Here is a 55,283-nt window from a genome sequence, read left to right as displayed (position 1 = left end):
ACGCCATCGTGAAGTCCTCGAAGTCGAAGCCGGGGGCGACGACACACGTCACGAGCACCGGCTCGTCACCCGCGGGCTCGGCGCTCTGCCAGACACCGCCGGGAACGAGGAACTGGGGCTGCTCTCCCCGCTCGACGCCCGCCCCGAGAAGAGTCTCCGAGGACCCGGCCCCGTCAGGAGTTCCACCCCGGCCACCCAGCCGTATCCGCAGGGGCCCGCCGCGGTGCCACAGCCAGAGTTCGTCCGAACGCACCCGGTGCCACCGTGAGGCCTCGCCGGGGTGGAGGAGGAAGTAGATACCCGTGGCGAACGCCCGCGGCCCCTCGTATCCCTCGGGGACCGCCCGGCCGGGTGTCTTCCAGGTCTCCCGGAACCATCCGCCCTCGACATGCGGTTCGAGCCCGAGGCGCGCCACCAGCTCAGAGACATCCGTCATGGACATGCATCCTGGCCGAACACCGAGGGGCGTGCACGAGAATCCGCCGTCCGGTCATGTCGTGTCGCGACCGTGGCCGCGTGGGACGGGACCCGCCCGCGTCAGGGGACAGGCCCCGGCGGTCGGCTGAGGAGACGGACCGGTCTGCCCGCGAGCTCGGCGGGGGCCCGGAATTGCCGGCCCTACCGCACACCGCCACTCCGTGGCGGGCGGCGGCCGCCGGGGCGATGGACGCACGCATTCCGGAGGTGATCGGCTGGCGCAGCCGGGGGAGGCGTGCGAAGAGCTCGGCCGGGAAAGAGGTCCGCTCGCGCATGACGACGACGATCTCGCAGTCGCCGAGGGCCTCCACGAGCGCGTCCTGCGAGTCGATGTGTGTGCGGGGAACCGTGTTCCCACACGGTCCTCGATACGCGCCCAATCGGCCGTCGACCGTGCCACGCCCTGATGGTCGTCCAGCACAGCGCAGCTTCGTCAACGAGTCCCCCGAGGTCGTTTCCAGCGTGACGACGCGTGGTGCAGGCCACCGGCATGTTCCTGGCTCGTGACGGTTCCGGGCCACGGCGGCTCCGCGTCAGGTGTGACGGGCCCCAACACGGGCAACCGCACTGCGGGGGTGCACCGGGAAGGGGCCGCAATGGAGATCTCCGGCGTCATCAGCGCCATCGTGATCGGTATCGTCATCGGTCTGCTGGGTCGGCTCGTCCTGCCCGGCCGACAGTCCGTCGGCTTGCTGTGGACGATCGTCGTCGGAATCGTCGCCGCCCTGATCGGCACGGCCATCGCGTCCGGCATCGGAGTCGCGGACACCGGAGGGGTCGACTGGGTCGAGTGGATCATCCAGATCGCCCTTGCCGCGCTCGGCGTGGCCGCGGTCCAACGGGTCAAACTCCGGCACTGACCGGACGGCCGGAAGAGGCGCGCACCGGCCGGCTGCGTACCGGCCGGTCCGGTGCGCGGTCGTCGCCCGCTCGACCGGACCCTGGGGTACGCCACGGCCAGGCCGCCACCCCCTCACCCTGCGAGGTCGCGTCGGCGGTCGGCGCGCGTCGTGCGCGAACGCGGGCACGGCGAGGTGCGATGCGGCCCGGCGCTCGGTCGCGAGTGGCGGAGGCCGTGGACTACGAGCGGCGGCGGGGTCTGCCGCGCTTGGTGCCCTTGGCGCCGCCCGAACCGCTCCGCGAACCCTTGGAGGCCGGTTTGCCGGCCGCGCCGGCCGTGGACCTGCGCTGCGCGCCGCCGCTGTCGGGGCGCTTGTCCTTGGGCTGAGCCGAAGCGGCGGGGCGCCGGCCACGGGTGCTGTTGACCGTCCGCCCCCGGACGATCCCGATGAAGTCGTCCACGAGATCGGTCGTCTCCGCCTCGGGCCACGACAGTGCGACGCGGGACTGAGGAGCGTCGGCCACCGTCCGGTACGTCAGGTCGCGGCGGTGGTGCAGGCGGGCGAGCGACTGCGGGACGACGAGCAGACCCACACCCGCCGCCACCAGTTCGACGGCGTCCGCCGTGGTGGCGGGCCGCTCGATGGCGGGCCGTCCCGGCGGCTGCTCCCATTCCAGGGTGTCGTCGAGGGGGTGGAAGAGCACGTCGTCGGCCAGGTCCTCGGCGGACACCTCGTCGGCCGCCGCCACGAGATGGTCCTTGGGGACCACGACGACCGTCGTCTCGGTGTAGAGGGGGATCGCGCAGAGGTCCGTCCGGTCGCACGGCAGCCGTACGAAGCCAGCATCGACCTCACCGCGGCGCAGGAGGTCGGGTGCCTCCGCGGCGGAGACCGCGACGAGTTCCAACGGAACGTCGGGCACGCGCTCCTGCCAGATCCGCACCCACTTGCCGGGGGTCACGCCGGGGACGTAGGCGAGCCGAAACGAACGGGGTACTTCCGAGCCTGTCACGCAGCAAGGTTACCGGGCGTGGTCGGAGGTCGCGCACACGCTCGATATCCTTGACGGATGACGTTGCACCAGACCTCCCAGACCATGAAGCCCGCGACCGCGGCCAAGAAGCTGGGGGTGTACCTCGAGGCCACCCCCGCGGAGTTCCAGAAGGGCGCAGTCTCGCGTGACGAGTTGAACGCTCTGCAGGCTGATCCGCCCGAGTGGCTGCGCGAGCTGCGACGCAACGGTCCGCACCCCCGCCCCGTCGTCGCGGCGAAGCTGGGCGTGTCGATCTCGGGTCTCGCGCGTGGGGGAGTCACCGAAGCCCTCACGACCGAGCAGATCGAGACGCTGAAGCAGGAAGCCCCCGAGTGGCTGCAGAAGGAGCGCGCCACGCAGGCCGAGGTGCGCAAGGAAGCGGTCCGCATCAAGAAGATGGACGACGAGAAGGCCCAGCGCGCCGCCCGGCCGCACTCCTGACGGTCCCGGATCGCATTCATTCCCGGCGGTCCCGCATCGCACTCCTGGCGGACCCGGGCCGCGCTCCTGACGGTCCCGGGCCGACGAGCGCCGCAGGGCGGCGGCGCCGCGTGTCGCCGCAGTGGGGGAGGGGCCCTGCCGTCCAATCGGAGCGGACACTCACCGGACGCTGCGCTCAGAGAGATCTTGTCATGAACGTGCTGTTCGGGTCCGGCCGGTAGTCCGCGAACGGCTCGCACCGGACGAACCCGAACTTCTCGTACAGCCTCCGCGCGGGCAGGAAGAACTCGGCCGTGCCGGTTTCCAGACTCAGCCGGGTGAAGCCCATCCCCTGAGCCTCGGTGATGATGTGCCCGAGGAGCAGGGATGCGATGCCGCTGCGCTTGCGCGCAGGAGCCGTGCGCATCGACTTGAGTTCGGCGTGGCCGGCGTCCAGTCTCTTGAGCGCGCCGCAGCCCACCACGGTGTCACCGTCGGTCACCGACCAGAACGTGATGCCGGGCGCCCGGAGCCCGTCGAGATCCAGGGCGTGCTTGCTCTCAGGGGGCGAGATCGACCGCATCTGCTGCACGTGCTCGGTGAGGAACGCGGCGATGTCCGGGCCGGAGAGGTCGTCCGTCACGATCCGCACTTCGCTCGCCTCTCCTCCGGGGCATCCCACGTGGTGCCGGCAGCTTCGCACCACGGGGACGCGCGCCACAACATCACGCGGCTCGGCCGTGCCCGCGCTGCTTCCGCGCCGACGCGCTGCCGCTTTCGGCCGGAACGGCCTGCTGCCGTCATCCGTCATCCGTCGTTCGTCCCGCGGCGATCGCGGCGAGGAAGTCGTCGACCAGGGCGGTCTGGGTGTCGACCGGGAAACCCTCCGGGTCGAAGAGGGCCTGGACCACGAGTCCGTGGACGAAGGCGACCGTGGTCGCCGCGAGTCTTCCGAGGTCCGTGGTCTCTGGCAGTTCCCCCCGGCCGCGGGCTGCCGCGAGGTGCTCACGGACGGCTGACCGCATCCGGGTGTAGCGGTCCGCCTGTTCCGCGCCCAGCCCGTCGTCGGCGAGTGCCAGGTCCCAGGAGCTGACCCAGATGCGGTTGCCGGCCGTGTCGTCCGGGGTCAGCGGCAGGATGTCCAGCAGTACGGCCCTCAGCGCGGCCAGGCCCTCGGTAGGCCGTGCGCGGCGGGGCCGCTGTTCGGTCCGTTTCTCCAGCAGGTCCAGCGCGTGCACCACCAAGGCCCGCTTGGTGGGGAAGTAATGCATGAGCATCCCCGTCGAGACGCCCATCTCGCCGGCGACCGCGCGAAGCGTCAGCCCTCCGAAACCTTTGGCGGCGAGTACCTGCCACACCGCCTGGGAGACGTCCTTCCGGCGGGCTTCACGGTCTCCGGGTGCTGGTGGCATGCTGCTAGCTTACGTACCGAACACTCGTTATGTACCTGTCCTTGCGTACCTGTCCGTCAGAATCGAGGCCTCCGTGTTCGCAGTCCCACTTGGTGACCGTGCCGAGCTCCGCCCGCTGGAACCCTGGAACGCGCAGGAGTTCCTCGACCACATGGACCGCGCCCGGCCGAACGTGGACCCCTGGGTCCCCTGGGCGACGCGCAGCACCGACCTCTCCTCGGCCACGGCGACCCTCCAGCGCTATGCCGACAACCAGGCCAAGGACGCGGGTCGCCTCTACGGGATCTGGTGGGACGGCACCTTGGTGGGCGGTGTGATGTTCGTGAACTTCGACGCCGAGTCGGGCCTGTGCGAAATCGGCTGCTGGGTGGAGGCGGCGGCGCAGGGCCGGGGGCTGATCACCCGGGCGTGCCGGGTGCTCATCGACTGGGCGTTCCGGCAGCGTTCCATGAACCGGGTCGAGTGGTGGGCCTCCACCGCCAACATCCGCAGCGTCGACACCGCGCGGCGGCTCGGTATGACGCGCGACGGTGTGCTGCGGCAGCGCTTCCCCTACCGGGGCGTCCTGCACGACGAGGAGATATGGGCGGTCCTCCGCGAGGAGTGGCTCGCCGAGGCCGCGTCCGAGGAGCAGGCGCCCGCATAGCCGACGTGCGCCGGCCAGGTCGCCCCCGAGCACCGGCGGAGGGCCGGTCGGCGTGACGGGACCCTCCCGTCCGCAGCGGTGCACCGCGTCGGCGGCCTGTCGGTGGCAGCGGGCGTGACTGCCGTACTGCGATACGGGGACGGGTGTGGCACCAACGATCGGGCGGCACCGGGCCCGTCACCCGCAGATGTTCCGGAGTCCGGGCCTGGACGCCGAAAGGCCGGAAATCCAGGAGGGGCCGAGTCCACGTTGGCGTCAGGTGCGAGGCGTTCGCCTGCCGTACGGCGGGAGGTCATGAGGCGTCCCCCGTGCGGTACCCCGCGCGCGCTGTCCTTGGGGTGCCCCTCGAAGGCCCTCACCCGCAGAGGTCAACTCACCCATGGCAGAACTGAATCGCCGTCGCTTCCTGCAACTGGCCGGTGGCGCGACCGCCGTGACGATGCTCTCCGAGAGCATCGCCAGGGCGGCCGCCATCCCGGCCCAGGGCACCACCGGCACCATCGAGGACGTCGAGCACATCGTCGTCCTGATGCAGGAGAATCGTTCCTTCGACCACTACTTCGGCGCGATGAAGGGCGTGCGGGGCTTCGGAGACCCTCGCCCTGTCACGCTGCCCAGCGGCAAGTCCGTCTGGAACCAGGCGGACGGCAAAAAGGTGACCCTGCCGTTCCGGCCCCCGAGCGACGACCTCGGCATGGAGTTCCTCCAGGGCCTCAACCACGACTGGGCGGGCGGCCAGCAGGCCTTCAACGAGGGCAAGTACGACCAGTGGGTGCCCGCGAAAACCGCCACCACCATGGCGTACCTGACCCGCGAGGACATCCCCTTCCACTACGCGCTCGCCGACTCCTTCACCATCTGCGACGCGTACCACTGCTCCTTCATCGGCTCCACCGACCCGAACCGCTACTACATGTGGACGGGCCACACCGGCAACGACGGCACGGGCGGCGGCCCGGTCCTCAACAACGCCGAGGCCGGGTACGACTGGACCACCTACCCCGAACGCCTCGAAGCGGCCGGAGTCTCCTGGAAGATCTACCAGGACATCGGAGACGGCCTCGACGCCGCCGGATCCTGGGGCTGGATCAACGACGCCTACCGCGGCAACTACGGCGACAACTCCCTGCTGTACTTCAACAAGTACCGCAACGCCCAGCCCGGCAACCCGCTGTACGACAAGGCCCGCACCGGCACCGACGCCAAGAACGGCGACGGCTTCTTCGACGTACTCCGCGGCGACGTCCAGGCGGGCCGTCTGCCCAAGGTCTCCTGGATCGCCGCCCCCGAGGCCTTCACGGAGCATTCCAACTGGCCGTCCAACTACGGCGCCTGGTACATCGCGCAGGTGCTGGACGCCCTGACGTCGAACCCCGACGTGTGGGCCCGTACCGCCCTCTTCATCACCTACGACGAGAACGACGGCTTCTTCGACCACATCGTGCCGCCGTACGCGCCGTCCGGGGCGGCCCAGGGCCTGTCCACGACCCCGACGACGCTGGATTACTTCCCCGGCAAGGCGGGCTATGTCGCCGGACCGTACGGCCTCGGCCCCCGGGTGCCCATGGTCGTCGTCTCCCCCTGGAGCACCGGCGGCTACACCTGCTCCGAGACTTTCGACCACACCTCGATCATCCGCTTCATGGAGAGCCGCTTCGGGGTGCGGGAGCCCCAGATATCGCCCTGGCGGCGCGCCGTCTGCGGCGATCTGACCTCCGCCTTCGACTTCGCGCGCACGCAGACGACGCCGGCCGAACTGCCGCCGACCGCCGGGTACTACCCGCCGGACCGCGAGCGCCACCCCGACTTCCTGGCCCCTGCCCCGGCGGTCGGCACGATGCCCCGCCAGGAGCCGGGCAGCAAGCCCACCCGTCCGCTCAAGTACGCCCCGTACGTGGACGGTTCCGCGGACGTCTCCACAGGCAAGTACCAGCTCACCTTCAGCGGAGGCCCCTCCGTCGGTGCGCAGTTCTACGTCACGTCGGCCAACCGGTCGGACGCGCCCTGGACGTACACGACCGAAGCCGGCAAGTCGATCGCGGACAGCTGGAACACGCGGTACTCGAAGGGCGTCACCGACCTGACCGTCCACGGACCGAACGGCTTCCTGTGCCGCTTCCGCAACCCCGGCAAGACCGCGGGCCCCGAGGTCACCGCCCGCCACAACGCGGCCACCGGCAACCTCGACCTGACCCTCACCAATGCCGGAAGCACCGAAGCCCGCCTCACCGTCACCAACTCCTACGCCGGCACCCCGAAGACCTTCGTCGTCCGCAAGGGCGCGACCGTCACGTACTGCGTGGACCTGCGTGCCTGCCGCAACTGGTACGACGTGACGGTCACCTCGACCGCCACGGCCGACTTCCTCCGCCGGTTCGCGGGCCACGTCGAGACCGGCGTTCCCGGTCTGTCCGACCCGGGCATCCTCACCGACTGATCCGCCCGGCCGCCCTGCGAGGGGTCCCGAGGAACGCGCCTCCCCCGGCACCCCCAAGGGATGCAGGTGCCGGGGGAGGCTTCGTCACGCCAGTACGCTCCCACCGCCGCGAAGTGCCGTGGGGGTGGGCAGGGGCCATCATGGATCTGCCCGGCCGCACGAACGCCGGGCAGGAAGGGGAACGCGATGGAGTTGTTCCCGCCGATACCGCTGGCCGAGTGGCGGGACACCAAGGAGACGCTGCACCGCTTCGCGCAAGTCGTCGGCAAGATCCGTCTCGGTGCGAGCGTCCGGCGCAACCACTGGTGGAACGTTCCGTACCACCTCACCGCTCGCGGCATCACCACCCGTCCGATGGGACTGTCGGGCGGGCTTCCGGTCTTCACCATCGACTTCGATTTCGTCGACCACCGGCTGGTCGTCACGACGCTGGACGGCGCATCGAGATCCTTCCCGCTGGTCGGCCAGTCGGTCGCCTCCTTCCACGACAGGACCCTGGCCGCACTGAAGGAACTGGGCGTGCAGGCGGGCATCCGCGTACCCCGGCCGTACGACCTGCCAGACGCCGCCCGGCCGTTCGCCGAGGACACCGAGCACGCCGCATACGACCCCGAGCAGGCCAACCGCTATTGGCGGGTCCTCAGCCAGGTGGCCTTGGTGCTGGAGGAGTTCGCAGCCGGCTTCTCGGGGAAGTCCAGTCCCGTCCACCACTTCTGGCACACCTTCGACATCGCGCACACCCGGTTCTCCGGCCGATCGGTGCACCAGCCGCACCAAGTCGACCCGGTCACCCGGGAGGCCTATTCCCAGGAGGTCGTCAGCTTCGGCTTCTGGTTCGGGGACGACAGCTCCCCGGCGCCGGCCTTCTACTCGTACACCGCGCCCGAGCCCGCGGAACTGGCCACGGAGCCGCTCGTTCCAGCGGCGGCCCGCTGGGTGCCACGCGGAGACAGCCACCTCGCCGTTCTTCCCTACGACGCGGCCCGCGCCGAGCAGGACCCCCCGGCCGCCGTGCTCGCCTTCTACGAGAGCGCGTACCGGGCCGGCGCCGTTCGCGCGGGGTGGGACGTCGACGGATTCGCCTGTCCGGGCGGGATCACGGACCCGCAGCTGAGGCAGCCGACCACCTGAGGGCGGTACGCCCCGTCCGGACCTGCAAGGGACGTGACCTGCAAGGGACATGCCGGTTCGGTGGTCGTGCCGCTCCCGGTCCGAGGGGTTCAGTGGAGATGCTGCTCCCAGTCCGCGGGGACCTTGCCCCGTGGACCCGGCGTCGGCTGGCCGGCCGGATGCGAGGCGGGCGGGGGAAGCTCCACCCCCTCGTAGTACTGCTCGGTGTCGAGGTTCCAGAACCAGTCCTCGCCCGGCTCGAAACTCGTCAGGAACGGGTGCCCGGCAGCACGCGCGTGCTTCGTGGCGTGCTGCGACGGTGAGGAATCACAGCAACCGATGTGCCCGCACGCGGCACAGCGCCGCAGATGCAGCCACCATCCCGGGCCGTCGCCCGCCAGGCACTCCACGCAACCGTCCCCGCTCGGGACCGCCGTCGGGTCGATACCCGGGATCTCGTTCTGCGCCATGAACGTGCCTCCCTGACAGGGCCGGGCATCACCCGGCGGGCGCCGCCAGGTGTGCCGTGCAGATCCCCTACGCCCCTCTTGCATCGTAAGCCGGGGGCAGACGACCTGCGCCGGGCCGCGACGCGCGCCCGGGGCGACTCCCGGCTGTGCGGACAGTACGGCTCGGCAGCTTTCCGGTCCGCCGGCCTCCGGCAGACCGTCCGCACCGCGTCGATCCGTCCCACGGCGCGCCAGGGGGACGGGTGCCCGAGAGTCGGTGCACCCCCGCGGAACGGTCCTGGATCACAGGACGGCGCCGTCCTTCGTGGCACGCGAGCGGCCGTTCCCGGTCCGGGGCCCCGGTTTGGCCGGCGGCCGGTCGGGCACGCGCCACTGGATCCCGTCCCGTCCGAACCGTCACCCGCTGGGAAGCCATGAACAGCCTTCTGCGTCTCGTGACCGTCGCCGGTGGCTCGACCGTCCTCACGGCGGCCGTCGGCTGGGCCACCGACCTGCTGCTGCGCCGCGCCGACGCACGGCACCCGGAAACGCCCCTCTGGGGCCTTCTGCGCCGCTGTCGGCTGCCGCTCCAGGTCGTCCTGATGACCGCACTGCTGCGAGCCGCCCACGGCTGGATCGCATGGCGGCCGCTACAGGACCACGCCGGGGCGGTGGGCCGGATCCTCTCGCTGGTGCTGATCGGGGCCGGCGCGTGGCTGGTGGTGAACATCGTGTCGGCGGCCGTCGAGACGACGTACGCCCGTTACGCAACCGGCACCCGCGACCCCGCCAGAGTCCGGCGCGTCCGTACCCAGGTCACCCTGATCATGCGGATCGTCACCGCGGTCGTGGCGGTCGTCGCCGCCGCCGCGATGCTGCTCACGTTCCCGGACCTCCGTACGGTCGGCACCTCGATGCTTGCCTCCGCCGGCATCATCGGCATCGTCGCCGGTGTGGCCGCGCAGTCCACCCTCGGCAACCTCTTCGCAGGCTTCCAGATCGCGTTCGGTGACATGGTGCGCATCGGGGACACCGTGGTCGTCGACGGCGAATGGGGCACGGTGGAGGAGATCACCCTCACCTTCCTCGCGGTGCGTACCTGGGACGAACGGCGCATCACCATGCCCGTTTCGTACTTCACCAACAAAGCGTTCGAGAACTGGTCCCGGGGCGGCGCCCAGATGACCGGCACGGTCTACTTCCACCTCGACCACACCGCACCGGTGGACCTCATCCGCGAGAAGCTCCGCGAAGTCCTGGACGACTGCCCCGCATGGGACGGCCGTGCCTGGGACCTCGCCGTCACGGACACCACGCCCAGCACCATCCACGTGCGAGCCATGGTCACCGCCAAGGACGCCGACGACCTCTGGACGGCACGCTGCGCCGTCCGGGAACGCATCGTCTCCTGGCTGGCGGAGAAGCACCCGTACGCACTGCCACGCATCACCACCGCGCCCGCCACACGGGCCGGCCCCGGGACTCGCGACCTCCCGGCCTGAGGGGCTCACCGTGGTCGTCGCGTCGCGTCGCGCCGGGTCGTCACACAGCGGACCTCACACCGTGAGCACGATCTTGCCGCCCGCGTGCTCCGCCTCCTGGCAGCGGATGGCGTCGGCGGTTCCCGCCAGGGGGTAGGTCCGGTCCACGACCGGGGTGAGCCGGCCGGAGACCACGAGTCCGGCGAGGAAGGCGAGGCCCTCAGCGCTCCGCCTCGCGGTCGGCACACGCAGCTTCTGGCTCACGAACGGCGAGGTCGCGGCCACGGCGAGCGGATGCGGCAACGGCCCGGACAGCACGCCGCCGACGTCCGTCGAGGAGACGTACACGCCCCCTGGGGGCGAGGCGGTGCGGTGCGTATGGACGGCGGCATGGCGAGGCCCCGCCGTGCGGGCACACGGGCGGGGTCTCGCGGCGGTGCGCGACGGGGAGGTGCACCGCTTCCCCGGCGGGCCGGTGCCGGGGAAGTGGACGGTACGCGCCAACCTGGCTGGAATGGAACCCTCCTGCACAGGTCAATCGCCGGGGTGCGCGCGGACGTTCCCGCAGAGGTGCACCGGGTCGGGACGCGCAGCGCACGGATCCTGTCGGCTCCCCGCGGTTGATCCGGCTCCCCCGCGCGTGATCCCGCTCCGCGCCGCCCGTGATCTCCCGCCGCCCGCCGTGATTCGCCGCCCACCCAGGGCATTGCCGGAATCCGCCTGGGCAGCCGCATCACAGCGGCCCACGTCTCGCGTCCGAGGCGGCCACAGCCCGGTGACGCAGGCGGCACAGGTCGGGCGCGGTCACTGTGCCCGACCAGCCCCCGAACCCCCGCGGCCGCCCGAGGCCCTCCGGAGCCGATTGCCTCGGTGCCGTAACCCGGTGGACACAGGACAATGGTGCAGAAGCCACTGCCACGCCGGTGACCGGCGGCCCCGGCCACCGTGTGCGGCGGGCGAAGGGAACGACCAGTGCCATCAGACCGACCGGACCGACCGGGGAACGAGCAGGCGCAAGGGTGGTTCGGGCGCGAGTCCGAGCACGCGCGCGAGTCCCACTTGCGGTCCGAGCCCGGGCCCCTGCTGGAACGCGTGTCCGTCGCCGTCTTCGGCTTCGACGAGGACGACCGGATCTGCTACTGGGGACCGGGCGCCGAGGGCCTCTTCGGGTACTCCGCCGCCGCCGTGCTCTCCGGCCCGGGTGCCGTTCTCTTCCCGGACCCCTCCGGCGGAGCCCCCGACTCGGCCGCCCAGCTCACCGAACGCGCCCGGACCCTCGGCTACTGGCGGGGGAAACTGGCGGTCCGGCACAAGGGCGGGACGGTCTTCGACTGCGGCTTCCGGGTCTTCTCGATGGAGGGAAGCAAAGGATCCGCGGTCCTGGGACTGGCCAGCCGCAGCGCCGAACTCGACCGGGTGAAGACCAACCTCGCGTTCCTCGACGCCCTTTTCGAGACCTGCCCCATCGGACTGGTCATGCTCGACGAGGACCTCCGGTACATCCACCTCAACCAGGCGCTTGCCGACATGGACGGCGTCTCCGTCGAAGACCACCTCGGCCGGGCCGTGGACGAGTTCATGATCACCGCGGACGGCGGTGAGTACCGGCGTATGCTGCAGAGCGTCGCCGAGGAGGGACGGCCCGTGGTGGGCGCCCTGGTGGGCCTGCGGACCCCCGGCCGCCCGGACCGCGACCAGGTGCGGTCGGTGAGCTTCTTCCCCCTGAGCCAGGCGGTCGGCTCGCAGCCCGGACTGGGCGGACTGGTCGTGGACGTCACCGACCGGGAAAGGGCCATCGTGGAGGCGACGGCCAGCCGGCAGCGGCTCGATCTGCTCGACCGGGCAGCGGCCCGCATCGGCACCACGCTCGACATGGAGGTCACGGCCCGGGAGCTCGTCGAGGCAGCCGTTCCGGACTTCTCCGACGCGTCCGTCGTGGAGCTCGTGGAGTGGCAGGACGAGCCCGAGACGTTCCGCCCGGAACTCCCGCTGAACACCCGCCGGATCGCCTCCGCCACCGTCCTGCCGCCCCCCGCCACCGAACTCGTCGGCGGAGTGGAGACCGTGACGTATCCGCCCGGCTCCAGCATCCACGAGATGCTGCACACCGGCCGCCCCCTCAGCGTCGCGATCGACGAGGACTTCGTGGCCCGGACCGTCGTGCACCCGGAGCGTGCCGAACTGCTCATCGACAGCGGCCTGGCCTGTATCCTCATGGCACCGCTCATCGCCCGTGGCACGATCCAGGGGCTCGCCATGTTCGGCCGCTCCGCCGCCCGCCCGGCGTTCACCGAGCAGGACCTCAGCCTCGCCGGCGAGCTCGCCTCCCGCGCGGCACTCTGCCTGGACAACGCCCGCCTCTACAGTCGGGTCCAGGACATCGCACTCACCCTCCAGCGCGCCCTGCTGCCCTCCGTCCTGGCCACGAGCCCCCATGTGGAAGTGGCCCACCGCTACGTCCCCGGCAGCGGCATCACCGAGGTCGGCGGCGACTGGTACGACGTGATCGATCTCCCGGGGGACCGGATCGCGCTCGTGGTCGGCGACGTCATGGGCCACGGTGTGCCGGCCGCGGCGGCCATGGGGCGGCTCAGCATCACCGCCAACGCACTGGCCCGGCACGATCAGGAGCCGCACGAACTTCTCGCCGAACTCGACGCGTGCGCGGTGGAGGCCGACATCGAACTCGCCACCTGCCTGTACGTCCGCTACGACCCCGCCTCGGGGACCGCCCGCATCGCCAGCGCGGGCCACCCCCCGCCCCTGGTGCTCCACCCCGACGGCACGGTCGTGACCATCAGCGACGTCCTCGGGGTTCCGCTCGGCGTCGGCGTCCCCGCCTTCCGGTCCACCGGGATCGACCTACCCGAGGGCGCCACCCTCGTGCTCTACACCGACGGCCTCATCGAGGCACGGGGCCAGGACATCGAACAGGGGCTGGCCGCGCTCCGTGCCGCCCTGCGAGGGGCGGCCGAAGAGCCGCTGGAAGCGGCGGCGGACCGCATCCTGGGCAGCCTGCTGCCGGGTCCGCCGACCGACGACACCGTCCTCGTGCTCGCCCGCGTCCACCACACCCGGTAGCGGACGGCACCCGCGCCGTGCACCACCCGTGGCGGTCGGCTCAGGCGCCGCGATGGCCTGCGCAGTCCAGGGTCCCGGCAGGTCTCTTCGACGGTCCCGTCGATCTCGGGAGCCGGCTGCCCGTGACCGCCGTCGGGGACGGGGCTGGTGAGCATCACTCGGCGGCTCGGCGGCTCAGCGGGTTGACGTCCGGCCGGTCGCCTGGGTAGTCCGTGTCGTCAGCCGCTGTCGGCAGTTCATGGTGGCCTTCGGTCCAGGGGTTGCTCCATCCGCACACCCCGCAGGCGTAGCGTCCGTCCAGCCCGGAGATGCGGGTGCCGCACTGGGTGCAGTCCGTCTCGGTGATCTGAGGCCCTGCCACCGGCGCAGCCGGTGTGGTGTCATTGCTCTCCGACCTCTGGGACAAGGGTTGTTGACGGCGTGTCGGACTCATCTTTCGCAGGCTACCGGCTGGATGACGCCGGCTGAGGCGTTCCCTGCGCTTGTCGATGCCTCGCGCGGGCGGGTCGCGCTCCCGCGTGCCCCGGGGTGCCGAGGCCTTCCTGTGAACGCCGGTGGGCGGCAGGCCCCTCGAAAGGATTCTGCCGCCCACCGGTCCTGGGCCGTCGATCAGGCCGCGACAGCCACGGCCTTGGGGTCGGCGCCGTACTCGTTGTCCTCGGCCTTGCCCTCGGAGGCGAGGAAGTACAGAACCACGAAGCCGCCGAGCGGAACGATGCTGAGGAGCATCCACCACCCCGAGCGACCGGTGTCGTGCAGGCGGCGCACCGCCACGGCGAGCGACGGGACCAGCGTGCCGAGGAGGTAGACCATGTAGGGGATCTGCGTCTCGAGGGCGACACCCAGGCCCAGCAGGGCGCCGGCGACCAGGACGTTGATGAGGACGAACATCCAGTATTCCTTGCGGCGTGCACGGCCGCTGAATCCGGCGTAGTTCTTGAGCACAGCCAGGTACCAGCTCACTGCGGTTCCTTCCGGGTCCCTCGCGGGATGGGTAGAGTTTCAGCCAAAGCAGGCGGAACATATGGCTCGGTGTGAGCCTTGGTCAACAGCCTTTGGGCTGTCACGGAAACGTTCATCTACCTGCGGCTCATCCGTGTCCCCCTCGATATCGACGACGGGCTTCGACCCGGGGCGAAGAATCCTCAACCATCAGAAACCAGCCAATGATTCCCAGGGTGATGCATCCGGCCTTACCCGCTCACCGGGGCGGAAGCGACGTTCCAGGCTCACCGGGGCGGAACGGGCTGCCAGTGGCCGTCGGTATGTTCACCGCATGGGTATCCATCTCTACAGCGTCGTCGCAGCCGAGGACTGGTCGGACGACGAGCTCTTCGCGCCGGTGGCCCGCGCACTCGACGACGAGCTGAGCGGACGCGGCCTGGAGCCCTTCGTGCCTTCCTTCCCGGAGCAACCCGGCCCGAGTCCCGGCCCCTTCTTCGAGGAGAAACTCAACCGGCCGATGGCGAGCCTCGCCGAACGGTGCGAGGCCCGCCCCGGCGGCCGCGAGACGAGCGACGCGCTGCTCGACTGGCAGCTGCTCGTGCCCGTCGCCCTCGACGAGGCCGTTGTGCTCCCGGTGTCGTACGAGGACGACGACACGACCACCGTGCGCAGTGCCCGGCACGCCCTCACCGCGGCACGGAGCCTCGCCGAGGAACTGCAGCTGCCGCCCGGAATACTCCGGTCGCCCGGGCAGCTCGGCATCGTCAACTGGTTCGCCGGCCCGGAAGCCGAGAAGGCCGCCGCATCCCACCCCGGTCCGTGGCAGCACGACATCGACGCGGCCTTCTACACGGCGGTGTATCTCCGGGCCGCCGAGCACGCGATCCGCTGGAACGTCCCGATCGCCTACTCCTGAGAAGCGGTTCCTCCCCCGCAACGAAATCCGGTCCGTGGTTTTTCGTTATCCCCGCGCCGGCGGCCGGTCTCCCATGTGACGGACCAGCACGAGCCGGAAGGGGACGAGCGTGCGCACCACACCTCATCGGTGCGGCCCGGCCGCAGGTCACGCCGCTGCCGCCGCTCCTGGTGAACCCGCCTGGAGCCGCGGATCGGCGGGCTTACCCGCCCCCGGACGCCGCGCCCGGCGGCACCCGGGTGCGCAGACCGCGCACCCGTGACCGCCTCGCGGGCCCGCTCCCGATGCTCCGCGTGCAAACCCATGTGAAACGTTGCGAGGAACCATTGTCCCGATCTGTTGTCGACCCGGCCGCCGACGCACAACTTGCCTGGTGCATCCGTGCCGGACAGGACACCGGAGGATGGGCCGCCGCGGAAGCCCTCCGCCGCCATCGAGCAGCCGCGATCGACTTCGCCCGCTGGTACTGCCGAGACCGGAGGACCGCCCAGAACCTCACGGACGAGATGTTCGCCCTGGTGCTCGCCGACGTCCGTGCCGGCCGCGGCCCGACCCAGGCCTGGCGGCCCTACCTGGCCGCCGCGACCCGGCGCCTCGCCGCCCGTTGGGCGGCGTCCGGCCGTGACGCGGGACTCTCCTCGGGCTTCATGTCCTGGCTCGCCACGGTTCCCGATGCGCACGGCCCCGAGTCGGCCGTGGCGGCGGCCGAGGGCGGCTCACGGATGTTCCGGGCGTTCACCGCGCTCGCGGAGCCGCTGCAGGCCGACCTCTGGGAATCCTGGAACGGACTGGGGTACCGGGCCGCAGCCCTGGCAGGACCCGGAGGGCAGGACCCGGCGGTCGCGTCGGCCTACCAGGGGCTGTTCGACGCTTACCTCCGGATCCACGTGGGCAGCGCCCCCAGCCGTGACTGCCGCCGCCTCGCCGTGGCCATGGACGACACCATCAGGCGCGGCGCCGACCACGGTGCGCAGGAACTCGTCGAGCACGCGGGGTTCTGCGGCACGTGCTCCCAGGCCTGCGCGGAACTACGCGCCGTCCACGCCGGACACCACTGGACCGTGTGCCGGGCCCTCCAGCTGTGGCCGGCCCCCGTCTCGCCCGCCGCGCGGCGGACGGACGCCACGGCCGCTATGCCGCGGGTGCCCCGTCCCCGCGCCGGGGAGCGGCCCTTCCTGCCGGGACTGCCGCGACCCTCAAGGTCACCCGAGGCGTCCGGCGGTCCGTTCCCGGTACCCCCACGCACCCACATCGGCTAGAAGGCGTCCGCCGACGACACCTTCGGGGGCGGCCGGGGGAGCGGGTGGCGGGAACCCTCTCCTATGGCGCCGAACCGGAGTTCACGCTACCGGAGGAGCAGGCGCGGGACGGGTTCCACGCCTGCCCGCGTTCCGGGGCCCCGACTGCATCCGCCTTGCTCGGGGCATCCTGGTGGCATGCAGGTGGTCCTCGGCGTCGACGCGTGCCCCGCCGGGTGGGTGGCCGTCGAACTCCATGACGCCCGCTTCGCCAGTACCCGTCTGTGCGCCGACCTCTGGTCCCTGCTCGGCCGGGCGGTGAGCGACGGTGTCGAGGCCGTGGCGGTGGACATCCCGCTCGGGCTCCTCGACACGGGCTGGCGGCGCGCGGACATCGAGGCCGCCGCCCTGCTCGGCAGACTGCGGGGAAGCGTATTCCGCGTGCCGCCCCGGGCGGTGTGGCGGGAAGAGCACTACGAGGCAGCGAGCCGCCGTTGCCGGGCACTGACCGGCGCCGGACTGAGCCGCCAGGCCTGGGGGCTCGCCGTGAAACTCCGGGAGGCGAACGAATGCCTCGGGGCCGTCGGCGGTGACCGCCTCTTCGAGGTCCACCCCGAGGTGTCGTTCTGGGCGCTCGCCGGGAGGACGCCGCTGTCGCACCGCAAGAAGACCTGGGCCGGGCAGACGACCCGGCGCTCACTGCTCGAAGCCGTCGGCGTCGTCCTTCCCGATGAGCTGGGCGAGGCGGGTCGTGTTCCGCCCGACGACGTTCTGGACGCCGCGGCCGCGGCATGGAGCGCACACAGGATCGCCCAGGGTTGCGCGATTCCCCTCCCGGACCCGCCGCAGCACGATTCCACGGGTCGGCCCGTCGCGATCTGGTACTGACGGAGCCCGCCCCTGCCCCGAGACGAGGAAACCTTCTGGCACGGGGAGCAGACTGGAACCAGCGAGAGGGGGAGCTGCCGAGCCGAGAGGCCGACGCGTTCGAAAGGCAGAGCGATGAGCGATCAGATGCCGTACGACATGCCGTACGGGACGCCGTCACAGGCCGAGGGCGAGGACCCGGACAACACCGCCGCCATCGGCGGACGTCACCCGGACGTTCTCCGGACGACCCCCTCCCAGGCAGAGGGAGAGCGCACGCAGGAAGAAGAGGCGAAGCCGACCAAGTAGGAACCGTCTGCCGGGGTCGGGAGGCGAGATTCCTCCAGGCCCCGGTCCCGGCGCGGACGGCCCTCGGTGTGTGCTCGTCGAGTCCGTGCAATGTGCGGCGCCCGTCCGCCTCGGCCGTCTCCTTCTCAGGGTGGTCCGGTTCGGTGAGCAGCCGCCGCAGGAAGGCCCGGAGACGGAGTCAGGCGGGCCCCCGGCACGGCAGGCGCGGGTCGTAGGCCACCTCGGCCTTCGGGGCCGCCGCCCCGCAGGAGTCCCCACAGGGCCGACGCGGCCGCCGGGTACGGACGGCCCCTGAAGGCACCTGGACGCCTGTGGTCAAGACCGCCGACCTCCCGGCCGCGGTGCTCGTCCGCGGCCGGGGGGTATTCGGCGGTTCCGTCACCAGGTGTGGGCGACGTCCACGATCAGCTTTTCGCCGGACTGGACCACCCGGAACGGCAGCTTCGCGCGGACGCCCAGGCCGATCTGGGTCTGGCCCTCGAAGCTCGCACCGAACCGCGTGTCCTTGAACGTGCGGTATCCGGAGATGTTCACACCCGGAAGCGACTTCCCGGCTTTCCCGCCGTACACCGGCCGGCCCGTCGCCGGATCGTAACTGGGAGCGGACACATAGATCTGGAGGATCGCGCCGCCGTTGACGGGAATCTGCTCGCCGGAGCCGTCCTGGTAGAACTTGTCGACATAGCCGACGTGGTAGCCGAGGCCACCCGTGGCGCCGCTGATGTCGAACACCATCCGGTCGTAACACGTGTTCTTGCTGGTGCTGATGTTCTTCAGCGGCTTGGCGTTCGAGCCGGTGGCCGACTTCACGCCACTGCCCCAGGCCGTCGAGCAGGCCGAAGCAGCCTTGCCCGCCTGGACGGTCGCGGCACCGGCAGCTCCCGCCGTGCCCGCCAGACCGACGCCCGCCACCGCGAGCACCACGGCCGCTTTCCTCATCAGTCGCATCGATGACCCCACTATGAATCGAGTGCAGCTACACGGAGGGGGACCCGCCCCGGGGCGGCGGCGTTCCACGCCGGTCGGCAATCGGCCGACAATAGGGCCAATCTGACGTGAACTCGGGGGTGCCGACCCGTTACGGCCCCCGACGAGCCACGGAGTCATGAGGCGCGGACGAGGGGCGTCCGTTCCGTCCGGGCCCGCGGACACCGGGGCCGGCGGACCGTTCCGTCATACCGTGCCTTCCGTGGCCGGTCCCGCCCGGTCGGGGCCCTGTGCCCGGACCTGCTGCACATGTTCCAGTGAGTCGCGCAGATCCGTGAGCCACTCGTCCGTGTGCTGCTGCACAAGACGTACGCACCAGGCGAGCGCGTCGCTGCGGCTGCGCGCCACGCCCCCCGCGATCAGGGTGTCCAGCACCTGCCGCTCGGGCTGTCGCAGACGGGTCATGACGGGGGCCGCGACATGGGTGAAGAGGGCACGGGCGCCGTTGCACTCCACGCCCCACGAGACTTTCTTGTCGAAGCGCAGCTCGGCCTCGCGGGCCACGGCGATCCGCGCATCGCGGGTCCGCTCCCGGAATTCCTGGATCCGCCCCTGGACGGCCGCGTCCCGCTCCGCGGGTGAGGCGTCCTCCGCAAGGTGCGGGGCGGGGATGGTCCCGATGACGGTGATCTCCTCGCGATCCACCGACACGTCCAGCAGGCGTTCGTAGACGTCTTCCGGCAGGCGGCCGGCGAACCAGCCGCGAAGCTTCTCGCGCCGTTCCTTTGTAAGCATGTAATCAGGATTACTCGGTCCGGGGCGCGATGCAAGGGGTGAGCCGACGGTCCTTCCCCCGGAACTCGGGAGGCGAGCCGTTCGTCTGCCAGGTGATGGCAGGCCACGCAGGGGGAGCACACATGAGTCCCGAACGGCGCATCGCGTACCGCGAAGCGCGACCCCAGGACATGGACCAGGTCGACGCGATCGACGACTCGTTCACGACGGACGCGATCTATGAGGTCAACGTCGGCGACGAAGGATTCGCCCTGCGGACCGTGGCCGTCGAGCCGCCGCTGTTGAAGACGTTCCCCGCCGACGACGACTACGAGCCGGCGGACGGACTGCATGTCGAAGTCGCCGTCGTCGAGGACGAGGTGTGCGGCTTCGTGGCCGTCGGTGTCGAGGAGTGGAACCGGCGCATGGTCGTCCACCAGATCACCGTGGCGTCGGCACACCGCGGCCAAGGAGTCGGCGCCGCCCTGATGGAGCGCGCGTGCGCCTACGGGCGCCGCCTGGGAGCACGGACGGCCTGGCTGGAGACGTCGAATGTCAACGTCCCCGCCGTCCGCGCATACCGGCGCATGGGCTTCACCCTCTGCGGTCTCGACACCACCCTCTACGCGGGCACGCCGAGTGAAGGGGAGACCGCGCTGTTCATGAGCAAGGCACTCGGCCCATGAGCGCGTCGCGCCCGCCATGGGCGATGCCCCGAAGGTGCCCTGAGCCGTACGGAGCCGGCGGTGACGTCGTACGGAGCCGGCAGACAGGCGATTCAGCCGCCGCCAGGGGTGTCCAGGGCCTTGGCCATGACCAGTTCCCTGCCCACGCCATCGGGCAGCAGGTCGCCGAGTTCTGCGGTGTCTGCGAAACCATGGCGCTCGTACAGGGCGATGGCCGCACCGTTCTGCGGCCGCACGGACAGCCGCAGTGTCGTGGCCCGCGTGTGCACCGCCCAACGCTGGACCTCACCGATCAGGAGGTCTCCCACTCGTCGGCCGCGGACGGCGGGGCTCACCCACAACGAGATCAGTTCCACGGAGTGCGCCGTCTCGGTGGGAACGCCGCTGACCATCCCGACCGGCCGGCCGTCGAGCACCGCGAGGACGTTGTGCGAGCCGGGAATCGCCAGACGCGCCCGCCAGCGCTCCTCCCGATCCCCGTCGCCCTGCCACTCCGCCGGCGTCGAGCCGAACGCATACGGCGCCTCGGCGAGCGCTGCGAGTCGCAGTCGGCGCCAGTCCTGCCAGTCCTCCGGGTGCAGGACACGTATCTCGATCACGACGTGACAGTGCCTCGTGGCAGACCGCCCCGGCAACCGAATTCGGGGCCGGACGCCGTCGGGTCTCCACGCCGGACCGGATGTGATCACCGCTGCGTATGCTGTCGGCATGGTGACGTTGGAGCGGCTGCGGGCCGACCATGCGGATGCCCTGCTCGCCTTCGAGCGGGAGAACCGGGGGTACTTCGCCCGGTCCGTGCCGGATCGCGGGGACGCGTACTTCGCCGATTTCGCCTGCCGCCACCGTGCCCTGCTCGCCGAGCAGGAGACCGGCGTGTGCCATTTCCACGTCGTCGTCGACGAGCACGGGAGCCTGATCGGCCGGGTCAACCTCGTGGACGTCGGGGACGGGTCCGCCGAACTCGGCTACCGGATCGGAGAGCGTGCGGCAGGCAGGGGCGTGGCGACGGCCGCGGTCGGGGAGGTGTGCCGCCTCGCCGCCACGGCGTACGGCCTCTCCACGCTGACCGCGGTCACCACCCTCGACAATCCGGCGTCCATGACCGTGCTCGGCCGCAACGGGTTCACCGCCGTCGAGGACATCAGCGTCGACGGCCGCCCGGGGGTGCGCCACCACCGCCGGCTCACCACCGTGACGTGAGGCGCGACCGCACGGGTCGAGGCGGCCTCGGGACTCGTCCGGTCCCGGCCGAGGCGTTCCCTCCGGACACCGAAGGGAACGAATGGTGCTCGTGCGCCACGCCCCAGCGTCCCTGCTCCTTGCGCAGCCCGATCGTGAGCCGCAGACGGTTCTGCGGCTGCTCGGCCGCTCCGGCTCGGTGCCGCAGAGCAGCAGAGCGTGCGCGAAGGCGACGTCGTCTCCGGCGGTGACGTCCAGCGTCACGATCTCGAACGACGCACCCTGCGCCTGGTACGCGAAGAACGGCGGCCACGAGTCCCGGTAGGCATCGGTGCCGCGCACGCCCTCGTAGGGCGGTGGAACGTCGAACATCACGATGTCGGCCGCGTGGTCCACCAGAACACCGTCGACGTCGCCTCGGTGCGCCGCCTCCACCCACCGGTCGATCAAGGTACGAATCTGCTCTTCGTCGTCAGACATGACCGACCTCACCGCCCTTTCCGGCCAGGTATCGTCGCGCCCATCGCCACCGATGTGCGCGCCTTCCACCGGTGAGGACACCTCCGGGCGGCGAAACGCATCGACGTGAGCCCGGCGGCGCGAGCGGGAGTGGGGTACGGGCGCGGGTGCCGTCGGCTACCCGGCCGGCAGGAGCGGCCAGGGCTCCACGAGCCACAGCCGCTCCTTCGCACGCCGGTCAGAAGTTGCCGTAGTCGACCTGCCACGTGGGCAGGCCCATCCGGCGCCAGACGGCGACGACACGGTCACGGTCGTCGAGACTGACGCGCACCGCGAACCGGTGACGGACGTGCCGGTCGAAGAGTTCGGCCTTCACCACGTCGTCGCGGCGGCCGTCGCCGGCGGCGCGCATCCACAGCTCGTCGTACGGGACGTCGTACCGGCGCAGCCACGCCTCCGTCATCTCGCGGTGCTCCTCGCCGCGCCCGGAGAGGAGCACGATGACATCGCCGTCCGCACGGCGGAACGAGCACAGGGCGCCACGCACCGCCACGTTGACCCGGTCCTCGTCGCAGCGGCTGAAGTCGTAGGGGCCCCGGTCGCCCCTGATGGCCAGCGTGCCGTCGATGTCGCACATCACCGCCGACGGGAGTGCCGGATCGGCGGTGTACGGCTCCACGGGAGGCTGGTCGTTGAGCCACTCGTCGGTGAGCCGCCAGCCTCCCTTCCTCGCCTTGAGGTGCTTGTCCGCCAGGATCCGGATGATCTCCTCGCCGACCGGCCTGTCCCGTGCGGCGTCCCGCCGTATGCACTCCTCCAGCGGCACGTCGGTGAAGTCGTGCACGACGAAGGTGGCCTGTCCGGCCACGGCGGCCTTCAGGCGCTTGGGGATGTGCGGTGTCAGGTGCGTGTTGTCCACGACGGCGTCGAAGCCGTCGTCGACGGCCGCCCGTACGGCCGCGTCCTGGACGGCCAGCACGGTCTGCTCGTGCGGGTGCGACCGTCTGCCCCCGGGTGCCGGGATGTCGAGCATCGCCCGCAGGTCGTCGAGGTTCACACGGCGCATCCGGCCCTCGGACTCCGCCTGCAGCCTGCGTGCGGCGGTGGTCTTCCCCGATGCCGGGAGCCCCGTCATGACGTGTACGACGGGCACGGTCAGTTCTCCTCGTCGGTGGTGAAGGGATCGGCCGCCTCGGGCCTGACGGAACGGTACGTCACGAGTTCGGTCGGACGCCCGTCCAGGCGCAGGAACATGGCGGGGCGGACGGCAGGATCGGGCAGCGCCTTGACCGCGCGGGCGAACGCCCCCCGGTCTCCCGTGAACGGCGCGAGCGACCGGAACGCCTCGTCGATCGACCGCTCCCGGTCCGCCACCTCCTTCTCGATCCGTGCGATCACCGTGCGCACCCAGGCGTCGAACTCGTCCGGCACCTGCTCCAGCAGCGCGTCCAGCGGCTTGCCGCCGGATGCCTCGATCTCCGCGGCAGAGCAGCCCAGCGCCTGGCCCAGCTGCTTGACGGGCGCAGTGGAGAAGCGCTGAACGCCGTGACTGCGCCAGATGTCCCGCTCGGTGACACCCGTGAGCACCTTGTGGAGGCGTACGTATTCGGAGAGCTTCGCCTTGGCCCGTACCCCCGATGCGAAGCGCAGCACGAAGCCCTCCGCATCGGTGCCGGTCGCGGCACGGCCACCGGGCAGCCGGTTGGAGTCGGCCAGAGCGAGCAGTTCGTCGAGGGGCATGGCGGGCCACGCGGTGACGACGGAGCCGATGCCCTCCCAGTCGGCCGCCGCGTCGGCCAGGGGTATCTCCGTGCCGTCCCCGGCGAAGGCGGCGAGGAGCACCAGATCACGGCGGTCGCCGTAGTCGACCACGATGCGGTTCTGCGGGTAGAGGATCTCGGCGAGGTACGTCACCCCCGGCACCAGCGCGGACGTGTCCTTGCCGTCGAGCAGACGCTGCGCCCAGGCCGCCTGGGTGCTGATGAACGATCCCTTGGATGCGACCCGCCATCTGCCGGAGTAGTGGAAGACCACGGCGAGGCTGCCGTCGACCTTGTCGTACACCTCGAACGGCTCGTCCGGGAGCGCAGGAGCGTACGGCAGCCCGGACTCGTGCTCGGAGACGTTGAAGAACTTCGGCAGCGGAAGCGCGACGACCTCGCCCGTGGTGTCGTCGGCGACCAGCCCGCGGCAGCGCGTGGTCACCCGGTTCCACACCCGCTCGTACTGGCAGGTCCTCGTGTACGTGTAGATGGACAGCGGCAGTCCGGGGTGCCGCTTGCGGGTGACGTGCCCCGCGTCGAGGGCCTGCGCCAACTCGTCCGGCGGCAGCAGCTCGTGGAGCGTCAGGTACGCCCTGCTCATGTGTTCCTCCCGTGAATGGGCCTCGATTCTCACGTGCGGAGGGCGTGGGTGAGTACTCATTTAGGCTGCTTCGTTTGGATCATTGGTTTGTCGGTCCGGTGTGGCGTCGACCGTCGCGCAATGGGCGCGGACCGAGCCGTTGCCCCCGGCCCGGACCCCGAAGCGGGGCGATCCGAGCAGACTGTGGGTCAGGAGTCGGGTCGAGCACCCCACGCGTGGTGGAGAGCCGACTGCACGTCATCGCCGAGAACGAAGTGCGTCGTCCCGCCTGGCAGGGTGGGCAGCTCAGCCCAGTGAGTCACGGTTTCATCACTGGGAGAGCCGTACGGCAAACGGACGACCCCGTCGGAGTCTACGAAGCAGTCTCGGTGCTCCGCCCCGTCCTCACTCCGGTGCAGAGTCGTGAAGTACATCGGCCTCACCAGCCAGAATTCCTCACCCAACGCCGTATCGGACCCGGTGGCACCGTCAACCGGATACCGGCCCGTGATCGCTGCTGCCACCGGGTAACCGCACCGAGGCAGCCTCTCGCGTGCGTCGACCCACGTCACCACGGTGTTCAGATTCGTCATCGCCACCCTCGCTCAGGCACTCGGCAGGTCGTCCACTGTCCGTACGCTCTTCTGCACGTACACCGGCGCGTCGGCAAGGGCACTGCCCCCGACCTCGGCATCCGGCAAGACCGCCCGGCGCTCGCGAAGGTTGCCCGAGCCGGACAGGTACACCCACCGCGATACGGTCTGGAACGTGAAGGCGTTCGCGTCTTCACCTCGCGGTGACCGCGCCACCGGCCACCCGCTTCGGGGTCCGGTCGGCGACCGACAGCGCTATCCGTGCCCACTACACGTCGGTCGACGGCACACCTGGACCGACGTTCTCATAGTCCGAACGAAACAGCCGGCCGTGGAAACCGGTGGCGACGGTACCGGAGCGCCTGCCCTCCGTTTCGGGGCGCACTCTCCATGACGCCCTCGAAACGGGAACTGCTGTTCTCGGCCACACGTCTCCATCGTTGAACAGGCCGCGATCGGCGGGCCGTTGGAGGAAGGGGCGGCAATGTCCGTCACACTCGGCGAAGAGATCATGCTGCTGTCACTGGACGACGAGTCCGGGAAGACGAAGCAGCAAACGACCGCCGCCTGGGCCGTCGCGGGCGGCGTCCTGCTCGACCTGGCGATCATGGGCCGTGTCACGGTCACGGACGGGCGCCTGGTGGTGAGTGATACGTCGGTGACCGGAATCGGGCTCCTCGACGGCCGGCTCCGGCTGCTGGCCGACTGGACCGCGGGCAGGAGCGGTCGGCGCAAGGTCGTGGACTGGCTGATGAAGGACCAGTCCAAGGCCGTGGCGGCGACGGTGGAGAGTCTGTGCGGCCGGGGCCTGGTCGTCGAGGAACGGCACCGCGCACTCGGGCTCTTCCCCGTGAGCCGCTACCCGGAGGCGGACGGCAGCGTGGAGCGGGAGGTGCGCGACCGGCTGACCGCGGTGGTGCTGCACGGCTCGGAGCCGGACGAACGCACCTCGGCCCTCATCGGACTCCTGTACGGCGCCGCTCTGCACAAGCTGGCGTTCCCCGACCTGCCGCGGAAGCAGGTCGGGCCCCGCATGGCGGAGATCGCCAAGGGCGGCTGGGTGGGGGAGACCCTCCAGGACTCCATCCGCGCCATGCAGGCCGCGGTCATCGCGGCCAGCACGGCGGCCGTCGCGACCACCGTGATCTAGCGGGCGCCCGGCGGCGCGGTCCCGTCCGCGCCGCCGCGTACGCCGAGCCGGGCCAGGGGCTCGCGGGTGCCGGATGGTACTCGCTGGTTCCGGCCGTCGGGCCGTCCGGCCGCAGGGCCGTCCGACCGCACAGCCGCGCGACTCGGCGTATCGAATCCGGACCGCCATGACGCCCGGCACCAGGGACAGCATCGCGGCCGTCGTCGTGGCCGTCCCGTGTACCCCGTGAGGCAATGGGGCCCGTCGCTCCTTCAGCCCAGGCCGACGAGCGCTCCACTCCCGATGCCCACAAGCTGAATGCCGGGAATGACCCAGCCGTCCCGGAAGGGCTGACGCATGAAGCCGGCCGTCGATCTGAATCGGTGCCAAGGGTATGCGCAGTGTGCGTTCCTGGCCCCGGACCTCTTCACGTCGCACGGCGAGGAGGCCCTGCTCTACAACCGTCACGCCGAGGAGAGCGAGCGCCGGCACGTCATCCAGGCCGTGGCCGCGTGCCCCGTCGGGGCCATCCACATCGACCAGGTGGACGAGACTGCAGCACCCCGGGAGGCGTCCCGTGACCGTTGACGGAAACCTGCAGAAGTTCAGGAACGAAGGCCGGATCGTCATCGTCGGCGCTTCGCTGGCGGGCCTCAGGGCTGCCGAAACGCTGCGCGAGGAGGGCTTCTCCGGATCCCTCACGATGATCGGGGACGAGCCCTACGAGCCCTACGACCGGCCGCCGCTGTCCAAGGCGGTCCTCCTGGGCAAGGCCGCGGCGGAGCACACGGCCCTGCCGCGGCGCCGCGTCATCGATGCCGACTGGCGGATCGGGGTCCCTGCCTCCGGGCTGGACATGGCCGCCAAACGGGTGCGTCTGGCCAATGGTGACGAGGTCGAGTACGACAGGCTGCTGATCGCCACCGGCGTCCGGTCGAGGCCGTGGCCCCACGAGGCGGAGGCGGAGCTCGACGGCGTCTTCACCCTCCGCTCGCGCGACGACGCGGTCCGGCTGCACCGGCGGCTCACCGACGGAGCACGGCGGGTGTTCGTCATCGGCGCGGGCTTCACCGGTTCGGAGATCGCGTCGGCGTGCCGAGAGCAGGGACACGAGGTGACCGTCGCGGAGCGGGGCAACGCCCCGCTCGTCGGCGCCCTCGGCGGCGTCATCGGCGAAGTGGCCGCAGAACTGCAGCGCGAGAACGGTGTGGACCTTCGCTGCGGCGTCATGGTGACCGGCCTCGAGGGCGACGCGACGGGACGCGTCCGTGCGGCCCATCTGTCCGACGGCACCACCGCCGAGGCGGACGTCGTGATCGTCTCGCTGGGTGCCACACGTAACACCGAATGGCTCGCCGGATCCGGTCTCGGCGCCGGCCCCCGCGGCATCGCCTGCGACGCCGGCTGCCGGGCCTTCGACATCCGCGGCATCGTCACCGACGACATCTTCGTGGCCGGTGACGTCGCACGGTCCCCGCACCCCCTGTTCGGTTACCAGTTCCTGTCCCTGGAGCACTGGGGCAACGCCGTCACCCAGGCAGAGATCGCGGCACACAACATGATCAGCGAGAGCGTCGACCGCCGCCCGCACATGCAGGTCCCGTCCTTCTGGTCCTCCCAGTTCGGAGTGAACATCAAGTCCGTCGGTGTCCCCTCCATGGGCACGGAGATCCTCATCACACAAGGCTCCCTGAACGACCGCCGCTTCACCGGCGTGTACGGCTACCAAGGCCGCGTCATCGGCGCCGTCACCTTCGACCACGCGCGGTGGCTGCCGTTCTACGAGCACCTGATCGAGACCACCACGCCGTTCCCGCCGCCCTTCCCGACGCTCGACCAGGGCATGGACGGACGCCGTGCCGTACCGGCCGACTTCCCCGACCCGGCGGTCCCCACCCACGGCCCGACCGTCACCCTCAGCGGCTACGCGCCGGACGACCGGCGGATGACCTTCGCCCCCGCACGGCACTGACTCCCCCCGACCGTCGGGACAACGTCCAAGGACAGGCCATGACGCAATCGCTCCTGCGGCAGATCACCGACTTCGACAACAGGGCAAACCCCTATCCCCTGTACGAGCAGCTGCGGAAGACCCCGGTGGTCCACGACGCCGACGGCGCCTACCTCGTGAGCACCTACTTCGAGATCAGGAACCTCCTCCACGATCCCCGTCTCAGCTCCGACATGCGCAATCTGGCCACGCCCCCCGTCGAGCTGTCCGAGGACGGGGGAGGGGCACTGCCGCCGAGCTTCCTACGCCTCGACCCTCCGGAGCACGACCGCCTGCGCCGCATGGCGAACCGCTCGTTCGGACCGCCGCACTCCCCTCGGCGCATCCACGAGATGCGCGGCGAATTCAAGGGCATCGTCACGGACCTCGTCGACGGCATCGAGGGCACCGAACGCATCGACCTGGTCGACCAGTTCTCGTATCCCTTCCCCGTCACCGTGATCTGCCGACTGCTCGGCGTGCCCCGCGAGGACGAACGCCGTTTCCACGGCTGGGCCGACACCCTCGCCGCCACCCTTGATCCGAATCCCGGTGACGACCCCGCCGCACGGGCCCAGCAGGCCCAGCAGGCCCGGACCGAACTCGGCATGTACCTGGCCGGACTGATCGAAGAGCGCCGCACGACGCCGAGGAACGACATGCTCTCCGAGCTGGTCCTCGATCAGGGGCCGGACGGCACCATGACGACCATGGAGGTGCTCAGCACCGCCGTCCTCCTGCTCATCGCCGGCCACGAGACGACGGTCAACCTGATCACCAACGGCATGCTCACGCTGCTTCGCCACCCCGAGGTCCTCCGCCGGCTGGGCAAGGAGCCGGAACTCGCCGTACCCCTGGTCGAGGAACTGCTGCGGTACGAACCTCCGGTGCAACTGGTGCCGAACCGCGTTCCCGTCACGGACATCGAGGTCTGCGGCGTCACCATCCCGAAGGGCTCCTCGGTCTGCCTCGTCGCGGCCTCGGGCAACCGCGACCCCAAGCGCTTCCACGACCCGGACGTCTTCGACCCCGACCGCCAGGACAACCAGCACCTCGGATTCGGCAGCGGCATCCACAGCTGCTTCGGGGCTCCCGTCGCCCGCCTGGAGACACAGTTCGCCCTGACCGAACTGGCCCGCCGACTGGTCAACCCCCGCCTGCTGGAGGACCCGCCGCCCTACCGGCAGAACGCGGTGCTGCGCGGCCCCCGCCACCTCCACATCGCCTGCGACGACATCCGGCCCTGAGCTCCGCGCAGCCGGTGACGTGGGGATGAGCCGCACCGCGGAAGCCGCGGTACTGCTCAGCCCCTGCTGTCCACTACCTTCGACGCGCCGAGGTGAACTTTCCATTCGGCATGAGCCTGGCCGCGGCCACGATGGCCTTGTACCGGGCGTCGGGCACGCTCACCGTGCGTCCACGGGACAGATCACGGATCGCGGTCCTCACCACCTCGTCGGCGTCCAGCCACATCCATTCGGGGATGCCGCGCACATCGATACCCGCCCTCTGGTGGATTTCGGTGTGGACGAACCCCGGACACAGAGCCATGAGCCGTACCCCGGAACCTTCGAGACCGCGGGCCAGACTCCGGGTGAAGCTCACCACCCACGCCTTGCTCGCCCCGTAGGTGCCGCCGTTTGTGAAGGCGGCCACGGAGGCGACGTTGATCACGCAGCCCTTGGCCCGTTGGCGCATGGTCTCGGTGGCCGCCCCGGTCAGCCGCAGCACGGCCTCGCAGTGCACCTTGAGCATCCTCAGTTCGTCGGCCATCGGCACCTCCCCGAACGCCCCGCGCAGGCCGAAGCCGGCGTTGTTGACGAGCACGTCGACCGGCCGCTCCGGGTCCCGGAGGCGTGCGGCGACGTTCTCGATGCCCTCGTCCTCGGACAGGTCGGCCGGCAGCACCTCGGCGGTCACCCCGCACGTACGCCGGATTTCGTCGGCCGTCGATGCCAGCCGCTCCTCGTTGCGCGCGACGAGCACGACATCGTGGCCCAGGTCTGCGAGACACCGGGCGAAGGCCGCGCCGAGCCCCGCGGTGGCCCCCGTGACAAGCGAAGTCGTCATGCCCTGGAGGCTAGGACGGGCGGAGGCACCTGCCCCGGTGACGCGCGGAACGCATGCCAGGTAGTGCCGGGTATCGCCCAGCGCGTCCCCGACCCAGGTGGCGGCTGCCTCGATAGCATGTCTCACATGCCCGGAAGATGTCATTGAGTCCGCGCGTCATCGCACTCCTCCGGGCCTTCGGCATCACCCTGCCCATAGCCCTGGCGGTCGTCTTCGGTGACCCCGGACCCGGACTGGCGAGTTCCTTCGGCGCCTATCTGATGATGTGTGCCTTCTCCTCGCTGAAGGAACGCCCGCGCGTCACGGTCCTGGTGGGCGGGGCGGCGACCCTGACCCTGGCGGCCTCGGCCGGAGCCGCCGCCTCGGCGGAACCGGGCCCCGTGCTGGTGGGCACAGCGCTCGTCGCGGCGTTCCAGGGGTTCCTGGAAATCGCCGGCGGGCCCTGGCGGATGACGGCCGCGATGTCCGTCCTCGCCTTCCTGCTGGCGGGCGCCGATCTCCCCGACGGCACACCGTGGTGGACGTACGCGGCACTGTTCGGCGCGGGAACCCTGTGGCAGGCGGGCGTGATCCTCGCGACGTCCCGCAACGGGACGGGCAGCGGGGCCCTCGCCGAACTCCGCCAGTTGCGCGGCCGGCTGCGGCCCGGAGTCCCGTTCGCCTCCACGCTCGTGGTCACCGGTGCACTCGCGGTCGCCACCGGGTGGCTCATTCCGGTCCAGCACGCGGTGTGGCTCGCCACCACGGCGCTCAGGGTCGTCAAGCCCGCGGTGGAGGAATTCCGTGCCCGCGTCGCCGCCCGGGTGCTCGGCACCGCCGGCGGCGGTGTCATCGCGGCTCTCCTGCTGACACCCGTGGTCCCGAACCTGCTGCTCGCAGGCATCGTGTGGGTGGCGATCTGGGTGATGCAGCTCGTGACGGCGGCCCGGTACGGCTGGTGGACCCTGTGCCTGACCGTCGTCGCCCTCGTCTTCGGCATGGAGCACGGCGCCGGGGGGTGGGAACTCGCCGCGCAGCGCATCGGGCTGACGGTGGCCGGGGTACTCCTCGCGCTCGCCGTGCACGGGCTGCAGACCGTCGCTTTGGATCTGATCCCCGGGAACCGACGGCGTCCCACTCTGCCGTCCTCGCAGCGGGCGGGCCCCTCCGGATCCGAACGGTGACATCCGCGCCGCGCCCTTTGGGTGAGGCTCTCATCCGCCTTTCGGAACGTCGACACGGATACGTACGGCGCGTTCACGAAGCCGAGCCGGGCGGCGGCCGTGCATGATGTCGTCGTGGAGCACCGGTGTTCCCGATACTGAAGGCCGTGTCCAGGCGTTCCCGGACGGAGATGCGACAGGGCCCGCGGACCGCCGGCGCCGGGTGCGGGACCTCTGCGACGTCAGCGGGAAGGACCGGCGGTGACAGGGTCGCTTTCGGGAGGGAACGGCGATGAAGCCGGCGTCGGCCGGTACGGCGGGGAGCTGTTCGAGTCGGCGCATCCCGGGGAAGCCGACCGCATCGACTACGGCGCGCTGGCCTTCGACCCCGTCACCCGCAACCGCCTGCGCACGCTCGGCGCCGGGCCCGGGTGGCGATGCCTGGACGTCGGTGCCGGCACGGGGACGGTGGCGCGGTGGCTGGTGGAAGAGGCAGGCGTCGACCAGGTGGTCGCCCTGGACCAGGACGCCACGAGTCTGGCCCCGCTGGCAGGCCCCCGCCTGCATGTGCGCACCGCAGACCTTCGTGACGAGGACCTGGACCCGGGCACCTTCGACCTGGTGCACGCCCGCTTCGTTCTCATGCACCTGCCGGGGCGGCGGAGCCTCGTGTCCCGCATGGCCCGCTGGCTCGCACCTGGAGGCTGGCTCGTCCTCAGCGACGCAGTCGAGGTGCCGGATGCCCGGGACACCGCGTCCGACTACCGGCGGACCATGGACGCGATGTGGCAGGCGCTCAACGAAACGATCGGTACCGACATCACCAGCGTGCCTTCGTACCCGCACTTTCTGCGTGAGGAAGGCCTGCACGACGTGGCGGCGGAACTGCACTGCCCACCGCTCACACCGGGCGAACCACTCACCGCTTTCTGGTCCGAGACCTGGAAACGGATGCTTCCCGCCCTGGAGACGACCGGACGAGCCGACGCCGCGACACTACGCGAGGTGCTGGCCTATCTGTCCTCGCCTCGGCTCGCAGAGCTCGGGCCCGGCATGCTGACGGCGTGGGGGCGGCGCGCCCGGTGACTCGTGTGTCTACGAGTTGTCACTTCCTTGAGGCCATCCACCGCCCTCTGCATTGAACTTCTGTTGTGCGAAACCACCTTCTGGACCCCGGGGATAGCGGATACTGGGTGCGATCGTTCAACTTGTATACGCAAGGAGGGGTTTCATGCGTAGGACGTTAGGAATGGTGGGGGCGGTCGCCGCTGTGGCGCTGTGCGCAGGGGGTGCGGCGCACGCGTCGCCCGCGGAGCCGGCGGGCGGGGGCGAGCCGGCGCCCGGATGCGTGCAGTACACGACCAGCTGGCGCTACACGTACGTCAACAACAGCTGTGGCACCACACATTCGGTCACCGTGGAGTACCTGGACGGCACCGTGGTGCCCTGCCGTGACGCCTACCCCGGCAGCACCGTGACGTTCCCGGGCTACGGCACCAGCGGCAACCAGGTGCTCGGCGTGCGCCTCTGCACGACCACCGCTTCCTGATCGCCCGGCGGGGCCTCCGCTCCTGATTCGCCCGCCCCCGTTCCGGACCCATGCGCCCAGTGGGCCGCCGAGCGGCTCCGGAACGGGTGCGCAGCGGACTCCGCCGTCGCCGGATCCGCGCCGGACCCTCTGCCGCCCGCTGTCCGTTGTCCGTTGTCCGCCGCCTGCCGCCTGCCGCCTGCCGCCTGCCGCCTGCCGCGAGCCGGGGAGTCGGCCGTGGACTCTGTGCCTTCAGTGTTCCCAGAGCAGGACCATGACGTGTGATGCTCCGGTGAACCTCGCTCACCGGCCGTCTGTGCAGGGGACGACGTTCGCGATGCTCGGGGTTCACCCGGTTTCTGGTAGTTCACGACGGAGCACAGGATTCCCGATCTCTTCATGAAGATTGACCATCCGACAAGGCACCACGGACGGCGCATTCACGTCTTCCTCGGCGACCGACACCGGCGGTGGGGGCGACACCCGATCGCGTCCCCCCGCTGGGCCAGTTCGACGGAGGAACATCACACATGCGCACCACCATGCTCCGAGGGCGTCCGCGGGGCCGGGCTGCCGCGGCGGTCTCCGCCGTAGTTGCTACGGCCACGGCCTTCCTGCCCGTCGCAGAGGCGAGCGCCGCGGCCGATCCGGTCAGCGTCGTGTCCTACACCGCCAAGGAGCGCACGGACTCGCTCGGCTACTGGACACCGGCCCGAATCAAGAAGGCCGGTCAGTCCGTGGACCTCGGGCCGACAGGTCCGTTGAGCAAGCCGTGGAGGGGCACGTCGCTGAAGACCGTCGGACGGCTGTTCTTCGTGAACGGTGACGGCGTCGACTCGTGGTGCACCGCGACCGCCGTCACCAGCGGCAATCGCTCGGTGGTCATGACCGCGGGCCACTGCGTGCGGCGTGGCGCCGCCCCCGACTACACGTACACCGAGATGGTCTTCGCGCCCGGGTACGGCAAAGGCAAGGCTCCCAACGGTCTGTTCGCCGTGCGCTCCACCATGACGCCGCGCACCTGGGCGGAGGACGCGGTGAACGATGTGGCCGCGCTGGTCGTGGACCCCGTCGGCGGCAAGAAGCTCACCGACGCCGTGGGCGCGCAGGCCATCGCGTTCGACCAGCCCGTCGGTGGCAGGGCCATGGCCTTCGGCTACCCGGCCACCAGCCCGCAGCGCGGCGAGGAGCTGCTCGTGTGCACCGGCACGGCCAAGAAGGCACCCGGCGGAGAGCAGCGCGTGCCGTGCGACATGTCCGGCGGCGCGAGCGGTGGTCCGTGGTTGACCGGCTTCGATGCCGCGACCGGCAAGGGCACGCTGATCTCGGTCAACAGCCACGGCGACGGCCTCGACCAGAGCACCCATATGTACGGGCCGGTGTTCGGCAAGGCCGCACGAGCGGTGTACGACAAGGCCCAGCGCGCCTGAGACCGGGTGTGACGGCACGCGGACGGGAGCGGGCGCAGCGTCGCGCTCCCGTCCTTGCCGTGCACGGTGGTGACGCCGGTTGCAAGACGACGATGACCGCCTGCAATGGGGTGGGCCCGGCTCGGGTCCGGAATCCGTCGCTGCTCCCGCAGGTCGTGGGGGGTGTGGCTGAGCAGCCAGGACCCGTGGGCTCCGGGCGTGTGGGCCACGGCTTGTCCTCGTGCCACAGCAGCGGTCCGTCGACGGAACCGCCGGCGATACTTGGCGCGGCTTCACCAGTGGCTGTCGGCAGCGCATCCTTGGTCCATGGCCATGGCACTGCTCCACCAGCACTACCCCGAGCTGCGTGACACCCTGCCGCACATCCGCCTTGGGTCGGCCCCCACCCCGGTCCGGCCGCTGCCCTCCCTCAGCACCGGGCGCGCCGACCTGTGGCTGAAGGACGAGGGGGCCTTCGGCCACGGTGGCTGGGGCGGCAACAAGATCCGCAAGCTGGAATGGCTCATCCCGGACGCCCGGCGCCTGGGCAGGCGTACCGTCCTCACCTTCGGCGGGCTGGGCACCAACTGGGGGCTCGCCGCCGCACTCTACGGGCGCGAACACGGCCTTGCGGTCGCCCTGGCCCTCATCGACCAGCCGCTCGACGACCATGTGAGCGCCCAGCTGGAGCGGCTGAAGCACTCGGGTGCCACCCTGCATTTCACGCGCAGCCGGGCCCGTACGATGGCCGCCCTTCCGCTGCTGCTCGTGCGGCACACCACCGGACGGCACCTGCCGTATGTGCTTCCCGCCGGCGGATCCTCTCCCGTAGGGACCCTCGGATACGTGGAGACCGCACTGGAGCTCGCCGCCCAGATCCGCTCGGGAGTCCTCCCGACACCCTCGCACATCGTCACTGCCGTCGGATCGGGCGGCACGGCCGCGGGCCTGCTGCTGGGCCTGCGGCTCGCAGGACTGCCGACCCGTGTCCTCGGAGTAGTGGTCAACGACGAACTCCGGCTGGACGGCCCCGCACTGCTCGGGCTCGCACGACGCACCGAGAGGCTGCTGCGGCGGCGCGGCGCCTCGCTGCCCGCGCTGCGCCGCACCGCCGACGACCTGGTCCTGGTACGCGACTGGCTCGGCCCCGGCTATGGGCATGCCACCCCCGAGGGCACGCGGGCTCAGGCGATTGCGTGCGAAGGCGAAGGCCTGGCCCTGGACCCCGTCTACACCGCCAAGGCGATGGCCGCGACGATGACGCTTGAGGAAAGCGGCTGGTTCGGCAGCGGGCCCGTGGTGTTCCTCCACACCAACGGCCCGCGTTGAAGGACGCCGCCGAACCCCCTCACGGCCACGGGGTCCGGCGGTGGGTGCCGCCGTCGGTCTGCGGTCTCCAGGGCGTCGAGGGAGGGAAGCCAGCGGGCGCCTCACCCGAGCCGCATGTGTGCGATCGTTCGGTTGGCTCAGCCGAGCGGTGCCTGGTACAGCCCACGGCCGGCGCGCTGGGCGCGGGACGTGGCGACGAGCCGGTCGAGCGTACTGCGGACGGCGTTGATGCTGCCCGAGGTGTGGTCGCGGCCGATCGCCTGGGCCACGTCCCGGGCACGGAGCTGAGTGCCCGCATTGCCGGTGAGGAAGGCGATCACCTGCTCGGTGAGGCCGCCTGAATCCTTCGGGGGCGCAGCAGGATGGGTGCGCCCTGTGCGCGCCGTCCTCGACGCCTTGGCACCTGTGGGCCTGGTGGATTTGTGTGACGAATTGCGTACCGCTCGCTTGCCTGCCGCAGACGTCGTACCCTCCTTGCTCGCCCTGGTGCCGACCTGTCGTGCCCGGCGAGGCGATGCCGGGCTCTCGGAACCCACCGCGCCTTCGTCCGCGGGCGTGGCTGCCGCCTGCGTCTCGGCAACGGGTGCTGCCGGCTCCGGCACATGTGTTTCGGCCTCCGGCGTCGCATCGGCAGTGGGCTCGACCGAGGCCACGGGTGCTGCGGAGACCTGCGGGACATCGGTCTCGGCGTCGCGGGGGTGTGGGACGGCCGTCACCGGGACAACTGTCGTCGACAGTGCGCTCAGTGCCGTCAGGGCACTACGGACCGATTCCAGCCGCTCGGATACGGCGGCAAGTTCCTTCTGCAGAGACTTCTGGTGTTCCTCCAGTTGAGGAAGCTCCGCCTGCAGCAGAGCAGTTGTTGCGTCGATGCTGTCCGCCGTGGTGACCGCTGCTGTCATGGTGCGCTCCGGAGAAGTGAAGGCCGGCATCCTGAGACAAACTTGGTGTGACTGCAGAGTATGACTGCTGAACACTGAATGGCACATACATAACTGCCGAATGACCACCGATGACACGACGAATGACGGGACGGACACCGGCACCTGTCACTTCCGGACGGTCTGGGGAATGGCCAGGGCAAACCGCCGGCGGGACCGAAGTCGTGGTGAGCAGGGCCCTGGCGCTTCTGCCCCAATCCCGCGTTCCACCCCCACTGAACTGCTGCCGGTCGGGGTGGAACGCATGGTGCGTCCCGCCTAAGGCGGCGGCGTCGCCTTTCCCGGTCTGCGGTGGGGCCGGGGAACGACTCGGTGGAGGGCGGGCCACCGTGCGCAACGGCCGGCGCACGGTGCGGGATGAGCCGTGGCGCGGAGTGGTCCGACGCCGACCCGGGCGGTTCTCGTTGCTCGTGCCGAGAGATGGAACGAGATCTGGAGGTGCATGGCCTGACGAGGACCGCGAAGCACACCATGACGGCTGTATCCACGCCTGTAGGGGCTGGCGGCGCCGCAGCCGGCTGCACACGTCTGCTGCGGCACCTTTCGAAGCCGGTCACCGGCTTGCGGCCGCGGACGCGGCTCAGGCCGTGGTGTGGGGGCAGGCGGTCGTCCGGACCGGACTGCGCGTTGTGGCGTGCCGGGTTGGGTCCTGTCTGTTTCAGTTGCCGGAGAGGCTGATGGCCTGCGCCGGGCACGCCCTGGCAGCCTCCTTCACCAGGGGGTCCCCGGCACCGTCCTCACGGCCCGGCAGTACTGTGCCGAACCCGTCGTCGTCCTGGGTGAACACCGCAGGGGCGGTAACCGCACACTGTCCGCTGCCGATGCAGGTGTCACTGTCGATGCTGACCTTGATAGACACGGAGTCATCCCTTCCGAGCGTCCGACGCACGAGGTCACGCGCGGAGGCCATGATCGCCTGAGGTGCGGCAGGAACCGGCGACCCACGACTCCGCCGTTCGGGTGGAGTGCGGAGAAACACCCCACCCCGGGGCGCCCGCCGTACCGGCTCCACTCAGGGAGGCCGGCCGGACAGCGGGACCGTCACCGGGATACGGCTTCTCAGGACCAGGACAACACCATCACGTCGTACACCGAAGACACACGACCCGCCTGGGCCTGCCCCACCTTCCGGTATCCCCAAGTGGCGTACGCCGTCTGCGCGGGTGATGCCTCGGGTTCCGGCCGCATCATGAGTGTGATCCTCTCGGCCTCGATATCCGAGATCAGTCGCCGGTGTATTTCCGCCGCGATTCCCTGCCGCCGCCATGCCCTCCGCACCGCGGGCTCGGCCACGTTGAACTTCCGCCGTCCCGTCTCTCTCACGGACGCCTCTTCGCGGGGCTCCAGCAGGGCACCCGGGCGGCCGCCGCGTTCGCCGCAGTCCGGCCGAGGCTTACGGGCGTGTGCCGTCGGCGGTGAAAGCCGTCACCCGTCGTGTCTGGTACCAGCACCGGCCGTCAGGGGAGCGGGTGGGTCTCCGGGTGGGACGAGGGCGGGGGACAGGCGATCCAGGAGGGCGGTGCGGGAGGAGATGCCGAGCTTGGCGTAGATGTTGCTGAGGTGGTACTCGACGGTTTTGACGCTCAGGATCAGTTCCTTGGCGATCTGCCGGTTCGTCAGGCCGGTGATGGCGAGACGGGCGACGGTGAACTCCTGTGCGGTGAGGGCGAGCGACGGCCGGGCGGGACGCACTGTGCGGCCGCAGGCGGCGAGTTCCCGCTCGCAGTGGAGCAGGAACGGCGTGCTGCCCAGGGCGGAGAAGATCTCGTGGGCCGCGCCCAGGTGCCGGGCGGCCGCCGTGCGGCTGCCGGCGCGGCGGAGGAACGCGCCGAGGTCCAGCTCCACGCGCGCACGTTCGAAGGGATCGGGTACGCGGGCAGCGGCCGCGAGGGCGACGGCGAAGGACCGTTCGGCCGCCTCGGGGCTGCGGCGGGCCGCCAGCAGGTTGGCGCGGGCCCGCGCCGTGGACGCGAGGACCGTGGGCCGGCCGTGCCGGGCTGCTGCCTGTTCCAGCGGCGCCAGGGCGCGGTCGGCGGCTTCGTACTCGCCCAGCACGGTGAGTGCCTCGGCCAGCCTGTGCCGCCACGGGTGGATGTCGGCACGAGCGGCGTCGGTCCCGGTCCCGGCGAGCGGCGTCAGCGCCGTCACCGCGGCATGCGGAGTGCCGCTGGCCAGGGCCAACCAGGCCCGGGCGCGGGCCACGTGGACCCGCGCGACAGGGCCGTCGCCGGCGCCGTTCTCACAGGCGGCCCGCAGATGCTCGGCTGCTCCGCTGCGTTCGCCGCGCAGGGCGCGCACCGTGGCGGCCCGGGAGCGGACCAGGGGCTCCAGCCACGAATGCCCGGTGTCGGTGGCGAGCGCGGCGGCCGATTCGAGGTGGTCCAGTGCGGTCGCCCAGCGACCGAGGCGGAATTCAGCCCAGCCGAGCAGCGCACCGGTGAGGATGCGCAGGGCTGCCGGACCCTGGCCGCAGTGGCGGGCTGCGGTGCGAAGGTCGCCGCGGGCGGCGGCCGGGTCGTCCGTCCACAGGCGGAGCACGCCGCGGGCCAGCAGCAGCCCGGTGTGCCGTCGGTCGACGAGGGACGCCTCGGGCAGCCAGGCGAGCTGGGCGAGGGCGCCCGCAACGTCCCCGCCGGCGCCCATGGCCACGAGGCGGGCGCAGCGCAGCAGCCCGCTGTCGAAGGGACCGGGCGGAAGGCCCTCGGCCTGCAGTGCCCAGTTCAGGGCGGTCTCGGCATGGCCGCGGGCGAGGGCGGCGTAGGTGAGTTGCTCCGCGATCCTGCGGGCCAGATGCGGTTCTGTGCCGGGATCGCACTGCTTCCATGCGTGGCCGAGGAGCGCCTCGGCGTCGTCGGCGTCGCCCCGGACGAGCGCGAGATGGCCGCGCACGTAGCGCTGCCGCACGGACGCACCGCCATGGGGCGCCGCCGTGGCGAGGCTCGCGGCGAGGGCGGAAGCCTCGTCGACGCGGCCGTCGTGGAGGAGGACGTCGACGGCGTCGGTGCCGAGGCGCTCACGCTCGGCAGGTGTCCCGGCCGAGCGTGCGGCGTGGCGGAGGAGGGACGCGGCCTTGGACCAGTGGCCGGAGCCCGCCTCTCGGCGCGCCTGCGCGGCGAGTTCACCGGCGAGTTCCGGGTCGGGGCTGCCGGTGGCCCGCAGTTTGTGGAGGACACGGACGTAGGCGTCGTCGACGAGCAGGGCGGCCGCCGCGTGGAGGGCGGTACGGCGGGCCGGGCCGAGGGAGTGGTAGACGGCGGCCCGCACCAGGGGGTGGGGGAAGGCCACGGACGGGGTGCCTGCGACGGCCTGGTCGGCGAGCAGGCCGTGAGCCACGGCCTGCTCGACGGCGGGCAGGGGGTCGGTGAGGCCGGCGAGCCGGGCCACGAGCGGCAGCGGGCAGGCGGTGCCCAGCACAGCCGCCGCTGCGACGAGATCCCGGGTGGCCGGTTCGCAGCGGGCCAGGTCGGCGAGCACGAGCAGCGCGTACGAGCGGGGTGCGGGCAGGGCGACATCCGGGGCGGCCAGATCCCCGGGCGGCACCTGCCGCAAGAGGGCCCGGGCGTGCAGCGGGTTGCCCTCCGTGTGGTCCCGCAGCCGTAGCACGGCGTGCGCGGGCAGCCGGGCCGGCACGAGGGCGTCGCTGAGTTCGCGCAGGTCCCGTGCGGTGAGACCGCTGAGGGTCAGCCTGGCGGTGTCCTCGTCGGCGATGAGCCGGCGCAACCCCTCGGGCAGGCGGGGGTCCGCCGCGTCCCGTGTGGCGAGGACGGTGAGCACACGTCGGCCGTGCAGCCTGCGGAGGGCGAAGGTGAGGGCCTGGAGGGACGGCGTGTCCGCCCAGTGCGCGTCGTCGATCACCATGACGACGGGGTCGCCGGTCCGGCCGTGGCGGGCGAGGCCGTCCAGGAGGTGCGCCCCTGCGGTGAACAGGTCGACGGGTCCCGGGCGGGTGCCGAGGCCGTCGGAGCCGAGCCCGTGGACGCCGGTGGGCGGCTCGTGGGAGGGCAGGTGTCCGAGCAGCTGGGCGAGCACCCCGTACGGCAGGGCCGCCTCGTCCTCGTCCCCGCTCGCCGCCAGCGTACGCACGGGGCCGGTGCGGCGCAGGAACTGGCGGACCAGAGCGGTCTTCCCGATGCCCGGTGGACCGTCCACGACGAGGAGGTGGGCGGACCCCGCCTCCGCGCGCCGCAGTCCGGCCCGCAGCGCGGCGAGTTCCGCTGTGCGGCCGCAGAAGAGGGATTCGACAGCGGGTGGGGGGACGTCCTGCGGACATGCTGACATCGCGACCCTTTCCTCGGCGGCGGGGCTGCTGGATCACCAAGGCACTGCGTCCACGATGGCGATCACGGGGTGGGGTTTCAACCGGTACGGGGATTTCGAGGTTTTCGTGGAGTTCGAAGGCCGGTCGACCCGGCGGGGTTGTGGGGAGGTTCGAGAAGACTCAGCAGTTCCAGCCACCCATGGAACGCAACAGGTTCCTCCGCGCCCTCCAGCACGGCGTGTCCGTACACGTCGCCGGCCTCGTGGTCCAGATCGATGATGAACCGCATACCGCCTCCGGGCGCGTCAGTGTCGTCGGACGAGGGGTGGTGTACGGGGCACGGACGGACCGTCACGGCGCCGGGGCCCGGAGACAATGCCGGCTCCCTGAGCGGGCGTTCCGCCGTGGGGCAGGGGCCGGGTGGAGGAGCGGGACTCTTCCGCCCGGGCGAGAAGCCGCAGCAGGTTGCCGCCGGTCACCAGCGCTTCGTCCCGCGGAGGCAGGTTCAGTGCGCGGATCTTCGCCAGTTCGAGCCCCGGGTGCAGCCAGGGTCCGTCCGAGCCGAACAGCAGCTTGCCGGGCCCGGCACGGCGCACCGCCTCGACCAGCAGGTCGAAGCGGCGCACCCCCGATGAGTCGGTGTGGACGTTCGGGTGCCGGGCGAGGTGGTCGAGGACGGCCCGCTGCGCACCCCAGTCGTCGGCGAAGCTGCCCAGATGCGGGATGATGAAATCGACGTCCGGGTATTCGGCGCCCAGGAGTTCGACGGGGGCGATGTCGCCCATCGGGTCGTACAGCACGGGCAGCCCGTGCCTGCGGGCGGCATCGCACACATCCCGGGTGATCGGCGCGTCCCGCCGGTGCACCTTGATCCCCCGGAAGCCCCACCGGCCGACCGCTTCGCCCACCATCCGGTGCACCCGGCCGGCGTCCCGCTGGGGGTGCACCATCGCGAACGGGATGAAGCGGCCCGGCCGGGCCGCCGCGATCCGGGCGAGCCGGCGGTTGGCCACGGCGTAGTCGTCGTGGAAGGCGGGGAGCAGTACGGTGCGGCGGATCCCGGCGGCGTCCGCCCGCCGCACGTACGAGCCGAGGGGCGCCGTGTCCCAAGGGCCGCTGAGGGCGGAGCCCCGGCCCGCGTGGCAGTGACAGTCGATGATCACGGAGATCACCCGCCCCGGCGAGGATCCCCGGGAGGAAGCTGGGCGCGGTCCGGCCAGGGACGGCGCAGCGCGGCGTACGACGTACCGCCGCGCGGCGGCAGGGCTCGGCCGCCCCGCCCGCCCACGGCGGGCGGGACCCCGGAGGCGCCGGCACCGAGAGCGGAACCGGGGCCGTGCGTGCCGGGCCGGTCGAGCAGCCGCCGGTACAGCAGCAGCGCGGGCGGTGTGGCCTCGACCCTGGTGTCGGTCCGCTCCACGCTGAGGTCGACACCCGTGACGGCCCGGTAGGCGTGCAGGTACCCCTGGACCTCGGTGCGCCAGTAACGGGCCCAGTTCGCCGCCTGGTTGCGGTTGTGCACATCCGTCCAGTTCCCGAAGCGTACGGCGAGCAGGATCTGTTCGCCGAACCGCCCGAGGTCGCGGAAATGGATGACGGTGTCCGGCGACCAGCCCTGGAGACGCTTCATGGTGTCGACCCGCTCCATCCAGGGCTCCGGGTAGGCGACCATCGTCCGGCCGGGAAGGAACTCGCGCATCTCGGGGCGGGCGAGCAGCCACTGCTGCATCAGCATCTCCTGCCGCGCCGTCCACGGCAGGTCCCCGTACTGGTTGTGCTGCCCCTCCGTCAGCAGCAGGTGGACGTCCTTGAGGGCGTTGAGGACGGGGAACCCGTCGGCGATGACGGTGGTGTCGTCGTCCTCCTTGTAGAAGACCGACGCCAGGTTGAGCAGGGTGTGGAACGCCTCCAGGAACCTGGGCCGGCTGTCCGCGGGCCGCAGCGCCTGCACGGCGGACGCGAGTGCCGTGATCCCGTAGTGGTGGTCGTACTCGTACGCCCGGCGCAGGTTCGTGAGCCGGTGCTGCTCGTCCTGGATGTAGCCCCACAGCAGGGGGTTGATGGCCCGCAGAGGGTCGATCTCCATATGGGCGAGGGGATCGCGGGCGCCGGGCCCGTGTACGTTCTGGAAACGGCGCGCGACCGCGTCGATCGACTGGACGAGCATCCCCTCCTCGTGCCAGTAGCTCCAGATGAGTTCGAGCAGGAAGGGAAAGGTCAGCTTGTCCCGCAGGATGCCGTAGCACTGCCGGCCGAAGCCCTCGGTGGTGTCGATGGCCTGCTCGCCGAGCTTCAGGCGGATCACACCGAGATACGGCAGCAGCGCGGGATCGGTCGCCGGGTTGCCACCGCCCTGCGGCTCGGCGGAGACGTACCGTCGCCACCGGTTCTCGATCGCCCGCCGGAACGCGTCGCCTCCCGGCTCCTGGCTGCCGTACCGCTCCCACTCCTGCGCAAGGTCCACGTCGCCGAAGAGGCGCGACACATTGCCGGACGAGACGTGGACGCCGCAATTGACCAGCAGGAACACCTCGGTGGCGACCTTCAGCAGCCGGTAGCCGTCCACACCGGGGAACGGCAGGGCGCGCGGTCCGGGATTGCGGCGCGGGTACGCCACCCCGCCGGGCTCCTGCAAGCCGCACAGGAAACCGTCGATCCAGCGCGCGTAGGCGTTGAACGAGATGCGTTCGGTGCTCCGCCGGATCACCGTCCAGAACGCCTGGTCGTCCGTGGGCTCCGTGTGCGTACGGCCCATATGGACCTGGACGCTGTCCCGCGCGCCGAACGGACGGGGGGTGACGACGACTTCGTCACTGCCCTCGTCCCGCACCTCCTCGCCCTCGTCGCTCCGCACGAACACACCGCGCACGGTGTACTCGGCGGGCTGCTGGTCCTCCGGAACGTCCCAGTGCGCCAACCGTGGGTCCGTCGCGTCGACGGTGTGCAGGGGCCCCACCCCGTCGATGCTCCACTCGACCCGTACGCCCGGCGGCAGCGCCGCCGCGTGGGTATCGGGCGAGTTCTCGGACAGGGTGAGCTGAACCCGCCCGCCCTGCGGGATGCGTTCCGGGCGGGCTGTGACGACGGCCATGGCCTACCTCCTCAACTGCTGGTGACGGCTCGCTCGCGGACACCCGCGCAGCCCGTCAGGGTGGTGAGCGTGCTGGACAGGGCCCAGTGCGTGATCAGTGAGCCGAGCAGTCGGCTCTCCGCCTCGGGGCTGATCCGGGCGGTTGCCCGGGCCTGTCCCAGCACCGCGAGGACGAGAGTGGGCGGCGCGGTCCGCATCAGGGCCGGCCGTGCCGCCCATGCGGCGTACCGGGCGAGGAGCAGCTCGGGCGTACGGGACGCCAGTGGCAGCGCCTCGCCGAGGCTGCGGCCGCCGAGCCCGGGCGGCCGGTGGTCGCGCAGCAGCCGCGCCAGCCCGGGCAGTGTCGCCTCCAACGCGCCGATCAGGCGGCGCGTCGGCAGCGGGGCACGGGTGGGGGGATAGAGGGACGACCACACGGCCGCCAGTCGTCCCCACTGCGGGTCCGGGTACAGCGCCTGCCCGAGAGCACAGCTGAGCCGGACCCTGATGTACGGGAAGGGATGCGGATCGCCGGGCGGCGGCGGGGTGAGCACGAACTCCCGCGGAAGGCTGACCACGCCCATCAGACCGAGCGTGCCGGCGATGCCGAGCTTCCCCACACACCAGAGGTCCGCGACGATCTCGGAGACCCACCGGCCCCACCAGGTGTACGCCACCCGGTCCACCGCGCTCCGCGCACCCCGCCCGACCTCGAACAGCCGTGCCCGCAGGTCCGGTACGAGCCCGAGCAGCGCGGCCACCTGGTGCCCCGCCTCATGGACCAGCGATGCCCCGACGCCGTACCCCACCATGCGCTCCCGGGGGATCCGGATCAGCGCGACCGGAGTCCGACCGCCGCCCGGAATCCGGGTATCGGCCCGGCGGATGGCGCCACCGGATCCCCGGTCGAGATAGCAGACAACCGGGGGCGGCACGACCGTCGACGCCGGCACACGCAGTGCGTCGGCCGCCGCCGTATCCAGCCCGGACAGCCACACCCCGACGGTGCTCTCGCTGCGCTGGGTGAGCGCGTCGTGGAACACGTCGAACTGGGTCAGCACCTGGTTGAACCGCCAGCGCACCAGCGCATGACGATGCTGCATCTCCTCGGGCGGGGCGCCCCGGCCGGGTCCGGCGAGCCAGGTGAGGAAGGCCCGGGCCCGGGCCCGCAGGGCGCGGCGCTCCCTGATCATGCAGGCCTCGATCGCGGCCTGCGCGGCGGGTGCCGGAGCGGCGGCGAGCACCATCGTCTCGTGCAGCACGAACGGCCTGACCTGGTCCAGCCGGGCCAGCAACGCCCGCGTCTCGCCCTCGAGCAGAGCGGCCACCTCAGGCCGGGCCGGTGTCACGGTCAGATCCCCAACAGGACGATCTTGCGTCCCTGGCGCACCCAACGACCCGACCGCGCGGCACGGCCGGGCACCGGTCCAGGGCCCGGTGCCGGCCCGACGGGCAGCACCCCGGCGGACGCCTGGGCCCCCGGACCGCAGCAGCGGTGTGCCTGCTGGCCCGGCGCCGCCCACGAGCGCGGCGGGACCTGCACGGCGGGCCCCGCGCCCGGGTGGCCGCCGGCCGGGGCGGGCGCCGGCCAATGCCATGGCGCCGGCTGGGCGAACTGCCGGAACCGCCGGGCCACCCCCGGCGCATGCCGCCGGGCCGCCGCCAGCACCGCGTCACCGGCCAGCGCCTGAGGTGCACCCTGCCGCCGGTCGAGCGCCGCGTTGCCCGCCGCCGTCGCCGCCAGCCGCACGATCCGCCGGGCGACCTCGAACTCGTACTCCTCGTGGTCCGCGCCCTCGGCCTCCAGCTCGAACAGGTTCTGCGCCATGGTGCCGAGCCGGGTGCCGACCGCCGTGCCGATTCCCGGTGCGACCATCGAGCCGAGCGCACCGCCGACCGCCGGCAAAGCGGCCCGTGCCACGTTCTTCACGATCCCGCCGAGGGAGCGCCCGACCGGTGACCGCAGGAAGCCGCGCACACCCCGCGACACGTTCCGGAACATCCGGCCCAGGAACTGTTCCAGTTCCGCCTCGCTGGAGACCTCCAGCAACTCCGCGGCGAGCTGCGCCTCCTCAGCCTCCGTCAGCGGACTCTCCAGCGACGTCATGCCCGCCTCGAGGGCGACCTCGCCCTCCGCGTGCCCGTATTCCTCCCAGGCTGCCTCCGCCTCGGAACCGAACTCCGCCTCGGCGCCCGGGAACTCGTGCAGCGCCGCCCCGGCACCGAACTCGTGGTCCCCCTCGTAGGTTTCACTCGCTCCGAAGGGGGCGAGACCGTACTGCTGCATTGCCCATCAACTCCTCGCCGTCGTGAGCCGACCGACCGTGGTCCGGCAAGCCCCTGCAAGATCGAGGGGCGTGACACGAAGTTATGAGGAGGACACCATGCGTCACCTCAGGGATCGCCCCCGAGATTCCCCCAGTCCCCAGGGCCTCCTGAACCCCGGGGTAGCCCCAGGGGCGCACGTCTGCGGGCTGCGGCGCCCTCCGGCACTGGTGCGAAACCTCCGGTGCGCCGGTCGGCCGGGGTTTGAGCCACTGGACGGGAGTGACTTCCCGCGATCACCGACGCGGCACCGGTCCGCCGGCTTTCCGGTCTGTCAGGCCGGGCCACCCGCCCGGCCGCCATCAGGCTGACAACGCACAAGCGCCGGCCGCGGTAATGGCCGGAGACGACCTCGTCCGGGTGGTCGTCGTGCGTGGAAGGAGGCTGAGGGGACCCGCTGCCGGTCCGCCTTCGCGACGACCGGAGGTGCAGCCGCCGCGGTCTCCGAGGCCCTTGGTGCTCATCCGTCCACTGTCAAGGACCAGGGATCTCCTCCGAGGGGCACCCCCGGGTTGCCGGTACCTGCACGGCAGCCGGCGGAGCCGGACCGCCGGAACCACCGAAGGCGAGTGGCACGCCCGTCCGTTACCTCCTTGCCCGTGTCGGAGGCGACCAGTACGGTCCGGCCATGAACTGGACACTCGAAGTCGTTCTGGTCCCGGTCTCCGACCTGGACAGGGCGAAGGACTTCTACGCGACCAAGTGCGGCTTCAAGACGGATCTCGACACCGAGGTGGCGCCGGGCATCCGGATCATCCAGCTGACCCCGCCGGGTTCGCGCTGCTCCATCGCCCTGCAGAGCGGGATGCCGCTGGCACCCGGTGAGATGCCCATGACGCCGGGTTCGCTCCAGGGGCTCCAGCTGTGCGTCACCGACATCGACGCGGCACGCGCGGAGCTGACGTCCCGCGGCGTGGAGGTCAGTTCCGTCCAGCATGTGGATCCGGAGGGCTGGACGGAGGGCAAGGGCGACACCTGGAACTCGTTCATGTTCTTCAGGGACCCGGACGGGAACGGCTGGACGGTCCAGGAAGCACCCTCGGAGCTGTCCGAACGCTGAACGCGCCGGGGAGCCCGACTTGTCGTCTGTGAGCCGGCTTCTCGTCTCCGGGGCGGCCGGCCCGCAGCCGCACCCCGGAAACGGACCTGTGCGGCGGGCCGCCGCCCGGGCGCCTTGGCCGGAACCATGACCGGCCACCCTGTCCGGTCACCGGGCCTCGCTTCATCCGACCGGCTGGCCGATCCCCAGCATGTTCCCCTCGCTGTCGCGGAACCACGCACCTCGTTCACCCCGTGCACCCTTGCTCGGGTAGTTCCCCTCGATCTCCGCGATCCCGTTCTGCGTGCGCAGTCCGGGCAGGTCGACGTCCTCGAACACCACACCCCGCTGCCTGAGTTCCGACACGACGGCCTCGATGTCATCGACCTCCCAGCCCATCTGCGTGAACGTGCCGGGCGAGGTCCCCGCCGATTGGAACAGCGCGAAGTCCACGCCCCCGCACCGGTACAGCAGGCCGCCCGGCCGTTCGTCCACCGGTTCCAGTCCGAGCTGCTCGGAATAGAAGCGCCGCGCTCGGCCCAGATCCTGGCACGGAAGCCTGGTCGCAACGCTGCCCCGGGACAGGGCGCTGCAGTTGTCTGCGTTCATGCCTCCACTGTGCCGCGAGCGGTGACCGGAACGGCGGAGGCACCAGGCGCGCCACCGCGAGCGGCCCCGGAGCGCGGAACCGGCGGGCACGGCCCCGCACTGGGCTGCTGTGCGTCCATACGGGGGATCCCTTGAGATGACTCGTGGTCGTACCGCAGGTCATGCAGGACGATGGGCGGTGGATCGGTCGTCCCCCTCGGAGAGGAGCAGCGAAGGATGCACGCCAGCAAGGGTGATCGTCTCGTCGTCCATGGCCGGGTCGTCGGCAAGCATGATCGAGTGCTGGAGATCGTCGAGGTCCTGGGGCCGGACGGCTCGCCGCCTTACAGGGTGCGGGCGGAGGACGGACACGAAACGATCATGACCCCGGGCCCGGACAGCGTCGTCGACCACCGGCGGCACGCCGACAAGGCGTAGACGGGGGCGCCTTCCCCGTCTACACGGTGCGGTCGTCATTCGCCTCGCCAGATGTTGTCGAAGGCGGCCTGCTCGATGGCGCGTCGCTGACGCATGGCCTCCAGTTGCGTCCGTGCGTCGTGGACCGCGGCAAGCACCGTGTCCGCGGTGTCATCGCCGGTACTCGGGAAGTCGGAGGGACCCTCCCGGTCCTTGCCGTGGACGCCGGCGGCCGCGGCCAGAGTCGCCAGAACGGGCTCGCCCGCTGCCCAGCGGCTCTCCGCCTCGCGGCGGCCCGGAGAATCGGCCGGCACGACGCGACCGTCCCGGAACAGGCCGCGGCGTTGTCGGTCGAGCTGCCCTTCCGCTTCAAAGGCGGCCAGATAGGCGGCGTAGAGGCCGCGGCCCCTGCGCCACAGCCAGTCGTCGACCGATTCGTACGGCGATTCGCGGACGAGCGAGGATGCGGCCTGATCCAACAGAGAGTCCGTTGTCGTCGGGGGATCGCCCGGCACGATGCGATCGACGTCGAGGGTGACGGCCCGCGCTTGGAGAAGATCGATCACCTCGGCTCCGGCGAGGGCGAGGGACAGGTCACCCTGGTCCACGGAGCGGCTGACCGCCTCGTCCGAGGAGATGTACATCAGGTCCCGTGATGTGCTCATGGATCAGCTTCGCCTCGCGACGGTCGAAGGGTTCTGTCCTGCCGGCCCCGGCCCGCAGTAGCCTCTCGTGCGCGCCCGATCAGCGCAACCACCCTCCACGGCCGGGACGGCGGCGCCGGCTGCGGACTGCGGGCGTTCCCCCCGGGCAACGGCCGGCCGTCGAGCCCGAACGGAAGCGCGGATCACCGGGTGGTGAGCACCATCCGGAAGCGCGCGGCACCCGAGAGCATCTTCTGGTACGCCTCACCTGCCTCGTTCAGGGACACCACCTCGACTGTCGGCCGGATCCCGTGCAGGGCGCTGAACGCCATGGTGTCCTGCACGTCCTGCGAAGTGCCCGACGGATGGCCGCGGACGGTCCTGGCGCCCGTGATCAGCTGAGCGGGGTGGATACCCGGCGGTTCGGGAGCAACGCCGATCACCACCAGCTCGCCGCGGTGTGACATCCCGTCCACCGTCGCTGCGATGGCTGCCGAGCCGGTGGCGGTGGCCAGGACGACTTTGGCCCCGCCGAGGAACCGCAGCGCGTCCGCGACGGAAGGCGTCCGTCGTGCTGTCGACGTAGTGGTGCGCACCGAGCTGCTCGGCGAAGCCGGCCTTGTCGGCTCCACGGGCGATGGCCACTGTCTCGAAGCCCATCGCAGCCGCGTACTTCACCGCGAGGTGGCCGAGACCGCCGATGCCGAGCACGGCGACCAGGTCGCCCGGCCGGGCGGAGCTGTACCGCGACCCGTTGTACGTGGCCACCCCCGCACAGGCCATGGGGCCGGCATCGACCGCGGCCAGCCCGTCCGGGATCCGGGCCAGGGCGTCGACCGGTGCGATCACTGTCTCGGCGAAACCCCCGTCGTATGCCCAGCCGGGGACCTTGAGGCTCTCGCACACGATGAAATCGCCCTGCCTGCACGGTGTGCAGTGGCCACAGCTGCCGCCGAACCAGCCGACGGCGACCCGGTCGCCCACCTGCCAGCCCCTGTTGTGCGTCGCGTGGCCCAGTTCCGCCACGCGCCCGGCAATCTCATGACCTGGGACCAGGGGAAAACGGACGCCCGGTACCCCGTCGTTCACGAAGATGGCGTCAATGTGGCAGATCCCGCACGCATCCACGGCGATGCGAACATGGCCGGGGCCCGGCTGCGGCACCTCGCGTTCGGCGATCTCGAAGGGTCCGCCGGCCGCGGCGACCTGCGCGACTCGGTATGTACTCATCTGGTTCTCTCCCAGAAGCAGGCGCAACGGACCCTGCTACCCAGCAGACCAGCTCCGGCCCGATCGTGCGCGCCGAAGCGGCCGGGACGCCGGGCGGGCCCGGCTGTGCCCGCACTGCACGCCGGCTCGACCGGCCGGGTCGCCCTGCGGACATCCGGCGCCGAACCGACCGCGTGGTCCGTGTCGCATGCCCGCGACGAGGACGGACGGCTGATCGCGATCGCCGTCCGAGTGCAGGTGCCACGAAGCGACCGGACGGCAACGCCCGAGCGGTGGCCGTCGTGCCTGAACGCATGAGACCGGCCGTGTCCTGCGACCGCCGAGCCGGACCGGGACGGCCGGGCCCAAGTCCACCGCGGCGTGAACGACCCGGCTCCACCCCCGCCACCCCGGCCGTGCCGCCACCGCGACGGCCAGGGCAGGCGGAGACGGTGCGAACTCAGCCGGCCCGTACGGAGATTGCCGCGACGGGGCAGGCACGCGCGGCCTCCCGTACCAGCGCGCTGCCACGTCCGGTTCCGGCGCCGGGCACGAGCTCCCCGAATCCGTCGTCGTCCTGGGTGAACACCTCGGGCACGGTCAGCGCGCACTGCCCGGCTCCGATACACCGCTCCCTGTCGATGTCGATCACCATTGTGGGCTCCCCGTGTTCGTCCACCGCCCTCACCAGGTGACCGGCAACTCGACCATCCCCTGGATGGTGTCGCCGGGCCTGAACGGGATCCGGTCGACCGGCTCGGCCAGACGCAACCCCGGCAGGCGCTCGAACAGCGTCCCGATGGCGATCTCCATCTCTGCCCGCGCCAGGTTCTGTCCGAGGCACTGGTGGATACCGAAGCCGAACCCCACGTGATGCCTGGCCGACCGGTGCCAGTCCAGTGTGTCGGGCTCCGGATACACGGACGCGTCCCGGTTGATCACCGAAGTGGAGAACACCACCCCGTCGTCCTTGCGGATCACCTTCCCGGCGATGTCGATGTCCTCGGTCGCGACCCGCAGTATGCCGTCGGCGATCGACAGGAACCGCATCAACTCCTCCACGGCAGTGGGCAGCAGCGAAGGGTCCGTCCGCAGCTCGGCCAGCTGCGCGGGATGCCTGAGCAGCGTGTACACGCCCAGCGAGATCATGTTGGCCGTGGTCTCGTGCCCGGCGACCAGCAGGACCACCGTCAGCGACACCAGCTCTTCGACGCTCAGCTCCCCGGTCTCCAGCCGCTCGGCGATCAGCTCGTCCAGCAGGCCCTCACCGCCCGACGCCGCGCCACTGGTCTCCTTCCGTTTGCGGTCGATCAGCCGGGCCAGATAGGCGTCCATCTGTTCCCGCCCGTCCTCCACATCCGTTGCCGACGGGCCGCGCAGGAGACGCCGCGACTGTTCCTCGAAGAACTCGTGGTCCTCGTACGGCACGCCCAGCAAGGCGCAGATCACCACGGAAGGAACCGGCAGCGCGAACGCACTCACCAGTTCTGCCTCCCGGCCGCGGGCCACCATCGCGTCGATCAGCCGGTCCACGGTCTCCTGGATCCGCGGACGCAGCGCGGCGGCCCGGCGCACCGAGAAGGCGGGGATCAGCATCCGCCGCTGGTCGTTGTGCTCGGGGTCGTCGACACCGATCAGTGCGGCACGGCGGGGACGGGTCTCCGCGAATCGGCGGGTCGGCGCGGGAAACGCAGCGTTCTGCCGGTCCGATGACAGCCGGCTGTCCGAGAGCAGCGCCCGCGCTTCGGAGTGGCCGGTCACCACCCACACCGAACGCCCGTCGAAGAGGGTGACCCGGCTCAGCGGCCGGTTGTCGCGCAGCGGCTGGTAGGCGGTGGGCGGATGGTAGGGGCAGGTACGGTCCTGGGGGAAGGCAACGTTGTCGGAGGGGAAGCGGGCAGGGGTCGTCACATCAGCCATCGAGCACCTCGCGCGGTGATCCGATTCCTTCGGTCCCATTACATGCCTTAGGCATCTATCTTGCAGCGGTGTGATTCGGCCAAATGCCATCGGGCGCCACCGCCACCCTCAGCGCCCCCCACCGCCGATGCCCGCCTCAGGAGATCCCTGCCGCCCGACAACGACGGGACCGGGACGACGCGGCGCACTCGTGTGTGCATGACTGCATCTTCGCCTCGTCGGTTCGCCGTTCGGTGATCAACCGTGCTCAGTCGCCCGTACGGATGACGCAAAGCAACGTCCGCATGCGTGGCGCGGACGGCCGTGGTCTCTTCCCCTTACGGGGATGCGGTGGTCCGGCCTCAGGTCCCGGCCGGCGATGACAGGCTCGCTTCCGGACCGGCGGTCATCGTTACGGCGGACAGCTGTTCGTCGAGACCGGCCTCGCGCCGCTCCACGCCTCGCTCCTCTGCGACGCCCGTCCCAGCACCCCGGAAGCCGTCGGCCCCCTCGGGCAGGCGCGCCGAAGGCCGGTCGTCTCACTTTGCCGGTGCGTTGCGTCTCGATCCCCTGGGCGCTCCGACCGTGGTCAATTCAAGGACCGCCATCTCCCCGTTCGCTTGCACCAGTTACGGTGCTGACGTGGCAATCTCAGGGGTGGACGCAGGATCAGGGACCGCGGTGCTGCTCGCGGCGGCGCCGGTTGGAAAGGGCCGCATGATCGATGCGGCATCGGTGCTGTCGACGCTCGCGGCCGTCCCGCCCAGCGTGCTGACCGGCACCGTCTCGGCCACGGTGGTGGAGCTCGCCGACCCTCTCGATCCGCAGGCCGTACTGACCCGCATCCGAGGCGCGGCCACCACGTCGGGGCCCCTTGTCCTCTGCCTTGCCGGACAGCTCCACGTCGATCACAAGCAGCACCAGCTGCATCTGGCACTGGCCCGTACGACCCCTTCGACCCTCCGCTACACCGGCGTGCCGTGGCACTGGCTCATCACCGAACTGCGGCTGCGTCGCACGGGGGCCACCACCGTCATCGTGGACCTGGTGGCCGATGCGGACGCATGGGAGCAGCTGCGCCGCCAAGGGCTGACGCTCGGGCCCGGAGTCCGCCTGTACGGACGCGTCACCCCGCCTCCGCCGCGCAGCGTCGTCGCGAGCCCGGCCTATCTGCGCGCATGTGCCGCGGTGTGGCGCAGTGGAGCCCGGCCGCCGATCGGTCGGCTCCACCAGCATGCCGCCGCCCGTGCCGACGGGCCCGACGACCCACTGCTCCTGGCCGTCGAACCAGTCGAGACCGCAGCAGCAGCAACCGGAGACCGGCCGGCGGTACCGATCCCTGCTCAGCCCCCTGCTGGTCCCGCCAACCGCCCTGCGGGCGTCGATCCGCATCCGGCGATCATGGCCGCGGCGCGGGCCGGGCGACACGATGAGGCCGTAGCCCTCGTCACGGCATGGGAAACGGACGCCCTCCAGACACACGGCCCCGGCTCGATGGAGGCGATCCACTGGCTCGAGGTGCGCGCGGATCTCGCGCGTCTCGCCGGCGATCCGGCCCGTAGCTGCGAGCTGTGGATGGAAGCCGCGACAGCACGTCTGGACCGTAGGCAACAAGGCGTCGACCATCCGGACGTGGAGGCGGACGTCGACCGTGCCCACCACCAATGGGAGCACGTGCCGGACCCGGACCGGGCACGACGGCTCGCCCCGCTCCTGGCCTCCTTGCGGCGCCGAGTGCCCGGACGCCAGCATCGCGCCCTGCAGGCATTCCAGCGTCGCCTGGAACACCTGCAGAACCGCCCGGCCAGCCCCGTGGGTTAGGGAGTCGTCGTCGGTGCCCGGGCGCTGCACCACTGCGGTGGGCGCGGGCCCGCCCGGGCAGCAAGGGCCGGGCCGTCGTCCGGTTCGGCGGTCCTCACCGCAGGCCGTGGGCGTCAGTGGCGCTGGTTACGGTGGTGGGCATGATCGATGCCGAGGATGTCCGCCGTATTGCCCTGTCCCTCCCCGAGACGGTCGAGAAGGAAGCGTGGAGCATGCCCACGTTCCGAGTGGCCGGGAAGATGTACGTCACCATCCCGGATGACCAGACATCGTTCGCCGTCCGATGCCCGAGGCATGAGCGGGCGGAGCTGATCGCGGCCGAGCCGGACAAGTTCTGGGTGCCGCCGCACGAGGCGAGTTCGGCATGGGTCCGGGTCAGGATCGCAGCGCTCGAGGACGTGGACGAACTGTGCGACATCGTCGTCGACTCCTGGCGCCAGGCGGCACCGGACCGACTGGCCGAGCAGTTCCCCCGCCTGCGGCCTGGCCCTGATCGCGGCGAGTGACTACCGCTCCTGGGCCCGGCAGCGTAAGCCGATCCGCATTAAGACCGTGTCCTATGTGGTGAGGCGGAGGAGTCGCTTGTAGCAGCAGATGGCTGCGGCGAGGCCGAGGAAGGCCAGGTAGTTGCGGGGGTGTCGTTCGTAGCGGTGGTTGAGCCGGCGGTAGCCGGTCAGCCAGGACATGGTCCGCTCGATCACCCACCTGCGGCGCCCGAGGCGTTCTGACGACTCGATGCCCTTGCGGGCGATGCGGACGCCGATACGTTTCCCGCGGAGCCATTTCCGCAGTTCAGGTATGTCGTAAGCCTTGTCGGCGTGCAGACGCTGGGGTTTGAAGTTCCGGCCGCGGTGGGGGTCGTGTCTCGTTTGGTGACCGAGGAGCATGGGCTTCAGGGCCTGGCTGTCGTGGGTGTTGGCGGCCGAGAGGCCGACAGTGAGGGGCAGTCCGTTCGCGTCCGACAGGACGTGCATCTTGGAGCCCGCTTTGCCCCGGTCCACGGGGCTCGGGCCGGTGAGTTCGCCCCCATTTTCGCCCTGACGTGGGCGGAGTCGAGGACGGCCCGGGACAGGTCGAGCAGGCCGGCGTCGTCGAGGCGGTGCAGGATCTCTTCGTGCAGCCGGCCCCACACCCCGGCCCTGGACCAGATCAGGAACCGGCGATGGGCGGTCGACTTCGAGACGCCGAAACAGGGCGGCAGAGCCCGCCAGGCACATCCGCTGACCAACACGTAGATGATCGCAGCGAACAGCGTCTCATCAGGCGTGTCCTGCGTCCCGCCGCCCTGCGGCCGCACCCGAGAAGGCGGGATCAAGGGCTTCGCGATCTCCCACAGCCCGTCCGGAACAATCCAACTCCACGTACCCCGCCCCATGACAGCCCCAACGACCACCTCACCACATAGGACACGGTCTAAGGCCAATACCGGTGACTTTGATGGTGGTGGGTCGTTGGGGGTGGTGTGCCAAGGCCAGGTCAGGTGAAGTCGTCATCGGGTGAGCGATTGTCGGACCGGATCGCTCTGGGTGTGCTGACGCGGGTGTTTCCGCCCGAGTTGGTGGATGAGGTGGTCGTGGAGTGCGGGCGCCTGGAACAGCGGTCCCGGCTGCTGCCGGCCCGGGTGGTGGTCTACTTCGTGCTTGCGATGTGTCTGTTCTCCGGACAGGGCTATGAGGAAGTGGCCCGGCTGCTGACGCAGGGCCTGGAGAGGGTGCGGCGGTGGGAGAAGCCGTGGCGGGTGCCGACGACGGCGGCGATCGGCAGAGCCCGCAGGCGGTTGGGGCCGGAGCCGTTGAAGGTGTTGTTCGACCGGGTGTGCCGGCCGGTGGCTGCCTCGGACACGGCTGGTGC

The 55,283-nt window shown here is 71.1% G+C and carries 55 protein-coding genes and 2 pseudogenes (1 of these 57 running past the window's edge); 28 read left to right on the top strand and 29 right to left on the bottom strand.

From position 1 onward, the window contains the following. Positions 1-436: the 5' portion of a cupin domain-containing protein gene (locus tag ACZ4Z5_RS07140; RefSeq protein WP_468257866.1), read on the bottom strand. The gene continues 2 nt to the left of window position 1, outside the view; only the first 436 of its 438 coding nucleotides appear in the window; the start codon lies at positions 434-436; only part of the stop codon is in view: it crosses the left edge, with 1 base visible at position 1. A 637-nt stretch (positions 437-1,073) separates the two neighbouring features. On the opposite strand from ACZ4Z5_RS07140, the gene ACZ4Z5_RS07135 reads away from it, so the two are divergent. Next, positions 1,074-1,337, top strand: a complete 264-nt coding sequence (locus ACZ4Z5_RS07135; protein WP_468257863.1) for a GlsB/YeaQ/YmgE family stress response membrane protein — start codon at positions 1,074-1,076, stop codon at positions 1,335-1,337. A gap of 220 nt (positions 1,338-1,557) precedes the next feature. Here ACZ4Z5_RS07135 and ACZ4Z5_RS07130 read toward each other — a convergent pair whose 3' ends face one another. After that, positions 1,558-2,331 (bottom strand): LysR family substrate-binding domain-containing protein, encoded by a 774-nt coding sequence (locus tag ACZ4Z5_RS07130; RefSeq protein ID WP_468257860.1) that lies wholly within the window; start codon positions 2,329-2,331, stop codon positions 1,558-1,560. Positions 2,332-2,388: 57 nt separating this feature from the next. Here ACZ4Z5_RS07130 and ACZ4Z5_RS07125 point away from each other — a divergent pair, with 57 nt between their 5' ends. After that, positions 2,389-2,793 (top strand): DUF5997 family protein, encoded by a 405-nt coding sequence (locus tag ACZ4Z5_RS07125; protein WP_468257857.1) that lies wholly within the window; start codon positions 2,389-2,391, stop codon positions 2,791-2,793. Between the two features lie 175 nt (positions 2,794-2,968). On the opposite strand, the gene ACZ4Z5_RS07120 is transcribed toward ACZ4Z5_RS07125, so the two are convergent. Both ACZ4Z5_RS07120 and ACZ4Z5_RS07115 read right to left on the bottom strand, forming a co-directional pair. Next, positions 2,969-3,424 (bottom strand): GNAT family N-acetyltransferase, encoded by a 456-nt coding sequence (locus ACZ4Z5_RS07120; protein ID WP_468257855.1) that lies wholly within the window; start codon positions 3,422-3,424, stop codon positions 2,969-2,971. 148 nt (positions 3,425-3,572) lie between these two features. Then, the gene (locus ACZ4Z5_RS07115) at positions 3,573-4,184 is read right to left on the bottom strand and encodes a TetR/AcrR family transcriptional regulator (protein WP_468257852.1); all 612 of its coding nucleotides are present in this window, start codon (positions 4,182-4,184) and stop codon (positions 3,573-3,575) included. Between the two features lie 73 nt (positions 4,185-4,257). Between ACZ4Z5_RS07115 and ACZ4Z5_RS07110 the strand changes: the two genes are divergently transcribed. From ACZ4Z5_RS07110 to ACZ4Z5_RS07100, 3 genes are all read left to right on the top strand, one after another. Continuing rightward, positions 4,258-4,830: a GNAT family N-acetyltransferase gene (locus ACZ4Z5_RS07110; protein WP_468257849.1), complete on the top strand. Its 573-nt coding sequence runs from the start codon at positions 4,258-4,260 to the stop codon at positions 4,828-4,830. Positions 4,831-5,209: 379 nt separating this feature from the next. Next, entirely contained in the window at positions 5,210-7,267 is a 2,058-nt protein-coding gene (locus tag ACZ4Z5_RS07105; protein ID WP_468257846.1) for a phosphocholine-specific phospholipase C, read from the top strand. A 186-nt stretch (positions 7,268-7,453) separates the two neighbouring features. Continuing rightward, positions 7,454-8,398, top strand: coding sequence for a DUF5996 family protein (locus tag ACZ4Z5_RS07100; RefSeq protein ID WP_468257843.1), 945 nt, complete (start codon positions 7,454-7,456; stop codon positions 8,396-8,398). A gap of 89 nt (positions 8,399-8,487) precedes the next feature. Here ACZ4Z5_RS07100 and ACZ4Z5_RS07095 read toward each other — a convergent pair whose 3' ends face one another. Continuing rightward, positions 8,488-8,847 (bottom strand): UBP-type zinc finger domain-containing protein, encoded by a 360-nt coding sequence (locus tag ACZ4Z5_RS07095; protein WP_468257840.1) that lies wholly within the window; start codon positions 8,845-8,847, stop codon positions 8,488-8,490. A gap of 413 nt (positions 8,848-9,260) precedes the next feature. On the opposite strand from ACZ4Z5_RS07095, the gene ACZ4Z5_RS07090 reads away from it, so the two are divergent. Then, positions 9,261-10,328, top strand: coding sequence for a mechanosensitive ion channel family protein (locus ACZ4Z5_RS07090; protein WP_468257837.1), 1,068 nt, complete (start codon positions 9,261-9,263; stop codon positions 10,326-10,328). A 54-nt stretch (positions 10,329-10,382) separates the two neighbouring features. On the opposite strand, the gene ACZ4Z5_RS07085 is transcribed toward ACZ4Z5_RS07090, so the two are convergent. Continuing rightward, positions 10,383-10,838, bottom strand: coding sequence for a zinc-binding dehydrogenase (locus tag ACZ4Z5_RS07085; protein ID WP_468257834.1), 456 nt, complete (start codon positions 10,836-10,838; stop codon positions 10,383-10,385). Between the two features lie 561 nt (positions 10,839-11,399). Here ACZ4Z5_RS07085 and ACZ4Z5_RS07080 point away from each other — a divergent pair. After that, positions 11,400-13,388: a SpoIIE family protein phosphatase gene (locus ACZ4Z5_RS07080; protein ID WP_468257831.1), complete on the top strand. Its 1,989-nt coding sequence runs from the start codon at positions 11,400-11,402 to the stop codon at positions 13,386-13,388. Between the two features lie 154 nt (positions 13,389-13,542). On the opposite strand, the gene ACZ4Z5_RS07075 is transcribed toward ACZ4Z5_RS07080, so the two are convergent. Together ACZ4Z5_RS07075 and ACZ4Z5_RS07070 are read right to left on the bottom strand one after the other, a co-directional pair. Then, a complete protein-coding gene (locus ACZ4Z5_RS07075) occupies positions 13,543-13,749 on the bottom strand; it encodes a hypothetical protein (RefSeq protein WP_468257828.1) in 207 nt (68 codons plus the stop codon). Between the two features lie 248 nt (positions 13,750-13,997). Next, complete coding sequence (locus tag ACZ4Z5_RS07070; protein WP_468257826.1) at positions 13,998-14,351, bottom strand: DUF805 domain-containing protein; 354 nt, start codon at positions 14,349-14,351, stop codon at positions 13,998-14,000. A 313-nt stretch (positions 14,352-14,664) separates the two neighbouring features. Between ACZ4Z5_RS07070 and ACZ4Z5_RS07065 the strand changes: the two genes are divergently transcribed. From ACZ4Z5_RS07065 to ACZ4Z5_RS07050, 4 genes are all read left to right on the top strand, one after another. Then, complete coding sequence (locus ACZ4Z5_RS07065) at positions 14,665-15,249, top strand: hypothetical protein (protein WP_468257823.1); 585 nt, start codon at positions 14,665-14,667, stop codon at positions 15,247-15,249. Positions 15,250-15,575: 326 nt separating this feature from the next. Further along, complete coding sequence (locus tag ACZ4Z5_RS07060) at positions 15,576-16,508, top strand: hypothetical protein (protein WP_468257820.1); 933 nt, start codon at positions 15,576-15,578, stop codon at positions 16,506-16,508. A 177-nt stretch (positions 16,509-16,685) separates the two neighbouring features. Then, positions 16,686-17,375 carry a DUF429 domain-containing protein gene (locus tag ACZ4Z5_RS07055; RefSeq protein WP_468257818.1) on the top strand — a complete coding sequence of 230 codons (690 nt, stop codon included), beginning with the start codon at positions 16,686-16,688 and terminating at the stop codon, positions 17,373-17,375. 114 nt (positions 17,376-17,489) lie between these two features. Beyond that, positions 17,490-17,663: a hypothetical protein gene (locus tag ACZ4Z5_RS07050; RefSeq protein WP_468257815.1), complete on the top strand. Its 174-nt coding sequence runs from the start codon at positions 17,490-17,492 to the stop codon at positions 17,661-17,663. 378 nt (positions 17,664-18,041) lie between these two features. Here ACZ4Z5_RS07050 and ACZ4Z5_RS07045 read toward each other — a convergent pair whose 3' ends face one another. After that, the gene (locus ACZ4Z5_RS07045) at positions 18,042-18,611 is read right to left on the bottom strand and encodes an AMIN-like domain-containing (lipo)protein (RefSeq protein ID WP_468257813.1); all 570 of its coding nucleotides are present in this window, start codon (positions 18,609-18,611) and stop codon (positions 18,042-18,044) included. Positions 18,612-18,836: 225 nt separating this feature from the next. Continuing rightward, positions 18,837-19,385 (bottom strand): hypothetical protein, encoded by a 549-nt coding sequence (locus tag ACZ4Z5_RS07040; protein ID WP_468257811.1) that lies wholly within the window; start codon positions 19,383-19,385, stop codon positions 18,837-18,839. A gap of 122 nt (positions 19,386-19,507) precedes the next feature. On the opposite strand from ACZ4Z5_RS07040, the gene ACZ4Z5_RS07035 reads away from it, so the two are divergent. Further along, positions 19,508-20,050: a GNAT family N-acetyltransferase gene (locus tag ACZ4Z5_RS07035; protein WP_468257809.1), complete on the top strand. Its 543-nt coding sequence runs from the start codon at positions 19,508-19,510 to the stop codon at positions 20,048-20,050. A 92-nt stretch (positions 20,051-20,142) separates the two neighbouring features. Here the strand turns inward: ACZ4Z5_RS07035 and ACZ4Z5_RS07030 are convergent, their stop codons facing one another. Beyond that, complete coding sequence (locus ACZ4Z5_RS07030) at positions 20,143-20,649, bottom strand: GNAT family N-acetyltransferase (protein ID WP_468257806.1); 507 nt, start codon at positions 20,647-20,649, stop codon at positions 20,143-20,145. 109 nt (positions 20,650-20,758) lie between these two features. Here ACZ4Z5_RS07030 and ACZ4Z5_RS07025 point away from each other — a divergent pair, with 109 nt between their 5' ends. Beyond that, a complete protein-coding gene (locus tag ACZ4Z5_RS07025) occupies positions 20,759-21,250 on the top strand; it encodes a GNAT family N-acetyltransferase (RefSeq protein ID WP_468257803.1) in 492 nt (163 codons plus the stop codon). Here ACZ4Z5_RS07025 and ACZ4Z5_RS07020 read toward each other — a convergent pair. The 4 genes and pseudogenes from ACZ4Z5_RS07020 to ACZ4Z5_RS07005 form a co-directional block, all read right to left on the bottom strand. Continuing rightward, positions 21,234-21,709: pseudogene (locus ACZ4Z5_RS07020) on the bottom strand (nuclear transport factor 2 family protein). The gene ACZ4Z5_RS07025 and the pseudogene ACZ4Z5_RS07020 overlap by 17 nt on opposite strands. Before the next feature lie 217 nt (positions 21,710-21,926). Then, positions 21,927-22,841 (bottom strand): phosphatase domain-containing protein, encoded by a 915-nt coding sequence (locus tag ACZ4Z5_RS07015; protein WP_468257800.1) that lies wholly within the window; start codon positions 22,839-22,841, stop codon positions 21,927-21,929. Between the two features lie 2 nt (positions 22,842-22,843). Further along, on the bottom strand, positions 22,844-24,052 hold the full coding sequence (locus ACZ4Z5_RS07010) for an RNA ligase (RefSeq protein ID WP_468257797.1): 1,209 nt from the start codon (positions 24,050-24,052) through the stop codon (positions 22,844-22,846). Between the two features lie 188 nt (positions 24,053-24,240). Next, a complete protein-coding gene (locus tag ACZ4Z5_RS07005; RefSeq protein WP_468257795.1) occupies positions 24,241-24,624 on the bottom strand; it encodes an AQJ64_40280 family protein in 384 nt (127 codons plus the stop codon). A gap of 484 nt (positions 24,625-25,108) precedes the next feature. On the opposite strand from ACZ4Z5_RS07005, the gene ACZ4Z5_RS07000 reads away from it, so the two are divergent. From ACZ4Z5_RS07000 to ACZ4Z5_RS06985, 4 genes are all read left to right on the top strand, one after another. Then, positions 25,109-25,774: a GOLPH3/VPS74 family protein gene (locus ACZ4Z5_RS07000; protein ID WP_468257793.1), complete on the top strand. Its 666-nt coding sequence runs from the start codon at positions 25,109-25,111 to the stop codon at positions 25,772-25,774. 336 nt (positions 25,775-26,110) lie between these two features. Further along, positions 26,111-26,341: a ferredoxin gene (locus ACZ4Z5_RS06995; RefSeq protein WP_468257790.1), complete on the top strand. Its 231-nt coding sequence runs from the start codon at positions 26,111-26,113 to the stop codon at positions 26,339-26,341. Then, positions 26,331-27,725: an NAD(P)/FAD-dependent oxidoreductase gene (locus ACZ4Z5_RS06990; RefSeq protein ID WP_468257787.1), complete on the top strand. Its 1,395-nt coding sequence runs from the start codon at positions 26,331-26,333 to the stop codon at positions 27,723-27,725. Before ACZ4Z5_RS06995 ends, ACZ4Z5_RS06990 begins: the two co-directional genes overlap by 11 nt. Positions 27,726-27,763: 38 nt before the next feature. Next, positions 27,764-28,990: a cytochrome P450 gene (locus ACZ4Z5_RS06985; RefSeq protein ID WP_468257784.1), complete on the top strand. Its 1,227-nt coding sequence runs from the start codon at positions 27,764-27,766 to the stop codon at positions 28,988-28,990. Positions 28,991-29,063: 73 nt separating this feature from the next. On the opposite strand, the gene ACZ4Z5_RS06980 is transcribed toward ACZ4Z5_RS06985, so the two are convergent. Continuing rightward, on the bottom strand, positions 29,064-29,813 hold the full coding sequence (locus ACZ4Z5_RS06980) for an SDR family NAD(P)-dependent oxidoreductase (RefSeq protein ID WP_468257781.1): 750 nt from the start codon (positions 29,811-29,813) through the stop codon (positions 29,064-29,066). A gap of 137 nt (positions 29,814-29,950) precedes the next feature. Between ACZ4Z5_RS06980 and ACZ4Z5_RS06975 the strand changes: the two genes are divergently transcribed. From ACZ4Z5_RS06975 to ACZ4Z5_RS06955, 5 genes are all read left to right on the top strand, one after another. Beyond that, complete coding sequence (locus tag ACZ4Z5_RS06975) at positions 29,951-30,976, top strand: FUSC family protein (RefSeq protein ID WP_468257778.1); 1,026 nt, start codon at positions 29,951-29,953, stop codon at positions 30,974-30,976. A 240-nt stretch (positions 30,977-31,216) separates the two neighbouring features. Continuing rightward, positions 31,217-32,041 (top strand): class I SAM-dependent methyltransferase, encoded by an 825-nt coding sequence (locus ACZ4Z5_RS06970; RefSeq protein ID WP_468257775.1) that lies wholly within the window; start codon positions 31,217-31,219, stop codon positions 32,039-32,041. A 145-nt stretch (positions 32,042-32,186) separates the two neighbouring features. Continuing rightward, positions 32,187-32,504, top strand: coding sequence for an alpha-amylase (locus tag ACZ4Z5_RS06965; RefSeq protein ID WP_468257772.1), 318 nt, complete (start codon positions 32,187-32,189; stop codon positions 32,502-32,504). A 509-nt stretch (positions 32,505-33,013) separates the two neighbouring features. Then, positions 33,014-33,913 carry a trypsin-like serine peptidase gene (locus tag ACZ4Z5_RS06960; RefSeq protein WP_468257769.1) on the top strand — a complete coding sequence of 300 codons (900 nt, stop codon included), beginning with the start codon at positions 33,014-33,016 and terminating at the stop codon, positions 33,911-33,913. Between the two features lie 306 nt (positions 33,914-34,219). Further along, positions 34,220-35,221, top strand: coding sequence for a 1-aminocyclopropane-1-carboxylate deaminase/D-cysteine desulfhydrase (locus tag ACZ4Z5_RS06955; RefSeq protein ID WP_468257767.1), 1,002 nt, complete (start codon positions 34,220-34,222; stop codon positions 35,219-35,221). A gap of 137 nt (positions 35,222-35,358) precedes the next feature. Here ACZ4Z5_RS06955 and ACZ4Z5_RS06950 read toward each other — a convergent pair whose 3' ends face one another. The 7 genes from ACZ4Z5_RS06950 to ACZ4Z5_RS06920 all read right to left on the bottom strand — a co-directional run bounded on the left by ACZ4Z5_RS06950 (position 35,359) and on the right by ACZ4Z5_RS06920 (position 45,777). Further along, on the bottom strand, positions 35,359-36,123 hold the full coding sequence (locus ACZ4Z5_RS06950; RefSeq protein ID WP_468257764.1) for a prefoldin domain-containing protein: 765 nt from the start codon (positions 36,121-36,123) through the stop codon (positions 35,359-35,361). Positions 36,124-36,820: 697 nt separating this feature from the next. Beyond that, positions 36,821-37,015, bottom strand: coding sequence for a ferredoxin (locus ACZ4Z5_RS06945; RefSeq protein ID WP_468258720.1), 195 nt, complete (start codon positions 37,013-37,015; stop codon positions 36,821-36,823). Between the two features lie 572 nt (positions 37,016-37,587). Further along, the gene (locus ACZ4Z5_RS06940; RefSeq protein ID WP_468257761.1) at positions 37,588-40,440 is read right to left on the bottom strand and encodes a helix-turn-helix transcriptional regulator; all 2,853 of its coding nucleotides are present in this window, start codon (positions 40,438-40,440) and stop codon (positions 37,588-37,590) included. Positions 40,441-40,725: 285 nt separating this feature from the next. After that, complete coding sequence (locus tag ACZ4Z5_RS06935; protein WP_468257758.1) at positions 40,726-41,583, bottom strand: amidohydrolase family protein; 858 nt, start codon at positions 41,581-41,583, stop codon at positions 40,726-40,728. 5 nt (positions 41,584-41,588) lie between these two features. Beyond that, the gene (locus tag ACZ4Z5_RS06930; protein ID WP_468257755.1) at positions 41,589-43,511 is read right to left on the bottom strand and encodes a hypothetical protein; all 1,923 of its coding nucleotides are present in this window, start codon (positions 43,509-43,511) and stop codon (positions 41,589-41,591) included. 11 nt (positions 43,512-43,522) lie between these two features. Further along, positions 43,523-44,839, bottom strand: coding sequence for a hypothetical protein (locus ACZ4Z5_RS06925; protein ID WP_468257753.1), 1,317 nt, complete (start codon positions 44,837-44,839; stop codon positions 43,523-43,525). A 2-nt stretch (positions 44,840-44,841) separates the two neighbouring features. Continuing rightward, positions 44,842-45,777: a hypothetical protein gene (locus ACZ4Z5_RS06920; protein ID WP_468257750.1), complete on the bottom strand. Its 936-nt coding sequence runs from the start codon at positions 45,775-45,777 to the stop codon at positions 44,842-44,844. A gap of 666 nt (positions 45,778-46,443) precedes the next feature. On the opposite strand from ACZ4Z5_RS06920, the gene ACZ4Z5_RS06915 reads away from it, so the two are divergent. After that, on the top strand, positions 46,444-46,875 hold the full coding sequence (locus ACZ4Z5_RS06915) for a VOC family protein (RefSeq protein WP_468257747.1): 432 nt from the start codon (positions 46,444-46,446) through the stop codon (positions 46,873-46,875). Positions 46,876-47,037: 162 nt separating this feature from the next. Here the strand turns inward: ACZ4Z5_RS06915 and ACZ4Z5_RS06910 are convergent, their stop codons facing one another. After that, positions 47,038-47,463, bottom strand: a complete 426-nt coding sequence (locus ACZ4Z5_RS06910) for a VOC family protein (RefSeq protein WP_468257745.1) — start codon at positions 47,461-47,463, stop codon at positions 47,038-47,040. A gap of 216 nt (positions 47,464-47,679) precedes the next feature. Between ACZ4Z5_RS06910 and ACZ4Z5_RS06905 the strand changes: the two genes are divergently transcribed. Continuing rightward, a complete protein-coding gene (locus tag ACZ4Z5_RS06905; RefSeq protein WP_468257742.1) occupies positions 47,680-47,880 on the top strand; it encodes a DUF1918 domain-containing protein in 201 nt (66 codons plus the stop codon). A gap of 35 nt (positions 47,881-47,915) precedes the next feature. On the opposite strand, the gene ACZ4Z5_RS06900 is transcribed toward ACZ4Z5_RS06905, so the two are convergent. Together ACZ4Z5_RS06900 and ACZ4Z5_RS06895 are read right to left on the bottom strand one after the other, a co-directional pair. Further along, positions 47,916-48,524, bottom strand: coding sequence for a GOLPH3/VPS74 family protein (locus ACZ4Z5_RS06900; RefSeq protein WP_468257740.1), 609 nt, complete (start codon positions 48,522-48,524; stop codon positions 47,916-47,918). Positions 48,525-48,706: 182 nt separating this feature from the next. Next, positions 48,707-49,631: pseudogene (locus ACZ4Z5_RS06895) on the bottom strand (alcohol dehydrogenase catalytic domain-containing protein). Between ACZ4Z5_RS06895 and ACZ4Z5_RS06890 the strand changes: the two are divergent. Next, positions 49,512-50,030: a hypothetical protein gene (locus ACZ4Z5_RS06890; protein WP_468258772.1), complete on the top strand. Its 519-nt coding sequence runs from the start codon at positions 49,512-49,514 to the stop codon at positions 50,028-50,030. The pseudogene ACZ4Z5_RS06895 and the gene ACZ4Z5_RS06890 overlap by 120 nt on opposite strands. 142 nt (positions 50,031-50,172) lie before the next feature. Here the strand turns inward: ACZ4Z5_RS06890 and ACZ4Z5_RS06885 are convergent, their stop codons facing one another. Together ACZ4Z5_RS06885 and ACZ4Z5_RS06880 are read right to left on the bottom strand one after the other, a co-directional pair. Continuing rightward, positions 50,173-50,367 carry a ferredoxin gene (locus ACZ4Z5_RS06885; protein WP_468257737.1) on the bottom strand — a complete coding sequence of 65 codons (195 nt, stop codon included), beginning with the start codon at positions 50,365-50,367 and terminating at the stop codon, positions 50,173-50,175. Between the two features lie 29 nt (positions 50,368-50,396). Continuing rightward, positions 50,397-51,632 carry a cytochrome P450 gene (locus tag ACZ4Z5_RS06880; protein WP_468257735.1) on the bottom strand — a complete coding sequence of 412 codons (1,236 nt, stop codon included), beginning with the start codon at positions 51,630-51,632 and terminating at the stop codon, positions 50,397-50,399. A gap of 621 nt (positions 51,633-52,253) precedes the next feature. On the opposite strand from ACZ4Z5_RS06880, the gene ACZ4Z5_RS06875 reads away from it, so the two are divergent. Together ACZ4Z5_RS06875 and ACZ4Z5_RS06870 are read left to right on the top strand one after the other, a co-directional pair. Beyond that, positions 52,254-53,432 carry a hypothetical protein gene (locus tag ACZ4Z5_RS06875; RefSeq protein ID WP_468257732.1) on the top strand — a complete coding sequence of 393 codons (1,179 nt, stop codon included), beginning with the start codon at positions 52,254-52,256 and terminating at the stop codon, positions 53,430-53,432. Between the two features lie 140 nt (positions 53,433-53,572). Beyond that, the gene (locus ACZ4Z5_RS06870; RefSeq protein ID WP_468257730.1) at positions 53,573-53,938 is read left to right on the top strand and encodes an MmcQ/YjbR family DNA-binding protein; all 366 of its coding nucleotides are present in this window, start codon (positions 53,573-53,575) and stop codon (positions 53,936-53,938) included. A gap of 51 nt (positions 53,939-53,989) precedes the next feature. On the opposite strand, the gene ACZ4Z5_RS06865 is transcribed toward ACZ4Z5_RS06870, so the two are convergent. Then, positions 53,990-54,807, bottom strand: a protein-coding gene (locus ACZ4Z5_RS06865; RefSeq protein WP_468257727.1) for an IS5 family transposase whose coding sequence is annotated in 2 segments (ribosomal slippage) — positions 53,990-54,462 and positions 54,462-54,807 — 819 coding nt in all. Because the reading frame shifts where the segments join, the coding sequence is not laid out codon by codon here. A gap of 129 nt (positions 54,808-54,936) precedes the next feature. Between ACZ4Z5_RS06865 and ACZ4Z5_RS06860 the strand changes: the two genes are divergently transcribed. After that, positions 54,937-55,283, top strand: a 347-nt coding sequence (locus ACZ4Z5_RS06860; RefSeq protein WP_468257725.1) for a transposase domain-containing protein, incomplete at its 3' end; no start/stop codon positions are given.

The organism is Streptomyces sp. NPDC030222 (assembly GCF_055573115.1).
The sequence above is the reverse complement of the archived record's forward strand: the minus strand, read 5'-3'. Positions and strand labels throughout refer to the sequence as shown.

Excerpts from the sequence above, each read along its gene's own strand:
- ACZ4Z5_RS07135 (WP_468257863.1), top strand. The coding sequence starts at position 1,074 with ATGGAGATCTCCGGCGTCATCAGCGCCATCGTGATCGGTATCGTCATC.
- ACZ4Z5_RS07125 (WP_468257857.1), top strand. The coding sequence starts at position 2,389 with ATGACGTTGCACCAGACCTCCCAGACCATGAAGCCCGCGACCGCGGCC.
- ACZ4Z5_RS07115 (WP_468257852.1), bottom strand. The coding sequence starts at position 4,184 with ATGCCACCAGCACCCGGAGACCGTGAAGCCCGCCGGAAGGACGTCTCC.
- ACZ4Z5_RS07105 (WP_468257846.1), top strand. The coding sequence starts at position 5,210 with ATGGCAGAACTGAATCGCCGTCGCTTCCTGCAACTGGCCGGTGGCGCG.
- ACZ4Z5_RS07100 (WP_468257843.1), top strand. The coding sequence starts at position 7,454 with ATGGAGTTGTTCCCGCCGATACCGCTGGCCGAGTGGCGGGACACCAAG.
- ACZ4Z5_RS07095 (WP_468257840.1), bottom strand. The coding sequence starts at position 8,847 with ATGGCGCAGAACGAGATCCCGGGTATCGACCCGACGGCGGTCCCGAGC.
- ACZ4Z5_RS07090 (WP_468257837.1), top strand. The coding sequence starts at position 9,261 with ATGAACAGCCTTCTGCGTCTCGTGACCGTCGCCGGTGGCTCGACCGTC.
- ACZ4Z5_RS07065 (WP_468257823.1), top strand. The coding sequence starts at position 14,665 with ATGGGTATCCATCTCTACAGCGTCGTCGCAGCCGAGGACTGGTCGGAC.
- ACZ4Z5_RS07055 (WP_468257818.1), top strand. The coding sequence starts at position 16,686 with ATGCAGGTGGTCCTCGGCGTCGACGCGTGCCCCGCCGGGTGGGTGGCC.
- ACZ4Z5_RS07050 (WP_468257815.1), top strand. The coding sequence starts at position 17,490 with ATGAGCGATCAGATGCCGTACGACATGCCGTACGGGACGCCGTCACAG.
- ACZ4Z5_RS07045 (WP_468257813.1), bottom strand. The coding sequence starts at position 18,611 with ATGCGACTGATGAGGAAAGCGGCCGTGGTGCTCGCGGTGGCGGGCGTC.
- ACZ4Z5_RS07040 (WP_468257811.1), bottom strand. The coding sequence starts at position 19,385 with ATGCTTACAAAGGAACGGCGCGAGAAGCTTCGCGGCTGGTTCGCCGGC.
- ACZ4Z5_RS07035 (WP_468257809.1), top strand. The coding sequence starts at position 19,508 with ATGAGTCCCGAACGGCGCATCGCGTACCGCGAAGCGCGACCCCAGGAC.
- ACZ4Z5_RS07025 (WP_468257803.1), top strand. The coding sequence starts at position 20,759 with ATGGTGACGTTGGAGCGGCTGCGGGCCGACCATGCGGATGCCCTGCTC.
- ACZ4Z5_RS07010 (WP_468257797.1), bottom strand. The coding sequence starts at position 24,052 with ATGAGCAGGGCGTACCTGACGCTCCACGAGCTGCTGCCGCCGGACGAG.
- ACZ4Z5_RS07005 (WP_468257795.1), bottom strand. The coding sequence starts at position 24,624 with ATGACGAATCTGAACACCGTGGTGACGTGGGTCGACGCACGCGAGAGG.
- ACZ4Z5_RS07000 (WP_468257793.1), top strand. The coding sequence starts at position 25,109 with ATGTCCGTCACACTCGGCGAAGAGATCATGCTGCTGTCACTGGACGAC.
- ACZ4Z5_RS06995 (WP_468257790.1), top strand. The coding sequence starts at position 26,111 with ATGAAGCCGGCCGTCGATCTGAATCGGTGCCAAGGGTATGCGCAGTGT.
- ACZ4Z5_RS06985 (WP_468257784.1), top strand. The coding sequence starts at position 27,764 with ATGACGCAATCGCTCCTGCGGCAGATCACCGACTTCGACAACAGGGCA.
- ACZ4Z5_RS06980 (WP_468257781.1), bottom strand. The coding sequence starts at position 29,813 with ATGACGACTTCGCTTGTCACGGGGGCCACCGCGGGGCTCGGCGCGGCC.
- ACZ4Z5_RS06975 (WP_468257778.1), top strand. The coding sequence starts at position 29,951 with ATGTCATTGAGTCCGCGCGTCATCGCACTCCTCCGGGCCTTCGGCATC.
- ACZ4Z5_RS06965 (WP_468257772.1), top strand. The coding sequence starts at position 32,187 with ATGCGTAGGACGTTAGGAATGGTGGGGGCGGTCGCCGCTGTGGCGCTG.
- ACZ4Z5_RS06960 (WP_468257769.1), top strand. The coding sequence starts at position 33,014 with ATGCGCACCACCATGCTCCGAGGGCGTCCGCGGGGCCGGGCTGCCGCG.
- ACZ4Z5_RS06955 (WP_468257767.1), top strand. The coding sequence starts at position 34,220 with ATGGCCATGGCACTGCTCCACCAGCACTACCCCGAGCTGCGTGACACC.
- ACZ4Z5_RS06950 (WP_468257764.1), bottom strand. The coding sequence starts at position 36,123 with ATGACAGCAGCGGTCACCACGGCGGACAGCATCGACGCAACAACTGCT.
- ACZ4Z5_RS06940 (WP_468257761.1), bottom strand. The coding sequence starts at position 40,440 with ATGTCAGCATGTCCGCAGGACGTCCCCCCACCCGCTGTCGAATCCCTC.
- ACZ4Z5_RS06930 (WP_468257755.1), bottom strand. The coding sequence starts at position 43,511 with ATGGCCGTCGTCACAGCCCGCCCGGAACGCATCCCGCAGGGCGGGCGG.
- ACZ4Z5_RS06920 (WP_468257750.1), bottom strand. The coding sequence starts at position 45,777 with ATGCAGCAGTACGGTCTCGCCCCCTTCGGAGCGAGTGAAACCTACGAG.
- ACZ4Z5_RS06915 (WP_468257747.1), top strand. The coding sequence starts at position 46,444 with ATGAACTGGACACTCGAAGTCGTTCTGGTCCCGGTCTCCGACCTGGAC.
- ACZ4Z5_RS06910 (WP_468257745.1), bottom strand. The coding sequence starts at position 47,463 with ATGAACGCAGACAACTGCAGCGCCCTGTCCCGGGGCAGCGTTGCGACC.
- ACZ4Z5_RS06905 (WP_468257742.1), top strand. The coding sequence starts at position 47,680 with ATGCACGCCAGCAAGGGTGATCGTCTCGTCGTCCATGGCCGGGTCGTC.
- ACZ4Z5_RS06900 (WP_468257740.1), bottom strand. The coding sequence starts at position 48,524 with ATGAGCACATCACGGGACCTGATGTACATCTCCTCGGACGAGGCGGTC.
- ACZ4Z5_RS06885 (WP_468257737.1), bottom strand. The coding sequence starts at position 50,367 with ATGGTGATCGACATCGACAGGGAGCGGTGTATCGGAGCCGGGCAGTGC.
- ACZ4Z5_RS06880 (WP_468257735.1), bottom strand. The coding sequence starts at position 51,632 with ATGGCTGATGTGACGACCCCTGCCCGCTTCCCCTCCGACAACGTTGCC.
- ACZ4Z5_RS06870 (WP_468257730.1), top strand. The coding sequence starts at position 53,573 with ATGATCGATGCCGAGGATGTCCGCCGTATTGCCCTGTCCCTCCCCGAG.